Here is a 56574-nt window from a genome sequence, read left to right on the forward strand (position 1 = left end):
CCGCGAATATTGCTCGATATTCTCAGTCGTCGCGCCTTGCGGATCGGGGCGCCTCGTCGGTCTCGGTGCACGCCGGGACTTCCACCACGGGCTGCTAACGCTGCGCGGCGAGCTCGCGGTACGTCGTCAACCTGATTCCGCGGCGCTCGATGACGGCGCGGACCTTCGGACTCGTCCACATCTCGACGTTGCCGCTGCGATCGGCCGCGACGTACTCGTAGCCCGGATGACCGATCGCGCGCATCTCCGGGTCGTCTGTCGACGCGTGGTCGATGTGGAGCCACAGGCCGGGTTCGAGCGTTTCGAGGCGGGCGGCCAGCTTGTCTGCCTTCACGGCGCCGGTGTCCGTGCCGTCGTAGACGCGGCCGATCGACTTCACGCCGACGTCGAACGGCTGCAGGAGACCGTACTCCTTCGACAGGCGCGCCACGAGGTCGCGCACCTCCGGCGCCAGCGACGTGAATCCCATGTGCGCCCACGTGTAACTCACGCGCGGGATGTGCCGCTTGGCCGTCGTGATCTGCGCGCGCAGTTCGCGTTCGATCTCATCGAGCTTCCACTGCGATTCCTTCAGGCTCGTGCCCGCTGCGTAGCCCTGTCGCGGCGAGACCAACGGAAAGAAGTACCCGTTCTCGTCCACGATGCTGGGCGCTGGCGTGAGCGGGCGCCACTTCACGTTGGTCCATTCGCTGGTGAGCGCGAGATGCACGCCGACGTCGAGATCGGGATGCTCGCGCAGCATGGTGACGGCCTCGGGGAACCACGGACCCGGCACGATGACGTTGGTCGTGCGCACGACGCCATCGCGATAGGCGGCGATGGTGCCGACGTTCACGCCGTGCGCGGCGCCCATGTCGTCGCCCTTGACGATCAGGCGAATCTCGTTCGAGCCGGCAGGCTGCAGCAGCAAGGCCACGAGGAGCAGCGGAATCAATCGCATGGCGCATCGTAATGCCGAATGCCGAATGACGAATGCGGGCAATGACCAATGACGGCAAATGCCGAATGCTTGCCGCGCCGTAGCCCGGAAGCGCGGGGCGCGACGTCCGGGCGAAGGCGGGTCGGAGTAGAGTGGCGCGCATGGATACGCTGCGGGTGGGCCTGCGCATCGGGGCGATGGTCGGGGTGTTGAGCGCCGGACCGGTGATGGCGCAGGTCGTCGTCACGCCGTCGGCCGACGGCGTCGCTGTCGACATCGACGGCAAGCCGTTCACTGTCTTCCATACCGGCGGCAAGGATCTGAACCGCGTCTACCTCCATCCGCTGCGCGCGGCGACGGGTACGGTGGTCAACAGGTCGGTGCCGCCCGGACAACTGCCAGGGGAGACAAAGGACCATCCGCATCACGCAGGGCTGTTCTACGGACACGGTGACGTGAACGGCTTCAACTTCTGGGCGATCCGCAACGAGCCGCCGGGCAACGCCGACGTCCCGGCGTCGACGCTCGGCCGCATCGTGCTGTCTGGCCCCGTCGAGACGACGAGTGGTCCGGCCACCGGCACGATTGCCGCGCGCCTGCAGTGGCTGCAGCCCGACGGGACGCCGCTCCTCGTCGAGACGCGCACCATGACCTTCCATGCTCACCCCACGCTGCGCATCATCGATGTGGACATCACGCTGCGCGCGCTGGCGCGCGCCGAGTTCCGCGACACGAAGGAAGGCACGTTCGCGATGCGCATGGCGACCGAGCTCGACGAGCCGCCCGCGACGGCCAAGCCCGGCGCGCCGCGACGTACGGGCCGTCTGCTCAACTCGCGCGGCGGCGTCGGCGAGAAGCAGGTGTGGGGGAAGCAGGCTGAGTGGGTCGACTACGCGGGCCAGATCGGTACTGAGGCCGTGGGCGTGGTGATGATGGACCACCCCGGCAACCCGCGCCATCCCACGTACTGGCATTCACGCGGCTACGGCCTGCATTCCATCAATCCGTTCGGTCTGCACGATTTCCTGAACGACAAGACCCGGAACGGCGGCATGACCATCGATGCCGGGCAGGAAGTGCGATTCAGGTACCGCGTCGTGATCCATCCGGGGCTGTCGGCGGCCGCGCTTGCCGACCTGTATCGAGACTATGCACAGGGCCGTGCTCCGAGCCGGTGATCGAGCCTCCTCTTTGCAGGATTGAACCCTGGCACGGTCTGTGCTCGTCTATGTCGCCATGATTCGCGCACTCAACGCCGCTGATGTGGCCGTCAGGCCCGATGGCGACCAGTGGGTCGTGCTGGACCATGCCAACCGCTGGGCCTCCGATCGCCGGTATTCCCTGCGTTCTTCCGCCATTCGTGCCGGGCTCCTGCTCGCGCGCGACACCGGCGGTGCCTTGTGGATTGCCCGCCGCCCGCGTCCCTCGCGGGTTCGCGCCCGGTCGCGCCGCACACACTGACGCCGCTTCTCCGACCGCCCTGTCGGCGGGGCCGACACATACACAGACATGCCGCGATGCCGGGAAAGCCGCGACAGCCGTCGCTGGCGGTAGGCCCGGCTCTCCGGCCCCTGCACCATGGAGGAGGTCGGCGGCTACCCCGAGGTGGGGGGGGGGGCGTGTCTGAGCCGTGGGTTGAAACCCCTGGCCTCCAGATGAGGACCTGCCGGCCGTTCGGTTGCCGGTTGCCGGTTGCCGGAGACAATCACTACATGACCCGCTTTCCGACTCGCGTCTGGGCCACGATCCGGCGGTACGGGTTGCTGTCCGAGGGGGATCGGGTGCTCGTGGCCGTGTCAGGCGGAGTGGATTCGGTCGTCCTGCTGCACGTGCTGGCGGCGCTCGCGCCGCGGGCGGGTGTTCGGCTGGCGGGGGTGGTCCACGTCCATCACGGCCTGCGGGGCGCTGCGGCCGACGCCGACGCCGCCCTGTGCGAGCGGCTGGCAACCGACCTCGGTCTGCCGTTCGATCTGGTGCCCGTCGACGTCGCTGGCGAGTCGACTCGCCGCAAGTGGTCGCTCGAGCGCACGGGGCACGCCCTCCGGCACGCGGCGCTCCGGCTCGTCGCCCGCCGACGCCTGGCCACCCGGATCGCACTCGGTCATACGCTCGACGACCAGGCGGAAACGGTCGTGCTCCGGCTCCTGCGAGGGGCCGGGACGCGCGGACTGGCTGGCATGTGGCCGAGCCACGGCCCCGTCATCAGGCCGCTGATCGGGTGTCGGCGCGTCGAGGTGGAACAATACGCCGCCACGCGGGGTCTCATCTGGAATGAGGATGCGTCCAACGCGGATCCCGCCATCCCGCGCAACCGCGTGCGCCACGACGTCCTGCCTGCCTTGATTGCCGTCGCCGGATCTTCATTGCCAGCGCGGCTGGCCCGCCAGGCCGACGCGTGGCGAGACGATGAGCAGTGGCTGGCGGCGTGCGTGGCCGTGGAGCTTCCGTCGGTGCTGACACCGCATGCCGACGGTGGCTGGCTGCTGGATCTGCGCCGGCTCGACGCGTCGCCGCCCATGCTCCGCCGCCGCGTCAGGATGGCGAGCCTGGAGCAGATGCTGCCGCGCGGCGCGGTCACCCTGTCGCGCGTCGACGCCTTGGAGCGGCTGGAGACGCTGCGTGATGGCGGGCGGGGCCGGCTGGGGCAGCTCACGGTGACCCGCGTCGGGGCACGGCTGAGGTTCGAGACCGATGGTGACGGCCAGGTTCAGCCTTCGACTCCGCTCAGGCCGAGACGGGCGGCCGCTGTCCCGGGCGAATGCGCGTTGTCCGTCCCGGGGATGGCGGTCGTTGGAGACGGAGGGATGCGCGTGGAGGCGATGGTGGTGCCGCGTGCCGAGTGGGACGCGGATCGACGGTCGGGGCGCGCCGCCGGAGCGACGTGGGCCGCGCTCGACGCCGATCGCGTGGGGCCGGCGATGGTGGTCCGGAGTCGTCGCGCCGGAGATCGGATGCGGCCGCTGGGCGCGCCCGGCAGTCAGAAGATTCAGGACCTGATGGTGAACAGGAAGGTCGCGCGCCTCGACCGCGACAGCGTTCCCGTCATCACGACCGCACGCGGACAGATTGCGTGGGTGGTGGGCCTCGCAGTCAGCGAGGCCTTGGCAATCCAGCCACAGACGACCGGCGTGCTACTCTTGCAAGTCACGCGGTCAGGAGGAAAGGCTTGAACTCGACGCTTAGGAGCCTGCTCTTCTGGATGGTGCTCGTCATCGTCGGGGTCTTGATCTGGAACTACTCGCAGACGTTTCAGGGCCGCGAAGAAGTCATCCCATTCAGTCAGTTCGTACAGCAGCTCGACTCGAACAAAATCGACAAGGTCACCATCACGGGGCAGGAGATCGTTGCCTCGTACAAGGATGGTGAGCGGGTCCGCACGTACGCGCCGAGCCAGTACGAGGGCCTCGGGAACAAGCTCGTCGCCAACAAGGTCGTCGTAGAGGCCAAGGAGGAGACCGGCAGCCCCTGGGCGACGTTCCTCTACATGTGGGCCCCGATTCTGTTGATGATCGGGTTCTGGGTGTTCTTCATGCGGCAGATGCAGAGCGGGGGCAACAAGGCCCTGTCGTTCGGCAAGAGCCGCGCGAAGCTCTCGTCGGGTTCGCAGAAGAAGGTGACGTTCAAGGACGTTGCCGGCGTGGACGAGGCGAAAGAGGAACTCCAGGAGATCATCGATTTCCTGAAGGAGCCGCAGAAGTTCCAGAAGCTCGGCGGCCGCATTCCGAAGGGCGTGCTGCTCATCGGCCAGCCGGGCACCGGCAAGACGCTGCTGGCGCGCGCGGTGGCCGGTGAGGCCAACGTGCCGTTCTTCTCGATCTCGGGCTCCGACTTCGTCGAGATGTTCGTCGGCGTGGGCGCGAGCCGCGTGCGCGATCTCTTCGAACAGGGCAAGAAGAACGCGCCCTGCATCATCTTCATCGACGAGATCGACGCCGTGGGTCGTCACCGCGGCGCGGGCCTCGGCGGCGGACACGACGAGCGCGAGCAGACGCTGAACCAGCTCCTGGTGGAGATGGACGGCTTCGAGAGCAACGAAGGCGTGATCCTGGTGGCCGCCACCAACAGGCCCGACGTGCTCGACCCGGCGCTCCTGCGTCCGGGTCGGTTCGACCGCCGCGTGGTGGTGGATCTGCCTGACGTGCGTGGTCGTGAGCAGATTCTCGCCGTCCACACCAAGAAGATCCCGCTCGGCGACGATGTGAAGCTGAACGTGATCGCCCGTGGCACGCCGCGCTTTGCCGGCGCCGACCTCGCGAACCTGGTCAACGAGTCGGCCCTCATCGCCGCTCGCCAGAATCGCAAGGTCGTGACGATGCACGACTTCGAGATGGCCAAGGACAAGGTCATCATGGGTGTCGAGCGCAAGTCGCGGATCATCAGCGACGACGAGAAGCGCCACACGGCGTTCCACGAGGCCGGGCACGCGCTCGTCGCGGCGCTGCTGCCCAACGCCGTGCCGCTCCACAAGGTCACGATCATCCCGCGCGGCATGGCCCTCGGCGTCACGTCGTTCCTGCCCGAAGGCGAGCAGGTCGACTTCTCGAAGGACGAGGCCGAATCGCAGATCGCCGTCGCGATGGCGGGCCGGATCGCCGACGAGCTGTTCTGCAACACGAAGACCGCCGGCGCGCGCAACGACATCGAGCAGGCCACGGGCCTCGCGCGCCGCATGGTGTGCGAGTGGGGCATGAGCGACCTCGGTCCGCTCAGCTTCGGCAAGAAGGAAGAGCAGATCTTCCTCGGCCGCGAGATCGCCCAGCACCGCGACTACTCGGAGGCCACGGCCATCCGCATCGACGAGGCCGTCCAGGGCTTCGTGATGGAGGGCTACGACAAGGCCCGCGCCATCATCGAGCAGCACCGCGACGCGATGCAGCGCATCGCCGACGAACTGCTCGTGCGCGAGGTGCTCGACGCCGATCAGGTGCGCCGCATCATCGCGGGCCACTCGCTCGACGCGCCGGAGCCCGTTGTTCCCCCGGGAACGCCGTCTGAAGCGGCCCCCGAGGAACGGCGTCCGCGTCCGTCGATCGTGCCGGCCATGCCCCTGCCCAACAAGCCGCTCGCGCAGGAGTAGGGCTGGCCACCCCTCGCCGCCACTTCTCGCTCGCTCTCCCTGACGGTCGTTCGCTCGCCCTTGGCGAGCGGACACTCGTCATGGGCATCCTGAACGTCACTCCCGACAGCTTTTCCGACGGCGGTCGCCTCGTCGATGCGGCCGCGGCCGTCGACGCAGCCCTGGCGATGATTGCCGCCGGTGCCGGCATGGTAGACGTCGGCGGTGAGTCGACCCGGCCTGGGGCACGGCCCGTGGACGTCGCCGAGGAAGCGGCGCGCGTCGTGACTGTCGTGCGCGCCCTGCGCGCGCAGACGGACGTCCCGATCTCGGTCGATACCACCAAGCCCGCCGTGGCCCGCGCGGCGGTCGACGCGGGCGCGTCCCTCATCAACGACATCAGCGGACTGCGCCACGACAGCGGGATCGCGGGTGTTGCCGCGGAAACGGGAGCGGCGCTGGTGTTGATGCACATGCGCGGCACGCCCGCCGACATGTACCGCTACGCGATGTACACGGACGTGATGAGCGAGGTGGCTGACGAGCTGCGCTGGAGCGTCGACACGGCCCTCGCAGCCGGCGTGTCGCGCGATGCGATCGTCATCGATCCCGGCGTCGGGTTCGCGAAGCGGGCCGTCCACAGTTGGGACGTCGTGGCCCATCTCGACCACCCGGCGCTGCTGGCGCTGGACCTGCCCCTGTTGGTCGGCGCGTCGCGCAAGTCCTTCCTCCAGGACGCCATCGGCGAGTGCCCGGCCGCCGGGCGCGACGCCGCCAGTCTGGCCGTGGCGACCGTCGCGGCCCTGGCGGGCGTGCACATCGTTCGCGTGCACGATGTCTCAGGAAGCGTGCAGGCCGTGCGCACGGCAGATATGATCGTCGCCGCCGCCGCGTCGGGCTCGTCCTGACCTCACGCGGCGTCGATCGTCATGGATACCGTCATCTCGTGGGTCAACCGCACGCCCATCACGGGCTGGGACGTCGTCGACGTCCTGATCGTGGCGTTGATCATCTACGAGTCGCTGAAGCTCATCCGCGGCACGCGCGCGATGCAGATGGCGGTCGGGTCCGTGCTGCTCGTGGGCCTGTACTTCTTCTCGATCGCGGCGCCGCTCCAGACGGTCAACTGGCTGATCCGCAACATGATCGGCTACGTCGTGTTCGCGGCGATCGTCCTGTTCCAGAACGACATCCGGCGCGCGCTCGCGCACTTCGGCCGTACGCCCTTCGTGAGAGCGTTCTCCCGCACCGAGAACGACGACGAGACGATCGAGGAAGTGGTGACGGCGGCCATGCAACTGGCCGACAGGCGGACGGGCGCCATCATCGTGATGGAGCGCCAGATCGGGCTGCGCAACTACATCGAGAGCGGCATCCCGCTCGACGCGATGGTCACCCACGACCTGCTGGTCACAATCTTCCAGACGAGCGGCCCGCTGCACGACGGTGCCGTCATCATCCAGGAGAACAAGATCGCCGCGGCGTCCTGCTTCCTGCCGCTGACCGTCAGCCCGACGGTTGCGACGGCGATGGGCACGCGGCACAGGGCCGCCATCGGCCTGACCGAAGAGAACGATGCCGTCGCCGTCGTCGTGTCTGAAGAGACGGGACGCATCTCGGTGGCCATCGAAGGGCAGTTGCTGCGCGGCTTCACGGCCGAAACCCTGCGGGCTCGCCTGACCGAACTGGTCCTCCATCGCAAGTCCGGCCGTCGCGGCCGGCCGGTCCCCTGACCATGGCCCTGCGTCCCTTCGCGAACTTTCCGCTCAAGGTGCTGTCGCTGCTCGTGGCCATCGTGCTGTGGGCGGCGGTATCGGGCCAGAGCACCGTGGAGCGCAACATCCGCGTGCCACTGGAGTATCGCAACGTACCGGCGGGCATGGAGATGGTGGGCGATCCTCCCGGGTCGGTGGACGTCAGGCTGCGCGGATCGTCGGGGAACCTCGCGCGCGTGATGCAGGGCGACGTGGTCGCGGCGCTGGATCTGACCAACGCCAGGCCCGGGACGCGCATCCTCAACATCCATGCGAGCGAGGTCCGCGTGCCGTTCGGCGTGCAGGTGGTGCAGGTCACGCCGCCGGCGGTGTCGCTCGAGTTCGAGATGTCGGGGCAGAAGGTGGTGCCTGTCTCGCCCGTGGTCGAGGGCGACCCGGCGCCGGGATTCGTGGTGGGCCGCATCACGTCATCCCCTGCCACGGTGCAGGTACTCGGGCCTGTCGGGCGTCTCGAGGCCCTCGTCGAGGCGACCACCGAGCCCGTCCACGTCGAGGGCGCGCGCGCGCCGGTGACCGACAAGGTGACCATCGGCGTCGAGGATGCGTCGGTGCGCCTGCGCGAACCGCTGGCGGCCCAGGTCCACGTGGAGATCCTGCCCGCGCCGGTGCAGCAGTCGTTCACGGGCGTGCGGGTGTCGGCGATCAACGTCGAGCGCGGCCTCTCCGTGCGGATCTCGCCATCGACCGTATCGGTGGTGGTGCGAGGCACGCGCGAGCGCATCGCCGGCATGGAGGCCGACGACCTTCGTGCGTCAGTCGACCTGGCCGACGTCGGCCGCGGCCAGCACGCCGTGCAGGTCGTGGTCTCCAACCGGGAGGGCGTCGCCGTCGAGTCGGTCGAGCCCGCCACAGTGACAGTCCGCATCAAATGATGACCGGTGCCCCCATGAAACTCTTCGGAACCGATGGCGTGCGTGGCGTGGCTGGCGAGGTGCCGCTCGACGAGACCACTGTCACGCGTCTTGGCGCGGCGCTGGTCCGTGTGCTGCCACACACGGGACCGGTGCGAATCCTGACGGGGCGCGATACGCGTGAGTCGGGGTTCTGGATCGAGCGGACGCTGGCGCGTGGCGTGCGGGCGATGGGCGGCGACCTGCTGTCTGCGGGCGTCCTGCCGACGCCGGCCGTGGCCGTCATCACGCGCGCAGAGGACTTCGACGCCGGCATCGTGATCTCGGCGTCGCACAACCCGTATCAGGACAACGGCATCAAGGTCTTCTCGGGGCACGGGCAGAAGTTCGACGAATCGCTCGAACGCGAGATCGAAGCGCTGGTCGCCGATCCGCACTTCGTGGTGTCTGCCGAGGCGTCTGCCGAGATCGAGCCGCACGACGTGATCGAGACGTACATGCGCCACTGCCGCGCAGCGCTCCCGTCGCCGGGCGCCGTGTCGGGATTGCGCATCGGACTCGACTGCGCCAACGGCGCGACGACCACCGTGGCGCCGCGGCTGTTCCGCATGCTGGGTCTCGACGTGCAGGTGATCGGCAACGATCCCGACGGCCGCAACATCAACCTCGCGTGCGGTTCCACGCACCTCGAGGCCCTGCAGGCACTCGTGCGCGAGCACGGCCTCGCGATGGGCATCGCCTTCGACGGCGACGGCGATCGCTGCCTGATGGTGGACGACCAGGGCGCCGTGGTCGACGGCGACGCGCTCATGCTGATCCTCGCGCTGCACATGCAGCGCACGGAGGGCCTGCCGAAGGACACCGTTGTCGCGACGGTGATGAGCAACCTCGGACTGGAGCGCGCGCTCGCGGCGCACGGCATTCGCCTGCTCCGCACGTCGGTGGGCGACAAGTACGTGATGGAGGAGATCCGCGAGCACGGCTACGCGCTCGGGGGCGAGCAGTCGGGGCATGTGATCGTCGCCGAACACCTGTTCACCGGCGACGGCATCGTGACGGCGCTGCGCGTGCTGCGCGTGATGGCCGAGACGGGGCGATCGCTGCGCGATCTCGCGTCGGTGCTCGTCACCTATCCGCAGGTGCTCGTCAACGTCCGAGTCGGCCGTCGCGTGCCGGTGGCAGAGGTCCCTGCCCTTGCCGCGGCGATCGACAGCGTGGAGCGCCGACTCGGCACCGAAGGCCGCCTTCTCATTCGCTACTCGGGCACCGAGCCGTTGCTCCGCATCATGCTCGAAGGCCGAGACCAGCAGGAAATCGAACGCTGGGCCCGTGAGATCGCCGACGCCGCCCAGGCCGCCTTGAAGCTCTGACCTTCCTTCGTCCTCTCTCCTGCGTCCTCATGGCCCGTCTCTCCGTCAACGTCAACAAGATCGCCACGCTGCGCAACAGTCGCGGCGGGAGCATTCCGTCAGTGGTCGATGCCGCGCGTGTGTGCGTGGAGGCCGGCGCGCCCGGCATCACGGTGCACCCGCGTGCCGACGCGCGCCACATCACCTTCCAGGACGTCCACGACCTTCAGGATCTCCTCGAGCCCTGGAAGAACGTGGAGTTCAACATCGAGGGCGATCCGCGTCCCGACCTGCTCAACCTCGTCGAGCGCATCAGGCCGCACCAGTGCACGCTGGTGCCCGTACGGCCCGGCGAGATCACGAGCGAGGCCGGCTGGCCGCCTGACGCGGACGAAAAGGATCTGCGCGACGTGATTGCGCGCCTGCGCGGCCACGGCATCCGCGTGTCGCTCTTCATCGACGCGACGGACGCGGCGGTCAGATTCGCCAATCGCGTCGGTGCCGATCGCGTCGAGCTCTACACCGAGCCGTACGCGCGCGCGTTCGCGTCCTCGACGACGCCGCTGTCGGAGACGCTCGCCCCCTACGTCGCGGCAGCCAGCACGGCCGCGGATCTCGGCATGGGCGTCAACGCCGGACACGACCTCGACCTCGAGAACCTGCCCGACTTCGTGCAGGCGATGCCGCGGCTCGACGAGGTCTCCATCGGCCACGCCCTCATCGGCTACGCGCTCTACGTCGGGCTCCGCCAGGCCGTTCTCGAGTACCGCGAGGCCGCGGGAGATATCATCTAGGGTGGATGAAGTCTGAATCCTTGATTGCCGGAATCGCTGGCGCCCTGTTCGGGCTCCTGTGCGGATGGATGCTCGGGGCGCAACAGGTGAACCCCGCTCCGGGACCTGCCGTGGTGCAGGCGGCCCCGGCAACCGCCGGCGGGGCGGCGACAGGAGCGCCAGCGCAGGGCAGCCAGACGCAGCCGCTCGACGTGGCCCGGGCGCAGGCGCTCGAGAAGGAGGCCGCCGAGAAGCCGCGCGACGCGAGCGTGCGCACGCAGCTCGGCAACCTGTACTTCGACGCGGACCGCTATACGGACGCCGCGCGCTGGTACGAAGCGTCGCTCGCCATTGCGCCGGACAATCCCGACGTGAGCACGGACCTGGCCGTCAGCTACTACTACTCGAACCAGGTGGACCGCGCGCTGACGCAGTTCGCGCGCTCGCTGGAAATCAACCCGCGTCACTCGAAGACGTGGCTGAACCTCGGCATCGTGAAGGCCTTCGGCAAACAGGACCTCGTGGGGGCCGGCGAGGCGTGGACGCAGGTCGTGGCGCTCGCCCCGGCTGATTCGCCAGAAGCCCGCGCGGCCCGTCAGGCCCTCGACGGCCTGCGCTCGGCCCATCCGGAGGTTGCGCCCGGCGCGGCAGCCCCGGCATCGGCAACACCCGCATCCCCAGCGCCCTCGCAAGGATCCTGACAGTGCTCGGGTGGTTCCTGCGCCTCCTGCTCGTGTTCTTCGTCGTGCGGGCGGTGTTGCTGTTGCTCGGCGGCCTGATGCGCGGCATCGTGCGCGCGGCACAGGTGCCCGACGACGAGGGCAGGCAGGCGCCAGCAGGCCCCGGTCGCGTCGCGCGTTCCAACGGGACGCTCGTGCAGGATCCCGTCTGCGGCACCTACGTCCTGCAGGATCGCGCCCTCAGCATGCGGACGCCGACAGGCGACGCGTTCTTCTGTTCAGAGCGCTGCCGATCCGCCTATGATGCGCAGGCGGCGCGGGCCCGCTGAGGCCCGGATCCCGCCCGCTTCCAGGAACGCCAGTCGTGACGCCCCGCGAAGAACAGCTCCGTGCCGACATCTGTGAAGTGGGCCGGCGTGTGTACGCGCGTGGATACGTGGCATCCAACGACGGCAACATCAGCGTCCGCCTCGACGATCGTCACCTCCTCGCCACGCCCAAGAGCGTGTCGAAGGGGTTCATGACGCCGGACATGATGGTGGTCACCGACATGCAGGGCAACAAGGTGGCCGGCCATCGCGATGCGTCGACGGAGTTGAAGATGCACCTGGCCGTCTACGAGATGCGGCCCGACATCAACGCCGTCGTCCATGCGCACCCGCCGCTCTCCACAGGCTTTGCCGTGGCAGGCATCCCGCTCAACAAGTCGTCGCTCGCCGAGATCATCTTCTCGCTCGGGAGCGTGCCCATCGCCGAGTACGCCACGCCGTCAACGCAGGAACTGCCGGACGCGGTGAAGAAGTTCATCACGGCGCACGACGGCCTGCTGCTGGCCAACCACGGCGCGCTCACGGCGGGGCAGGACCTGATGAACGCGTACTTCAAGATGGAGACGATGGAGCATTTCGCGCAGATCACGCTGGTGGCACGCCAGCTTGGTGGCGAGAACCTCATCTCCCGCGAGGAAGTGGACCGCCTGCAGGGCCTGCGCGACTTCTACGGCATCAAGTCGCCCGCGCCGATCTGCACCGATCCCGCGGCGGTCGACCAGGCGGGCGTCACGTGCCAGTTCGTCGAGGCACCAGCCTCGGACGGGCCGCGGATCGTGCCGGCGCTCGCCTCTCCGGCAGGGGGCGGCACGGCCGGGGAAATTCGGCTAACATACCGCGAGCTTGCGGCCCTCATTGCCGATGCGGTACGCCAGGTGACGCGGGAGGACTGACCGCGCGTCACACGTGAGTCGTCGCCGCCGGACGGGCCCGGCCGACACACAGGGGACGAGAGTCCCGACCCGCGCGGCACTGCCGCGCAAGCCGGCGCGAGGCGCCAGGTGATCCATCTATGGGTGAAGCACTCGGAATGATCGAAACCAAGGGCCTCGTTGCGATGATCGAGGCCGCCGACGCGATGGTGAAGGCCGCCAAGGTCAGCCTCGTCGGCTGGGAGAAGATTGGCGCGGGCTACGTCACCGCCATCGTGCGGGGCGACGTTGCGGCAGTGAAGGCCGCCACCGACGCCGGTGCTGCCGCGGCCCGCCGCGTGGGGGAGCTCGTGTCGGTCCACGTGATCCCGCGTCCGCACAGCAATCTCGAGGACGTCCTGCCGATCGGCAAGGCCTCCGGGAAATGATCCTCGGCAGGGTCGTCGGCACCGTCGTGGCGACCCGCAAGGATGAACGGCTGCTGAGCACCAAGCTGCTCGTCGTCAGGCCGGTCTCGCCCGACGGCCAGTTCGAAGGCGGCGCGCTCGTGGCCGTCGACACGGTCGACGCCGGTGCCGGCGAGACCGTGCTCGTCGTCTCGGGCAGTTCGGCGCGCATGGCCGACGGCCTTGGCCAGGCGCCCGTCGACGCCGCCATCGTGGGTATCGTCGACAGCGTCACGATGGCCTGATCCCCGAATCCGCGCATGCACCTGGCCCGCGTCGTCGGCACCGTTGTCTCTACGCAGAAGGACGCCCGTCTCGCCGGTGTCACGCTGCTGATGATCCAGCCGCTGGCCAGAGACGGACAGGACTCCGGGCGTGCGCTCGTCGCCACTGACGCCGCAGGCGCGGGCGTAGGCGAACGTGTCTTCTTCGTGCGCGGCCGCGAGGCCGCCTTTCCCTTCCATCCCGTCGAGGTCCCGACAGACGCCAGCATCGTCGGCATCGTCGACGATGTGGACGTGGTGCCCTGAGGTGCAGATCGGTACGGTGGTGGGCACCGTCGTCTCCACGCAGAAGCACCCCAAGCTGCACGGGGCGAAGCTGCTGCTCGTGCAGCCCGAGTTGCCTGACGGCAGCGCGCGCGGCAACGCCGTCCTCGCCATCGACAGCGTTGGCGCGGGAACGGGCGAGCGCGTGCTGTTGGTGATCGAAGGCAAGGCCGCCGGCGACGCACTCGGACGCAGGGGCGCGCCCGTCGACGCCGCGATCGTCGGCATCATCGACGCGATCGGGACAGAGGAGTCGACGTAATGCACGAAGACGAGATTCGCGTGCTCGTGCGCGAGGCGCTCGCGCGTCATCTCGCGCCGACACCGTCCGGCGCGTCGTGCGATCCGCGCGCACTCACCGTGAAGTCCCATCCCTCGCACGGCAAGTTCGTGTTCCTTGCGCCTGTCGATCCCGACGCGCCATGCGTGGTGGAGCCGCAGGTGCGGTGTCACCACTGCGGTTTCTGCCAGTCATACGGGCACTGAGGGCCCGCTTCGCCATGTCCACCGCTTTGCGTCCTCGCGTCTTCGTCTCGCGCCGGCTCTTCCCGGACACGCTCGACACCATCGCGAGACACGCCGATGTGGACGTGTTCGAAGGCAGTGGCAGTCCGTCGCCTGAGGAACTGGTGGCGCGCACGCAGGGCTGCGTGGGGCTCGTGGCGCAGGGCACCGACAGAATCGATGCGGCATTCCTCGATCGGGTGCCGAGCCTGCGCGCGGTGTGCAACGTGGCCGTGGGCTACAACAACATCGACGTCGCCGCCGCGCACGAACGTCAGGTGGTGGTGACCAATACGCCGGACGTGCTGGACGAGGCGTGCGCCGCGCTCACATGGGGTCTCATCCTCGGCGTGACGCGCCGTCTCGGAGAAGGGGAGCGCCTGCTGCGCGCGGGAGCGTGGAAGGGATTCCAGCTCGAGCTCCTGCTCGGGATGGATCTGGTCGGCAAGACGCTGGGCATCGTGGGCATGGGGCGCATCGGCAGGTCGGTGGCGGCCAAGGCGGCGGCGTTCGGCATGCGCACCGTGTACGTGCGTTCGCCGCGGCGCCCGGACGAGGTGATCGCGGGGCCGGACGGCGTGCCGTACGAAGGCCTGTCGCTCGACCAACTGCTGTCGAAGTCCGATGTCGTCACGCTGCACGTGCCGCTCTCGCCGGAGACGCGTCACCTGATCAACAGGCAGAGCATCAGACTGATGAAGCCGACGGCGTACCTGGTCAACATGGCGCGCGGTCCCGTCGTCGAGGAGGCCGCCGTGGTGGCGGCACTCGAGAACGGCTGGATTGCCGGAGCTGCGCTCGACGTGTACGAACTGGAACCGGCGGTCCATCCGGGGCTGCTGCGCTTCGAGAACGCGTTCCTCATCCCGCACCTCGGCAGCGCCACGCGCGAGACGCGCACGGCGATGTGCAACCTCGCCGCGCGCAACCTGATCGAGGTGATCGAGGGCCGTCCGCCGGTCACCCCTGTGCCTGGCAGCTACATCCCGTGAGTGTCAGATGTCCCGCGCGCGTCCTGCCTCCGTCGCTCGTCCCGCGCTCCCGATATCGCCCACGCTGAAGCGTCTCGGTGCGGCGATCCGGGAGATGGAGCTGCCGGCGATCGAGAAGATCGCCGAGGAGCACGAGGCCGATCCGTTCCGCGTGCTCGTCTCGACGATGCTGTCGGCGCAGACGCGAGATCCGGTGACGCACGCGGCGTCGCTGCGGCTGTTCGCCGTGGCACCGGATCCCGCGTCGCTGGCTCGCCTCACCACGGGCAGGATCGAGAAGTTGATCTATCCGGTCAGCTTCTACAGGAACAAGGCCGTTCACGTGAAGGAGACGGCCGCGATACTCGTGTGCGATCACGGCGGTCGCGTGCCCACGACGATGGAGGCGTTGCTGACGCTGCCCGGCGTGGGACGCAAGACCGCGAACCTCACGCTCATCGTCGCGTGCCGAAGCCAGGACAACATCTGCGTCGACACGCACGTCCATCGCATCGCGAACCGCTTCGGCTGGGTCCGCACCCGCACGCCCGAGCAGACCGAGCACGCCCTCTACGAGGTCGTCGCCCGGCGCTGGTGGGCGTCGATCAACCTGTACCTCGTGACGTGGGGCCAGCACGTCTGCAAGCCGGTGTATCCACAGTGCCGCCGCTGCATCCTGGACAGCACATGCCCGAAGATCGGCGTCGCGTCCTGAACGAGCGGGCACCGGGCACCGGGCATCGGGCACCTGATCAGATGGAGCGAACGGGCTTCAGGCTGTTCGTCATGGAATCCTGAACGACCATGGATCTGCAAGTCACGTTCGGCCAGATTGACATCTACCTCTTCGACCAGTTGCTGCGCGGGCGCATTCGTCCGGGCATGCGTGTGCTCGACGCGGGATGCGGCAGCGGGCGTAATCTCGTCTACCTGCTGCGCGAAGGCTTCGATGTCTCCGCGGTGGACGAGGATCCGCGAGCGATCACGTCGGTGCGGGACATGGCGGCGACGCTCGCGCCCGCGCTGCCGCCGGATCAGATCCGCACCGATGCCGTCGAGCACATGTCGTTTCCCGACGCGTGGTTCGACGTGGTCATCAGCAACGCCGTCCTGCACTTCGCGCGAGACGATGCGCACTTCGAAGCGATGGTGCGCGAGATGTGGCGGGTGCTGAAGCCAGGCGGCCTGCTCTTTGCCAGGCTCGTCTCGAACATCGGGATGGCCGACGCGCTCGAGCACGTGGCCGGCCGGCATTTCGTGCTCCCCGACGGCACCACGCGCTACGTCGTCGACGAGGCGCAGCTTATGGCGCTCACGGACTCCCTCCGTGGCGAGCTGCTCGATCCCCTGAAAACCACCATCGTCCAGCGCCAGCGCTGCATGACCACCTGGGTCGTCGGGAAGTAGCCCGCAAGCCGCAAGCCCCGAGCCGCCATCCCTACCAGCCCGTGGTGGAAGTCCCGCCGGCATTCGACCGACGATGCATCCCCGTCCGCGGCGTTGCTCCTCCCGCGAATATTGCTCGATATTCTCAGTCGTCGCGCCTTGCGGATCGGGGCGCCTCGTCGGTCTCGGTGCACGCCGGGACTTCCACCACGGGCTGCTACGTCGTCGCGCGCAGTTTGCTGTGGTGGTAGCCGTAGGCGAAGTACACCACGAGGCCGATGGCGAGCCAGATGAAGAAGCGTTCCCATGTCTGCCACGGGAGCTGCAGCATCAGATAGCTGCAGCAGACGATGGCGAGGATCGGGACCGCGGGCACGAACGGCGTACGGAAGGGGCGCGGGGCATCGGGATTCGTGTGACGCAACACGAGGATGCCGACGGCCACGAGCACGAAGGCGAAGAGCGTCCCGATGTTGGTCAGCTCGACGATCTCGTCGATGTTGGCCAGGCCCGCCAGCAGGCCGACGAACACGCCCGTGAGGATGGTCGTGACGTGAGGCGTCTTGTACTTCGGGTGGACCTTCGCGGCCCACTGAGGGAGCAGGCCGTCGCGCGCCATCGAGAAGAAGATGCGCGGCTGTCCCATCTGGAACACCACCAGTACCGACGTGGTCGCGAAGACTGCGCCCAGCGAGATGATGCCCGCGGCCCAGTGCATGCCGAGCGTGGAGAACGCCGTCGCGAGCGGTTCGGCGGTGCCGAGCTGCGTCCATGGCGTGAGGCCGGTGAGCACGATCGCCACGGCCATGTAGATCACCGTGCAGATGACGAGACTGCCGATCATGCCGATCGGCATGTTGCGCTGCGGATCCTTCGTTTCCTCGGCGGCCGTCGAGACGGCGTCGAAGCCGATGTACGCGAAGAAGATGATCGCCGCCGCGCTGCTGATGCCCGCGAAGCCGTTCGGCGCGAACGGCGTCCAGTTCTCCGGCTTGACGTAGAAGACGCCAACGCCCAGGAAGAACGCGATGATCACGAGCTTGAGGAGCACCATCGCCGTGTTGAAGCCCACGCTCTCGCGGATGCCGCGCACGAGCACCACCGTGATGCCCATCACCGCGAGGAAGGCCGGGAGATTGAAGAGCAGCGGCACGCCGCCAATGTGCGGCGCGTTGAGCACGGCGTCGGCGTGGCGGATCACGCTCGGCGCGAGGTCGGCCGTGGCGCCGCCCGCCGCCTGCACCTGCGCGAGCGCGTGATATGCCGTGCGGTAGTCCACGCCGAGCCACACGGGCCACGTGACGCCGAACCCGCGCAGCAGTTCCTGGAAGTAGCCGGACCACGAGATGGCGACCGCGACGTTGCCGATCGCGTACTCGATGATCAGGTCCCACCCGATGATCCACGCGACGAGCTCACCGAGCGTCGCGTACGAGTAGGTGTACGCGGATCCGGCGACCGGCACCATCGAGGCGAACTCGGCATAGCAGAGCGCCGCGAATCCGCACGCGACGGCCGTGAGGATGAACGAAATCACCAGCGCGGGCCCGGCCCCGAGGTGATGCGCACCGCCCGCCGCCGCGCTGCCGACCGTGGAGAAGATGCCGGCGCCGATGATGGCGCCGATCCCGAGCGAAATCAGCTGGACCGGGCCGAGCGACCGCGCCAGCCGCGGACCTCCGTGAGGATCCGCGTCGCTCGTGAGCTGGTGCAGCGGCTTGACCGTGAAGAGCTGAGACACGCGTGACTCCTCGAAAATGGGGGAACTCGGCTGGATAGCGTACACCGGGAAGACGTGCGGCCAGCGGGGCAGCCGGCGCCGGGCAGCCACGGGCCGAAGCCCGTGGCCTCCATGGAGAATTGAATGCTGCCCGGTGCCCGGTGTCAGGTGCCCGGTGCCCGGTTATGCTACGCACATGATTCGCCACGCGCTGATCTCGTTGCTGCTGCTGGCGGCAGTGTGGATGCCTGCCGCGTCCGCCCGGCTGCACGCCCAGGCCAGGCCCGCGGGCACGGGGCCTGTGATCGTCATCGAGACGGAGAAGGGGACCATCGTCATCCAGACGTATCAGGACAAGGCCCCGAAGACCGTCGAGCACATCGTCGATCTGGTGAAGAAGAACTTCTACAACGCGCAGCGGATCCACCGCGTCGTGAAGGGACAGCTCGTGCAGTGGGGCGACAAGATGTCGCGCGACATGACCTACCGTGAGTGGTGGGGCCGGAGTCCAGGCGGCAGCAGCGGGACGCCGATCGGCGTCGCCGAGTTCACCAAGGGCCTGCGCCACAGGGCCGGCAGCGTGTCGATGGCCCATTCTGGCAACCCCGCATCCGCCGACAGCCAGATCTTCATCTGTCTGGCCCCGATGCCGAACCTCGATGGCAAGCACGTCATCTTCGGCGAAGTCACCGACGGCCTCGACGTCGCGCGTTCGCTCGTCGTCACGGACCGCCTGAAGCGCGTCACGATCAGATAGCGCGGGCCATCGGCCCTCGTGCGAGCGTCTGCCCGCTGCCCGCTGCCCAGTGCCCGTGCCCGCTGCCCGGCGCCCGCAGCCCGGCCTCCCATTGCTACAATTTCCGGAGGTCACCCGGATTCGGCTTCTCCCGCGGTCACCCCACCGCGACTCATGACGACCAGCCTCACGATCAACGAAATCTATGCGTCGATCCAGGGGGAGTCGTCGTTGGCCGGGCAGCCGTGTACGTTCGTGCGCCTCACGGCGTGCGATCTGCGTTGCACCTGGTGCGACACGGTGTACGCCTTCACCGAGGGCCGCAAGCAGTCGCTCGACGACATCCTCGACGAGGTCCGCCGGTTCGGCGTACCGCTCGTGGAGGTGACGGGCGGGGAGCCGCTGCTGCAGAAGAACGTGATTCCGCTGATGCAGCGCCTGCTCGACGAAGGCTACACGGTGCTGCTCGAAACGGGCGGCCACGTGTCCATCGCCGATGTCCCCGCCGGCGTCCATCGCATCGTGGACGTGAAGTGTCCCGGCAGCGGGGAGTCTGCGCGCGTACACTGGCCGAATCTCGATCGCCTCACGCCGCGCGACGAGGTCAAGTTCGTGATCGCCAGCCGCGAGGACTTCGACTACGCGCGCGATGTCGTGACGTCGCACGACCTGACGAGGCGCTGCGCGGCCGTGCACTTCTCGCCAGCCTGGGGCATCGTTGAGCCCGCGACGCTCGCGGCATGGATCCTCGACGGGCGTCTGCCGGTGCGCCTGCAGTTGCAGCAGCACAAGTACATCTGGGACCCCGCCACGCGCCGCGTATGACGACACCCGCGCCCCCGGCCATCCTCCTCCTGAGCGGAGGCCTCGACTCGTTCACCGCCGGCGCGATCGCGCGCGACGAGGGGTTCCGTCTCTTCGCGCTCACCGTGCGGTACGGACAGACGCACGCGCAGGAGATCGACGCCGCGCGCCGCGCCGCGAAGGCACTCGGCGTGGAACAGCATGTCGAACTCGACCTGGATCTGCGCGGCATCGCGCGATCGGCGCTGACGGGTGCGAGCGCCGTGCCGCTCGACCGCGACGTGGCGACGGCCGACGACATCCCGAGCACGTACGTGCCGGCGCGCAACACGATCTTCCTCTCGCTCGCGCTTGCGTGGGCCGAATCCACCGGCGCTTCCGACATCGTCATCGGCGTCAACGCGCTGGACTACTCGGGATATCCCGACTGCCGTCCCGAGTACATCGAGGCGTTCGAACGTCTCGGTCGCCTGGCCACGGCTGCGGGCGTTGGCGGGCGTGCACTCCGCATCCACGCGCCGCTGCAGGACCTCTCGAAGGCAGACATCATCAGGCGCGGCATCGCGCTCGGGCTCGACTACGGCCTGACGCACTCCTGTTACGCGCCGACGCCGGACGGCCGTCCGTGCGGCCGCTGCGACAGTTGCCAGCTCCGCGCACGCGGCTTCGCGGAAGTCGGTGTTCCCGACCCCGCGCTCGCCACAGGGCGACATCAGTAAGCCATGGCTTCCGAGACATCGCCGCGCCTCTACTACGACGATCCCGCCCTGCTCGCATTCGACGCCACCGTCACGGCATGTGCTCCCGTTGGCGAGAAGTGGCGGGTTCAACTGGATCGTTCTGCCTTCTACCCCTCGTCTGGCGGACAGCCTCACGACATCGGACATCTGCACGTCGACGGGCGTGCGATCGCCGTGACGAACGTGGAAGTCGACGAGGACGATTTCGTCTGGCATCAGGTCGCGCAGTCGTTGACGCCGGGGACAGTAGTGCGTGGCGACGTCGACGGCATGCGTCGGCGCGACTTCCGTCAACAGCACTCGGGACAGCACATCCTGTCGGCGGCGTTCGACAGCCTCGTCGATGCGCGAACCGAGAGCGTCCACCTCGGACTCGAGGCGTGTACGCTCGATCTGCATCGCGACGTCACGCCTGACGAGTGCCTGCGCGCGGAATCGCTGGCCAACGACGTCGTGTGGGACGACCGTCAGGTGTCCATCCGATACGCCGACGCGGCCGATCTCGTGGACGAGCCGCGGCTGCGCAAGGCCACTGGACGCGAAGGACGCGTGCGCCTCATCGACATCGAGGGGCACGACCTCTCGGCCTGCGGCGGCACGCACGTCCATCGCACGGGCGAGGTCGGCATCATCGTCGTTCGCGGTACCGAGCGGTTCAGGGGAGGGACCCGCGTGACGTTCCTGTGCGGACGTCGCGCGCTCGAGAGCCATCGGCTCCTGCGCGAGACACTCGATGCGTCGGCGCGCGCGCTGTCGGTGGCGCCGCATGACGTACCGGCGGCTCTTGTTCGCATGCGGCAGTCGCTTGACGACGTGCAACGGCGTGCCAAGGGGCTAGGAGAGCAACTCGTCGCGCTGCAGGCGACGTCTCTGGAGTCCGGGATCGACACGGAGGGACGTCTGGTCGCGCTGCTGCCTGATGCCGACGCGGCAAGCGCGCGGGTGGCGGCGCTGCAGCTCATCGCCGCGTCAGGGCGTGTGGTCGCACTGTTGGCGGGATCGTTGCCGCACGCCCTCGTCATCGCGCGCAGCGCCGATCGTACGGACGTGGACGCCGGCGCCATCGTGCGTGCGATCTGTGCCGCACACGGTGGCAAGGGTGGCGGTCGCCCGGACCTCGCGCAGGCTGGCGGCGTGGCAGTCACTGTCGACGCGTTGCGCGCGTTCCTGTGACTGTCGCGCGCTAGGAGGCGCACACGAGAGAGAGCGCGTCTTCGGCGATGCGGTCGATGTCGGCTGTCGGGGCGATGTAGTTGTTGGCGAGGACGGCGAAGGCGTACTCGGTACCTGTCGCTGACGTGATGTACCCAGACAGCGAACGGACGTGCGCGAGCGTGCCGGTCTTGGCCAGCAGGCGATCGACGCACGGGCTGCCGGCAAAGCGCGTCGAGAGCGTCCCGTCGCGGCCGGCGACGGGCAGCGTCGCGCGGAACGGTTCGCGATGCGGAGGCACGGCCATCGCTTCGAGCAGCGTCGTCACCGTGCGTGCGGTGAGGAAGTCGCGTCGAGACAGGCCGGACCCATCGAGCCCCTGCGCGCTCCCGGCTGACACACCCAGCGTGGCGAGCGTGTCGTGCAGCGTCTGGCTCGCACCTGCGGAAGCGCCTGCCGCTGGCCCCGCGAGCACGCGCAGCAGCACTTCGCCGTACAGGTTCTGACTCACCTTCATGAAACGCTGCGCGACGCTGGCGAGCGGCGCCGACTCGTGGACGAGCAGTGGCGCATCGCCGGACTGTTGCGTCGCTTCCACGCGCGTACCGCCGCGAATCTCCACGCCCTCTTCGGCCAGCACGGTCCGGAGCGCCCCGAGGAAGTATCGCGGCGGGTCGGCAACAGACACCGTTCGTTCGACAGGTGTGGCACCGACGGGCAGGCTGCCCGTGATGTCGACAATCGGACTGCCGAGTGCGCGCGTGACGCGCAGCGTCGCGGGTTCCCCGGCAGCGTTGGTGCGCGCCGTGGAGTTCAGGCGAAATCCGTAAGCGCCTGGCGACGCAGCGACGACGACCGGCGCATCGGCGTGCAACCCCGGCGTCACTCTGATGCGCACGACGTTCTCGTTGAAGATCAGCCCTGAGTACGCGGCAGCATAGCCGAAGGGCAGATCGTCCCAGCTCCAGGAATCGCCGAGCCATTCCTCGCCGAAGCGGGACGGATCGCCCACGAGATCCCCTTCGATCCGGCGAACGCCTTTCGCGCGGAGCTGCCGTGCCCAGTCGCGGAACGTCGCGAGCGGATCGTCACCGCGGCCGATCGTCGGATCCGCACCGCCGACCACCACGAGATCGCCGCGCAGGACGTGTCCGTCCACGGGCCCCGCGGCCAACAGCGACGTCCTGAACCGATAGTCCCAGCCCAGTCGCGCGGCCGCCGCGGCGAGCGTCGCGATCTTCATGTTGGACGCAGGGATCATCAGCCGCTCGGCGTTGCGGCTGACGAGCACGACAGGACCACCGGTGTCGAGACGCTCGAGGCGCACGGCCCACAGCGCCGCAGCATCGGCTGCAGCGAAGCGTGCCTCGAATGCCGTCGCCAGTGCGGCGTCGGCCGCCGAGAGCGTGCTGGCAGGCAGGCCGTCGGCCGGACGGGTCGTGGCCGGCCCGGTCGTCGCGGCTCCTGGACCGGGCGCTGGCACATGACGCGGCGCGCAGGCCGCTGCGGCACACAGGGCGAGTGCAACAGCGGCGTGTACTCCGCGACGTCGTGTCACGGCTGCGTCGCCGGTGTGGCGGGCGCCTCGGGCTTCGGTTCGAGCAGATCGAGGATGTCGGTGACGGCAGCGGCCGTCAGTCGCGCGGCGCCAGGCTCGCCGGCTCGCAGCGCGAACCGCTCATCGCCGGCCTGGACGATCGTGACGCGCTCATCCTTGCCATCGCCGTAAGTCGCCACGACGTCGATGAGCGGCGTGCTCGACCTCGGCACGTCTGCCCATGCCTCGGCGCGCAGCGTCCCGAATCGCGACACGATGTCGTCGATCGTGGCCGCCGTCACGCCGGCGTCGGCAGGCATCGTCTGCGCCCACGTGTCCGTTGCGTTCGTGTCGCTGCCCGACTTCGTCTTCTCGAACGTCCGTGTCGAGTCGCCGCGCGTCACGACGAGGCGCGACACGGTGAACGGCTTGAACGCGAACACGTCCTTCGCGCGGTACGCCGCGGCGGCACGCTGCAGATCGTCGGCCAGCGTCTTGTCGACGGTGAACACGAGCGACCGGGCGCCGTCCTTCATGTGGACCGCCGTGTCGCCGCTCGGCGAGCCGAGGAAGATCTGCGCGAGCGTCTTGCCCGCGCCGGTCGCCGTCAGCGTGGTGCGGGCGGGCTGCAGGCCGTAGACGTCGAGCGTGGCGGGCTGCTCGGCGACGATGGCCTGCATCTGCGAGGAGGAGAGCCGCGTCAGCAGCGACCCGACTTCGGCGCTGTCGGCGCGGGCGTGCACGGGCTGCGTGAGCAGCCAGTCGGCGCCGTCCTTCTTCAACTCGATCGTGCCTGGCGCGCCGATGATGGCGATCCGATCGACAGCCTCGCGATCGACGTCAACGACGGACTTGTCGCGCAACTGGAACGTCGTGCGATCGAGGCTCTGTTCGAGCCACGACGGCACCGTGAAGACGCGCGGCGATTCATCGAGCCTGGCGTACGTGTCGCCGCCCGTCGCGGTCTTCGCACCGAGGAGCAGCGTGCGCGGCGCGCCGTTCGCGGTGAACGTCAGCGTCACGCGCGGCGCGTCGAGTCCGAACAGGTCGAGGCTGGCTGGCTTCTCGTCGATCACGCGCGTGAGGTCGAGCGAGGCGAGGTTGCTCGTGACGCCGGACACCTCGCTGGCATCGGCCGCCACCTGCACAGGCGACTCGATCTTCCAGCCGGCGCCCTCCTTGCGGAGTGTCGTGACGTCGCCGTTGGACGCGTGGACCTCGAGTGCCGAGATCGTGTCGGCCTCGAGCGCGGTGAAGACCTTCTCGGTCTTCGGCTCGTCGTCGGCCGGGTCGCGCTTCATCTCGACGAACCAGATGTAGCCGCCGAGCGCCGCGGCCAGCGCGAGGAGGACGAGCGTGGAGCGGCCCCGTTTCATCCTCGCCTCCGGCTCCAGACCCACACGCCGAGCGCGGCAACGGCGAGCGGCAATCCGAGCACCGACAGGTACAGCACCCGCCGCTGCTGGTCCTCCGTCATCGTCACGCGCCTGTCGCCGGCCTGCTTCGGACGGATGGCGATCAGGTTCTCCTGTTGCGCCACCCAGTTGAGGGCGTTGAGGAACAGATCGCGATTGCCCTGCGTGCCGAGCACCGCGTTGGTGACGAAGTCGGAGTCGCCGAACACGACGATGCGTGTCTGCGGCTTGCGCGGTGCTTCGGGTGCCGGCTGGTCCGGCGTGGCGGGAGGGGGTTCCGGCGCGCCGGGTGCGTCGATGCCCACGGCAGCGGCCAGCGTGATCGGCCCTTCCTTGTCGCCGGCGCCCGCGTCGCGCGAGACGGGTGTGCCTCCGAACACGCCGGCGAAGTCGGTCTCGGCCCACGACTGCGCGCTCGTCATCGCGATGGGCTGCGCGACGCGGCCGTTCACGCCGCCATCGACGGGCGTCACCGACCGCGCGAGCGGGAACGCCGTGATGAGCCCGAAGTCATCGGTGATCGGGTGGTCGGCGTACTGCGCCACGACGGGTACCGACGGACCGGCGCCGAGCATCTGGCCGACGCTGCTGACGTCGACGACCACGTTGTCTCCGGCGTCGATGCCCCACGCGTGCGCGAGAGCGACGAGACCGGTGAGTGGCGCGGCGTCGGCACCATCGCGCGGATCGAGCAACAGCAGGAGCTTGCCGCCCTTGTCGAGATACCGCGACACCATGTCGAGTTCGGGCTGGAGGAAGTCGGTCTTCGGCCCCGCGATGACCAGGACCGCGGCGTCTGCCGGTACGCCCTGCTGCTGTTGCGCGAGCACGATCGGCTCGACCGAGAAGTTGTCGCGCTGGAGCGCGCTTGCGATGGCGTTGTAGCCCGTGCGCTGATCGGCGCTCGTCGTGTCGCGCTCACCGTGGCCCTGCGTGAAGTAGACCTTCTTCTCGCCACCTTCGACGGCCTTCACGATGGCGTTGGTGATGTCCTGCTCGGTGTCCGACGTGATGCGCTCGATGCGGCCGGCGTGATCGACGGCGATCGTGCCGTACTGCTGCACCTGCCACTGCCGGGCGAGCGCGGGCTGCTTGTCCGGGTCGATGTACTCGACCTTCACCTGCGAGCTCGCGTACTGATAGCCCTCCAGGCGATCGCGGAAGCGCGGGAACTCGGTGTCCTTGGCGAACACCTTGATGTCCACCGGGGCCTTCAGGCCGTCGAGGAACTTGCGTGTCTGATCGGAGAGCGTGAACTGGCCGCCCTCCGTGAGATCCCAGCGCTTGTGCTGACGCGTGGCGACGTAGTTGACGCCCACGAGGATGGCCAGCAGCAGGATGACGCTGGCCGACGTGAGGGCCCCCGCGCGTGCACCGCGGCGCGAGAACATCGCTGCGAACTCGCGCCATTGCATGGCGAGATAGGCCAGCACCACGATGAGGCCCGCGAGCGCGAGGCGCTGCCACACCTGCTGCCGTTCGGGGCGGATGAAGCGGATGAGAACGGCGGTGACCACGAGGGCCGTGCCGATCCAGCCGAGGACGTTGGCGAAACGAGTCATGGCTGTGCGTCTCCGGACCGGGTTAGCCGCGCCACCGATCGGCGTCCACCGATCGGGCGGTGAGGAAGAGCCCGAACGCGATCACGCTCAGGTAGTAGACGACGTGCTGCGTGTCGATCACACCCTTCGAGAAGTCCTCGAAGTGCTGGAACACCGCGAGGGCCGACACGAGCGCGCGCCCGATGGGACCGGCCCCCTCGCCCACCCACGCCACGAGCAGCAGCATCAGCAGGACGGCGTACGTGAGCAGTCCCGCGACGATCTGGTTGCGCGTCAGGTTCGACAGGAAGAGCCCGACGGCGATGAAGCCGCCGCCGAGCAGCAGCAGCCCGAGATAGCCGGTGACGATCGGTGCAATCTCGGGTTCGCCGTACGCGAAGAGCCAGAGCAGGTTGAGCGCGCTCAGTCCCAGCATCACGGCGTAGAGCGCGAACGCGCCGAAGAACTTGCCGAGCACGATCTCCCAGTCGGTGATGGGCGACGTGAGCAGCAGCTCGATCGTGCCGCTGCGCTTCTCCTCCGCGAACGTCCTCATCGTCAACGTCGGGATGAAGATGAGGATGATGATGCCGGCCTGCAGGAGGAGCGGCCGAATCAGCATCTCGTTGACGTTCAGCGTCTGCGGTCCGCCCATGCCGAACTGCTGCATGCGCAGGCTCTGTTCGCTGAAGAAGCTGAGGAAGCTGTAGAACATCCAGCCGAAGAGCAGCGCGAACAGGCCCACGAGGATGTAGGCGATGGGCGACGAGAAGTAGCTCTGGAGCTCGCGCCTCGCGATGGCGATCGTGTTACGCACGGGCGACCTCCTCCTCCTGCGCGTCCGAGGTCGTGAGCTGCAGGAAGATCTCCTCGAGGCTCATGCGCATCGGCCGCAGTTCGACGAGCCCGAACCCGGCGCCGACCACCGCCTGCGCCACGCTGCGCCGCACGTCGAGCCCGTTCTCGCTCTGTACTTCGAACCCCGTCACGGCGCCGACCTTCGCGGCCACCGTCACGTTGGTCACGCCCGCCACGGCGGCGAGCACCGGTTGCGCGTCGGCATCCTGCGCGTCGACCTCGACGTACACCGACGCCGCCCCCTGCAGCCGCGCCGTGAGATTGTCCGGCGTGTCCTCGGCGACGACGCGGCCCTTGTTGATGATGACCACGCGCTGGCAGGTCTGCGCCACCTCGGGGAGGATGTGCGTACTGAGCACGATCGTGTGGTCGCCGGCCAGGCTCCGGATCAGCTCGCGCGTCTCGATGATCTGCTTCGGATCGAGGCCGGCCGTGGGTTCGTCGAGGACCAGGACGTCGGGGTTGTGGATGAGCGCCTGCGCGAGACCGACGCGCTGTTTGTACCCCTTCGAGAGCTTGGCGCAGTGGCGGTGCGCCATGTCGGCCACGTGCGTGCGCTGCATCACCGTCGCCACGCGATCGGCCTGCTCGGCGGGAGGCACGCCCTTGATCCGCGCCACGAAGCGCAGGTACTCGCGAACGGTCATCTCCGGATAGAGCGGCGGGGTTTCAGGCAGGTAGCCGATCCGCTGCTTGGCCTCGACGGGCTGGTCCTGCAGGTCGAACCCCGCGACGCGGGCGTGCCCCTCGGTGGGGGGCATGTACCCGGTCAGGATGCGCATCGTGGTGGTCTTGCCGGCGCCGTTCGGCCCCAGGAACCCCAGGATCTCGCCCTTCCCGACGTTGAAGCTCACGCCATCGACCGCCGTGAAGGGGCCGTAGCGCTTGGTGAGCTGCTGCACCTCGATCACCATGTGTCTCCAGGCTTGGTATGGACAGTTCAGCCGGCGCGTGCGAGCGGCGGCGATGCCGACGCCGCGCGACGCCTGCCGACCCTCCATGGTAGAGAGGGCGTGGGACCGGGTCAATTATGTTGGTGTAATATATGAACAGTTGTTCATATGTCAGTATCGACACATTCCCAGACTCGCCACCCACGGGCCGTCCCGGTGCCTTCACCTCGCCGGCGCCCGGTGCGCGACGCCGCGGCGCCGCTGTCTGCCGAGACGGCGCAGGCCCTCGCAGAAACCTTCCGCGTGCTGGGCGACCCCACCCGGATCAGGCTCATCGCCGCGATGGCCCTCACCGAGCGCTGCGTCGGTGATCTCGCGACGCTCGTGTCGATGAGCGAGTCGGCCGTGTCGCACCAACTCCGCATGCTCCGGGCGGCGCGGCTCGTGCGGACGCGGCGCGCGGGGCGGCAGGTGTTCTACACGCTGGATGACGGACACATCCTGGCGCTCTTCCAGCAGGGCCTGAGCCACGTGCACGAAGGTGCCGCCGCAGCGGCGGCACCGCCCCGGCGGGCGAGCCACGGAGACGAGCGATGAACGCACCCGCGTGCTCGCGCTGTTTCGATCACCGCACGGCGACCTTCCACATCGCCGAGATGGACTGCGCGCATGAAGTGGCCATCCTCGAGAAGCGTCTCGGCGGGCTCGGTGGCCTGATCGCGCTCGACGCGGATGTGTTGTCGCGGCAACTCCGCGTGCACTTCGACGGCGCGACGTTGAGCGAGGCCGGCATCGCCGAGGCTGTCGCACAGACGGGCATGCGCGCGTGGCCCGTCACGACGGGCGGCGACGCCGCGCGCGTCGAGACAGGCGTGCCCTGGACGCTCGTGCTCGCTGCCGTGTCGTGCCTTGTCGCGATGGCGCTGTGGAGTGGCGGTGCGCGCGACATGTTCGTGCGTCTTGCGCTTGGCGTGGCGATCGTCCTCACGGCGCCTGGCACGCTGCGCCGGGCATGGGCGGCCGCGCGCGGGCGACGGCTCGACATTCACGTCCTCATGACGCTGGCGGTCGCGGGCGCCCTTGCCATCGACGAATGGTTCGAGGCCGCGACGGTGCTGGTGCTCTTCGGCGTGGCGCAGGCGCTCGAAGCGCGCAGCCTCGCACGCGCGCGCCGCGCGATCGCCGACGTGCTCACCATCACGCCGCCGACAGCGGACCTGCGCGCGACATCCGGCGAGACGCGCACCGTGCCCGTCGAGCAGGTCGCCGCAGGACAGCACGTGGTGGTCACACCGGGCGGCAGGCTGCCTCTCGATGGCCGCGTGCTCGAAGGCGAGAGCGCCGTGAACCAGGCACCCGTCACAGGCGAGTCGATTCCAGTCCCGAAATCACCCGGCGACGTCGTGTACGCGGGGACCGTGAACGGCGAAGGCGTCCTGGTCGTCGAGGTCACGCGCGTGTCGTCCGATTCGACGGTCGCGCGCATCGTGCACCAGGTCGAGCGCGCGCACGCGGCGCGGGCGCAGGTGCAGTCCCTCGTCGATCGCTTCGCGACGGTGTACACGCCTGTCGTCCTCGCGCTCGCGTCGGCGATGGCGGTGCTGCCGCCGCTGCTCACGGGTGCGGCATGGCTGCCGTGGATCGAGCGTGCGCTCGTGCTGCTCGTTGTCGCGTGTCCGTGTGCGCTCGTGATCGCCACGCCCGTGGCCATGGTATCGGCGTTGTCGGCTGCCGCGCGTCGCGGGCTCCTCATCAAGGGGGGCGCCGTTCTCGAACGTCTCGCCTCCGTTCGCATCGTTGCGCTCGACAAGACGGGTACCGTCTCCGACGGACAGTTGCGCGTCACCGCGCTCACGGCGATTGGCGACGTCGAGGAGGCGCGCGCATTGTCACTCGCGGCAGCCGTCGAGACGGGCGTGCACCACCCGCTGGCACAGGCCATCGTGTCGCTGGCCGAGGCGCGCGGTCTGCCGATCCCGCCGGCGAGTGCGGTGCAGCACGTGCCGGGTCGCGGCGCCAGCGCGCAGGTGGACGGCCATCTCGTGCGGATCGGTCGCCCCGATTGGCTTGACACGTACGCAGAGGTAGAGCCGGCCCTCCGGGCCCGGCCATCTGATGCGACAGCCGTGGTCGCGATCGACGACACGCCGGTGCTGCTCATCCATGCTGCCGATCGTCCGCGCGATGGCGCGCGACAGGCGGTGTCCGATCTCGCGTCGCTCGGCGCATCGGCCGTATTGCTGTCTGGCGATCACGACGCCGCCGTGGCGCAACTCGCGGCCGACGTGAACGTGCAGGAATGGCGCGCGCGCCTGTTGCCGGAAGACAAGGCCGCCGCCGTGGAGGCGTTGTCGACGCGCGGCCCCGTGCTGATGGTGGGCGACGGGATCAACGATGGTCCTGCGCTCGCGGTGGCCAGCGTGGGGCTTGCGGTCGCCGACGGCGGAACGGCAGTCGCGCTCGAGGCGGCCGATGGCGCGCTCATGCATCACGACCTCGCGCTGGTGCCGTACGCGATGGCGCTCGGACGTGCCACGCTGCGTGTCATTCGCACCAATGTCGCGCTCGCGCTCGTGCTCAAGCTCGCGGTGATCGCGCTCGCGGCAGCCGGGATGGCGTCCCTGTGGCTCGCCGTCCTGGCCGACGTCGGTGCGTCATTGCTGGTCGTCGCGCTCAGTCTCCGGTTACTCTCGTTCTCGTGGATCGGAGACGGTCGTCCGTGATTGCGACCCCTCTTGCGTTGTCGCTATAATCCGCCCGTTGCAGTCGGGGCGCCGGGCTCATGCCGGCCCACAGGACGCCCGGTGACTGCGGAGACCGTCATGTCCATGAGTGCCCCGAGCCGCCTGACCTTCGCCACGCGTGACATCGAGTTCGATGTCGTCATCGGATCGCCTGCCGACTCGTCGTTCAGTACCGCCTTCCCGCTGCTCGCCGTCGACGACGACGACGACGATGATGATGACGACGACGAGGACGATGACGACCTCGACGACGAGGACGATTGGGACGACGAAGACGAGGGTGAGGAAGACGACGACGACGAGGACGAGGACGACCTCGGCTGGGACGATGACGACGAGGACGACCTCGACGACGACGACGAAGACTAGACGACCGGTTCGTCTGAGCTGACTCTATCGTCGCGCGGCACGTCGACAGGCGGATCGCCCTTCTGCATGCGCGGCCCTGCACTTCACGATCGGTTCGTGCTGGCAGTCGCCGCGCTTTTCTTGTGCGCGCACATCGCCAGCCCGGCCAGGCACCTCGAGGACATCGACTCGGTCAACTTCGCGCTGGGTCTGCGGCATTACGACGTCGCCGCGCACCAACCGCATCCGCCGGGCTACCCGGTGTTCATCGTCCTCGCACGCGGATCGGCAGCACTCGTCGATGTCGTCGTCCAGGCCGACCCCGCCGATCCCGAGGCGCTCGCGTCGCGTGATGCGCGCGCGATGTCGCTGCTCGCAGCCGTTGCGGGCGCGCTTGCCCTGTTCTTCCTCTACGGCATCCTTCGCACGATCGCCTCGCCCGGCACGCCGGCCGTACTGGCACCAGCGGCCACCGCTCTCGCGGCATGCACGCCGTTGTTCTGGCTGACGGCGTCGCGGCCGCTCAGCGACATGCCGGGCCTTGCAGGTGCACTGGGGTGCCAGTACCTGCTGCTCCGCGCCGCGCGCCACGACATCTCTCTTCGTCGAGCCATCCTGGCTGCGCTGGCGTGCGGCGTGGCCGTCGGCGTGCGGTCGCAGGTCACATGGCTGGTGGTGCCATTGCTCGTGTGGACCATCGCGCGCGTGTGGCGTCGCGGCACGGTTCACATGGCGTTCGCCGTGGCGGGCGCCGCGCTCGCGGGTGTCCTCACGTGGGCGGTGCCCATGGTGTGGCTGACCGGTGGACTGGACGCATATCGCACGGCGTTGGCGTCGCAGGCAGGCGAGGATCTGGACGGTGTGCCGATGCTGCTGCTGACTCCGGGTGTGCGGCCCCTGGCGCAGGCGCTTGCCGACACGTTCGTGTGGCCGTGGGGGACGTGGCTGCTCGCCGCGGCAGCGATCGCGTTGGCGGCAGCAGGTGTTGTCGGGTTGCGCAGACAGCGCGGGATGGCGACGTGGCTCGTTCTCGGGTTCGCGCCGTACCTCGCGTTCCACCTGCTCGTCCAGGAAACGGAGACCACGCGGTACGCGCTCCCCACGGTCCCCGCCATCGTCGCGCTCGTTGTCCTGGTGTCGACGCGTTGGGCGCGTCACGTGCTGCAGCCGGTTGTCGTGCTGATCGGGATTACGTCCTTGGCCGTGTCGGTGCGGGCGCATCACCAGTATGCGGCGGCCGGCATGACCAGCAGCGAGGTGCTCGCGCGCATGACGGACGCTGCGGAAGGCCTGCCCGAACGTCCGCATGTGGCGATGCACCGTCGCGTGTGGGCGGAGACCAGGCGCATCAGGCACATGCTGACGCCGGTATCGGCGTTCGACGTGCTGCCGTCGCCGCGAGCGCGCGAATGGCAGGAAGCGTTGCCGGCGTGGGAACGCGACGCGCCGGTCTGGTGGCTCGTCGATCCGCGGCGTGGCGATCGCGGTGTGGTGGATCCGCTGTCGATGCGGTTGCGTGAGCCGGTGCGGTGGCCGATGCCTGTGGCGGCGCTGCTCGGCGGCATGCGTCCGCACGCGTTCGACTGGTATGACGTATCGCGACCGGCGTGGGTGCTGCGTGATGGCTGGAGTCTGACTCCAGAGCTCGCGGGGGTCACGGCCGCGGCGTCGCAGGGGTTGCCCGCCGCGCGTGCGTCGGCGATCGTGCGCGGTCACGACGGCGCGTCGACGCTCGTTGTCGGAGGTCGCTTCGTCGCGCCAGCGGAGTCCGTGCAGACGCTCGACGTGCGCATCGGTGAGTCGTGGGATGCCGCGACGTGGCGCGTGGAGGACGCGATTGGTCCCGGAGCGTTCGCCGTCGCGTGGACCATCCCGGCTGGCGTGCTGCCGGCGCACGGCTACGTGCCCCTGATGGTTGGCGCGACGGGCGAAGCGGACAGGACGTCGCCGGTGTTCCTGGAGCAGTTCGACGTGCAGCCGTCGGGAGTGCCGGTGCTGGCGCTCGGCGCCGGATGGTACGAACCCGAGCGCAACGTGGCCACGGGACGGACGTGGCGGTGGGTGAGCGACACCAGTTCCCTGCGCGTGCGTGGCGCTGTTGGTGACGTGCGCCTCGACATCGCGGGCACGTATCCGCGGCACTACGGCACCGCACCGGTCCTCGAGATCCTCGCTGGTGGCCGGCCGATTGCGACGCATACGCTGAGCCGACCGTTCAGCATCGAGTCGGTGATACGCGCGTCGGACCTGCCGCCGGACGGCCGGATCGAGTGGCGCGTCTCATCGTCGTTCGTCGCCGGGGAACGCACGGGATCTGCCGATGCCAGACGGCTCGCTCTGGAGATCGCATCGCTGCAGGTTCGTGCCGTTCGTTGACAGGATCACGGTCCGTCGATAGGCTTTGGCCCGATGCCACCTGTGACGGAGCTGTGCGCAGCCCCGTTTTCCGAATTTCTTCACACTTGGAGTACCGCATCGATGTCTCGACTGCGAGTCGTACTGCCTGCCGTTGGCCTGTGCCTGGCGCTGGGCGTTGCGGGCTGTGCCAAGAAGGCGCCCGCGCCTGCTCCGGCACCACCGCCTCCGCCTCCGGCCACCACCCCGGCACCGCCGCCTCCTCCGCCGCCGCCGGCCCCGGCGCCAGCACCGGAGGCACCGCGTCCGCTCACCGATGAGGAGCTGTTCGCGCGCAAGAGTCTCGACGACCTCAACTCCGAGAAGCCGCTGGGCGATGTGTTCTTCGCCTACGACCAGTCGACGATCTCGGACGAGGGTCGTGCGACCATCCAGCGCAACATGGAATGGCTGCGCAAGTGGCAGTCGACGCGCGTGCTCGTCGAGGGCCACTGCGACAACCGCGGCACGCCCGAGTACAACCTCGCGCTCGGTGAGCAGCGCGCGGCAGCGGTACGCGATTATCTGGTCAGCCTCGGGCTGCCCACCGATCGCGTGACGATCGTCAGCAAGGGTGAAGAGCAGCCGTTCTGCAACGAAGACACCGAGGAGTGCTTCCAGCAGAATCGCCGCGGACACTTCCTGATCACCGCGAAGTGAGCACATGCCGTCGCGCGACGGCAGACGGATGAATGCGAAAGGCCCGACGACTCTCGTCGGGCCTTTCGTTCTTCAGCGTGCGGCGATCTCGGCGTCGATTGCGGCGGCAGCGGCGGCGGGGTTGGCAGCGCCGGTGACGGGCCGGCCGATCACCAGGTACGACGCGCCGGCATCAATGGCGTCGGCGGGCGTCATCGTGCGGGCCTGATCGTCCCTGCTCGCGCTGGCCGGACGGATGCCAGGGGTGACGACCGCGAGATCGGCGCCGCACGTTTCGCGACTGAGCGTGATCTCCTGCGGCGACGCCACGACGCCGTCGATGCCCGCCTCGCACGCGAGCGCCGCAAGGCGCCGCACCTGCTCGCGGACGCCGTCGGCGATACCCACGCCACGCAACCGGGCATCGTCGAGGCTCGTGAGCACCGTGACGCCGACGATGAGTGGACGCGCGCGACCCGCGCGCGCCGCTTCCTCGTGCGCGGCGTCGCGCGCGGCAACCAGCATGTCGTGTCCACCGCTCGCGTGGACCGTCATCATCCACGCCCCGAGGCGCGTGCCCGCGCGCACGGCGCCGGCGACGGTGTTCGGGATGTCGTGGAACTTCAGGTCGAGGAACAGCCGCAGCCCGCGATCGACGATGGGCGCAACGGCCGCTGGTCCTTCGCTCACGAAGAGCTGCTTGCCGACCTTGAAGCCGCCCACGTCCGGCAATTGCGCGACGAGCGCGTCTGCCGCGGCGATGGTGTCGACGTCGAGAGCGATCAGGATGGACGACATGCAGGCTCCGCGGGCCTGGACTTGCCCGTCTTGACGGCGCCTACCAGGTCGGCGAGGCGCGTCACGCCGTGGCGCGCGCAGTAGGTCCCGAGATCGGCGAGGACGCGCGTCCAGATGAAGGGGTCGGCGAAGTTGGCCGTGCCGATCTGTACGGCGTTGGCGCCGGCCAGCATGAACTCGATCACATCGTCGGCCGACGCGATGCCACCCATGCCGACGATCGGGATGCGCACGGCCTGCCGGCACTCGTACACCATCCGCACGGCGATCGGGCGGATGGCGGGGCCGCTCAGGCCGCCCATCACATTGGTCAGCTTCGGCTTTCGCGTCTCGACGTCGATGGCCATTGCAAGGAACGTGTTGACGAGCGACACCGCGTCGGCGCCGGCTTCCTCCGCCGCGCGCGCGAACGACGCGACGTCCGTCACGTTCGGCGTGAGCTTCGGCATGATCGGCAGCGTCGTCGCCTTGCGCACCGCAGAGACCACGGCGTGCGTGCCGGGCAGGCTGCACCCGAACTGGATGCCGCCCTCCTTGATGTTGGGGCACGAGATGTTCAGTTCGATTGCCGCCACGCCCTCGTGATCCGAGAGCACGCGGCACACCTCGACGTACTCGTCGAGCGTCACGCCGCACACGTTGACCACCGTGACGGCACCGAGCGCGCGCAGCTCCGGCAGGCGCTCCTTCACGAAGCGGTGGACGCCGATCCCCTGGAGTCCGATCGCGTTCAGCATGCCGCCCGGTGTCTCGACGATGCGGGGCGGGGCGTGGCCTTCGCGTTCCGAGAGGAACAGGCCCTTGACGACCACGCCGCCGAGCGACGAGATGTCGAACGCGCCGGCGTACTCGACGCCGTAGCCGAAGCAGCCGCTCGCGGCCATCAGCGGGTTGCGGAGCGTGAGCGGGCCGAGCGGCGTCGTGAAATCAACCATGGTGGGCGAGCCCTTCCCACTGCAGGGTGCTGGCGGCGAACACGGGACCGCTGGTGCAGGAGCGAACGAAATGGGCGCCGCCCTCCGGTGTCTTCACGGGCACGACGCAGCTGTAGCAGCCGCCCATGCCGCAGCCCATCACCTGTTCGAGCGAGACCCAGGCGTCGCGGCCCGCGGCGGCGGCGCGCTCGGCAACGGCACGCATCATCGGCGTCGGACCGCAGCAGTAGATGGCGATGGGCTCGTCCGGCGACGCTGCCTGCAGGGCCTCGTCGAGGGGAAGCGTGATGCGTCCGTGCGTGCCGACGCTACCGTCCTCGGTGGCGAGCACGAGTTCGACGCCGCGTTGGGCGAACCAGTCCGCGTAATACAGGTCTTCGCCGCGGCGTGCGCCGTAGAACAACCGCCGCGCGATCCCGCGTGCGGCGAGCGTCTCGGTGAGCGTGGCGAACGGCGCGAGTCCGACGCCTCCGGCCACCATCCACACCGACGTCGGCGGCTCGACGAGCGGCCAGGGCTGGCCGAGCGGGCCGAGACACGAGAGACGATCGCCCACGCGGACGTCGAACAGTTGTCCGGTGCCCGTGCCGACGCGCTTGTTGAGGATGCTGATGCCGCGCGGCGTGCCGTCGTCGTCCCGCACGATCTCGAAGATCGAGAACGGACGCCTGAGCAGCGGCTCGAGGCCGGGCTTGGTCTTCACCATGACGAACTGGCCGGGCCGTGCGGCTGCGGCGACCGATGCCGCCGCGAGCGTGACGACGTTGTACTCTGCCGAGAGCGTACGATTCCCGATCACGTCGGCCCGCTCGTCCACGATCATCCTCGGCAGCATAGCGCATCAGCCCATGCCGTACCTGCGACTCCTGACCAACGCCCTGGTGGCCGGCGTGCTTGGCGCGGCGATGCTGGCGCACCTGGTGCTGTTGCTCAATCCGCAACTGTCGCCGCGCCCGGGCGTGCTGTTCTCGCTCGGCTGGCGCCTGCTGGTCACGGCGGCTCCGCTCATCGCCGGCGCGTTCTTCGTGGCGAGTCTCGCACGGTACCTCTCGACGCGCCGCGGGCCGGGGTGGCTCAGCCTCCGCATCCTTGCCTGGACCACCACGCTGGTCGTGGCGCTCGGCGCGCTGCTGGCGTGGCTCAATCTCTCGGCGTTCGAGTCGTCGCTCTCGCCCGCCGCCGCGCGCCGCGCGTTCGTCGTGACCGTCACGCTCGCCTGCGCCAGTGGCGTGCTGTTGGTGATCGCGCTGGTCCACTACGGATTCGGCAGGCGTGGCAGTCGTGTCGGCGGCACGGTCCTCGGCATCGCCGTTGTCGCAGCGGTGGTGCTGCCGCTCGTGGCCCGCGGACCGGCGGAGTGGAGCCTGGCCGGAAGCGGCATGGTGCGCACCGTGGGTCCCTCGCTGCGGGAGACGCCGCTCGGCCGCGTGCGGATCGTCGCGATCGACGGCGCGTCGCTGGACTACGTGTCGCCGGCCGCGGCGCAGGGGCGCCTGCCCAACATCGGACGGATGATCGACGGGGGGGCGTCCCTGGCCCTCTCGTCGATCGAGCCGAGACAGCCGCAGCCCGTCTGGTCGTCGGTGGCCACGGGACGCTATCCGCCGGCGACCGGCGTGCGTGGTGACCATCGCTTTCGCGGCGGCTGGGCCGCGTTCGACCTGCTGCCGCGCTACGTGTTCGCCGACGTCCTGGTCCTCGCGGGCGTCCTCGATGTGGAGCCCATCGTTGCCGCCGACCTGCGCGGCGCACCGCTGTGGCGCGTGCTCGAAGCGTCAGGGATCCCGGCCGTCACGGCGGCATGGCCCCTCAGTGACGGGAGCGGCGCGCGCATCGGGCGTGTCATCGCGACGCCAGCGCGTGCGCCTGGTGCGACGCCGATCGACACCGACACCGGCGTCCGCGCGCAATTCGAAGACGCGCTCGGGATTGTCGACGCGCGTGTGGCATCCGTGCGGTATGCCGCGCTGGCGGCGCTTGCGCCCGAGGCGCGGCGCCGACAGTCGTCGGCCGGTCGTCGCGCACTCGACGAGACGTACGACTTCATCGACAGGGAGGTCGGCCGCATGCTGAGTCGTCTCGCGCCCGACGATCTGCTGCTCGTGGTCTCCGGATATCGCGTCGAGTCGCCGAGCCCCTTCGAACGTCTCCGCGACCGCATCGTCGACGATGCGGGACTGGCGGCGGAGGCGAGCCGCTCGGACGGTTTCATGCTCGCGTACGGCCGGCACGTCGCGCCCGGCCGCAAGTCCGTCGGCGCCATCGTCGACGTACTCCCGACGGTGTTGTACTACCTCGGCCTGCCCGTCGGCCGCGACATGGACGGCTACGCGCGCACCGACCTCTTCGTCCCCGCGCTCACCACCGAGCGCCCCGTCACGTTCATCAGGAGCTATCAGTAGGACCGCCCGGCAACCGGCAACCCGGCAACCGGCAACCGGCAACCGGTCCCGCCTTTGCGCCAACGGCGCTACGTCGCGGCAAGCGTTTCCGGCATCGCGGCACTTCGGGTGCTACACTGTTCCGTGGCTCTTTAAGGCGGACCTGTGAGTCCGCAAAGAGGTCGCATGCCAGACGCCTCGTTTTCGCGCGTTCGCGCGAGTGTTTCCTGCAGTCCATCGTCCGTGCGCGACCCTTTCGCGGCGACCCGACGTGTGTCCCGGAGGTCCGCATGCCCCAGGTGATGGATGGCGCGCGGATCGAGCGCACGCTCGCGCGCATCGCGCACGAGATCCTCGAGCGCAACCGCGATCTCTCCGACGTCGCGCTCGTCGGCATCCGCACGCGCGGCGTCGTGATCGCGGAACGCGTCGCCGCGGTGCTCGAACAGGTCGGCGGCGTGACGATGCCGGTGGGATCGCTCGACATCACGCTCTATCGCGACGACTACATGCGGCACCCTGTCGGTCCGCAGCCTGTCGTGCGCAGCACCGACATCCGCTTCTCGGTGGAAGGTCGCCGCATCCTGCTCGTGGACGACGTGCTGTATACGGGACGCACGATCCGCGCGGCGCTCGACGCGATCATCGATTACGGACGTCCGCGCAGCATTCAGCTCATCGTGCTCGTCGACCGCGGTCATCGCGAGTTGCCCATCAAGGCCGACTACGTCGGCAAGAACCTGCCGACGTCGCCCACGCAGAGCGTGCAGGTACGCCTCACCGAGATCGATGGTGTCGACGAAGTCGAACTCGAGGAGGGCGCATGAGCGGCGCTGATGCGGTCACTGCGTTGCGCGGACGTCATCTGCTCGGCATCAGCGACCTCGAACCCGGCGAGATCTCCCTCATCCTCGACACCGCCGACGCGATGCGCGAGGTGGGTGAGCGCGCGATCAAGAAGGTGCCTGCGCTGCGCGGGCGCACCATCGTCAACCTGTTCTTCGAGCCGAGCACGCGCACGCGCACGTCGTTCGAGATCGCGGAGAAGCGCTTGAGCGCGGACACGCTCAATCTCGCGGTGTCGACGTCGAGCGTGGTCAAGGGCGAGACGCTGCTCGACACCGTGAGCAACATCGAGGCGATGCAGCCGGACATGCTGGTGGTGCGCCATGCCTCGTCTGGCGCGTGCCATCAGCTCGCGCGCCATTGCCGTGCGCGCATCGTCAACGCGGGCGACGGGCTGCACGAGCATCCCACGCAGGCGCTGCTCGATGCCTACACGATCCGGCAGCACAAGGGGCGGCTCGACGGCCTCACCGTGGCCATCGTGGGCGACCTGCTGCACAGTCGCGTGCTGCGGTCGAACCTGATCCTGCTGCGCAAGATGGGCGCCACGGTGCGCGTGGCGGCGCCGCGCCCGCTCGTGCCCATGGGGATCGAGGCGCTCGGTGCGATCTCCTGCCGCACGATCGAGGAAGCGATCGACGGCGCCGACGTCGTGATGATGCTGCGCATCCAGTTGGAGCGCATGCAGAACAACTTCTTCCCGTCGCTGCGGGAGTACTTCACGCTGTTCGGCCTCACCGCCGATCGGCTGGCGCTCGCGCGGCCTGACGCGATCGTGATGCACCCGGGCCCGATGAACCGTGGCGTGGAGATCGCCTCCGACGTGGCAGACGGCAACCAGGCCGTCATCCTCGAGCAGGTGGCCAATGGCGTGGCGGTGCGCATGGCGGTGCTCTACCTGCTCGGCGGAGGCAGCGAGGAATGACCCCGGCGATGACGTGCGTCCTGAAGAACGGCCGCGTGGTGGATCCGGTCAACGGCCGCGACGGACGGTTCGACGTCGAGATACGCGACGGCGTCATCGTGCGCGTGGCTCCGGACCTTCCGATTCCTGACGGTGCCCTCGTGCTCGACGTGCCCGCCGGCTGCATCGTCACGCCGGGGCTGATCGACATGCACGTGCACCTGCGCGAGCCGGGGCAGGAGCACAAGGAGACGATCGCGTCTGGCGCGGCGGCGGCTGTCGCCGGTGGCTTCACCGCCGTGGCGTGCATGCCCAACACGTCGCCCGTCAACGACAGCGCGGCCGTCACGCGCTACATCCGCGACAAGGCCGACGCGGCGGGTCTCGCGCGTGTCTATCCGATCGGCGCGGCATCTGTCGGGCAGAAGGGCGAGCAGTTGGCCGAGATCGGCGAGCTGAAGGCCGCCGGTTGCGTGGCCGTGTCCGACGATGGGCATCCCATCCGGACGGCGCTGCTGATGCGTCGCGTGCTGGAGTACGCGGGCATGCTCGACGTCCTGGTGATTGATCACTGCGAGGATCCGACGCTCAAGGGCGATGGTGTCGTCCACGAAGGTGCCGTCGCGTCCGAGCTCGGATTGCGCGGCATTCCCGGTGAGGCCGAGGAGCTCTGGGTCGAGCGCGACATCACGCTGGCCGGCCTCGCGAAGGTGCCGTTCCACGTGGCGCACCTGAGCACCGCCGGCTCGCTGCGTGCGGTGCGGGCAGGCAAGGCGCGCGGGATTGCCGTCACGTGCGAGGTGGCACCGCATCACTTCGTGCTCACCGACGAGGCGCTGCGCGACTACGACACGAACACGAAGATGAACCCGCCGCTGCGCCCGCCGTCCGACGTCGCCGCGCTGGTGGAGGGGCTGGCCGACGGCACCGTCGACGTCATCGCCACCGATCACGCGCCGCATCACGCCGACGAGAAGGCGCTCTCGTACGACCACGCGCCGTTCGGGATCACGGGTCTCGAGACCGCTGTGTCGCTGACCTTCGATCGTCTCGTCCACGCGGGGCATATCGGTCTGGCCCGCATGGTCGAACTGCTGTCGGTGAACCCGGCGCGCATCCTGAAGGTGACGGGTGGATCGCTCACCGAAGGTGCCCCTGCGGACATCAGCGTCCTTGCGCCGGACCTGCCAGTGACGATTCGTGCGTCCGCGCAGAAATCGGCGTCCAGGAACATGCCGTTCGAGGGCTGGACGCTCCGCGGTGGCGTGGCTGCCACGGTGGTGGGCGGCCGTCTCGTCTATCGCAACACGCGCGTCGAGGGGCTCGACGCCTGGCCGGCGGCACCAGTCCGGTGACCGTCGCTTCCCCGGAGTCACGATTGATGACGCAACGTATCGAAGAAGTCCGCAAGCGCGCACAGCGCATCCTGCAAGGCGCGAATGTGCTCCTCGACGGACACTTCGATTTCGGCAACGGGTATCACGGCCGCACGTACGTGAACCCGCACATGCTGTTCTGCCAGCCGTCGACGATCTGGCAGCTCGCGCAGGATCTGCTCGACGTGCTGCCCTACGACATCACGTCTCGCGTACAGGCCGTGGTGGGGCCGTCCACGGGCGGCGCGCTGCTCGCGCACACGATCGCCGGACTGCTCGATGGCCGTCGCAGCCTCGACCATCCCCCGTGCGTCTTCGCGCCGGTGCACTTCGACATGGAGGAGGGGCTCCGGCTGCGCTCGACATATCGCGGCGTGCTCGCCGGCAAGAGGGTCCTGATCGCGGACGATGTGCGCAATACGGGGAAGACGTTCAGCCTCTGCGCAGAGCTGGTGACCAAGGCCGGAGGCGAGGTGATCGCCACCGCGCAGATCTACGACCGCATGGCGGCCGTGGTCTCGCTCGACGTGCCCAACTTCGCGCTGCTCGAGTACGACGCGCACGACATCCACACCGCCGCCACGTGCCCGCTGTGCGCCCGCGGCGTGCCGATGACGCGCTTCTAGTCCCGCTCGCCGATGGCCGCGCCCGCGCGCCGCGTCTCATCGCGATCGCTGTCCACGGCAGCGCTCGCGCGCCTGCGCGTCGAGCTCGATCGCCTGCACGACGGCTACAACGTGCCCGACTCGGCTGCCGATCCCGTGCAGTTCGTGCGGCGGTACGACGATCCGCGCGACAGGGAGATCGTCGCCGCGCTCGCATCTGGGCTCGCGTTCGGCAGGCTGGCGAGCGTGCTCGCGAGCATCGAGCGCGTGCTCGCCCTGATCGGTTCGCATCCTGCGGCGTACCTGTCGTCGATGGACGTGCGCGACGCGCGCGCGTCGCTCGCGCCCGTCGTCCACAGGTGGACGCGCGGCGACGACATCGTGGCGCTGCTCGTCGTGCTGCGCGATCTCGTCGACAGGTTCGGATCGCTCGAAGGCGCGTTTCTCGCGGGCGACGATTCGTCGAGTGAGGACGTCGCGTCAGGTCTCGAAGCGTTCTGTGCGGCGGCGTGCGCCGTCGACGTGCGTGAGGCGTATGGTGGTGCGCGCAAGGACAGGCTCGGCGTGCACTACTTCTTCCCGCGACCGTCGCTCGGCAGCGCGTGCAAGCGCCTGAACCTGTTCGTGCGCTGGATGGTGCGACAGGACGCCGTGGATCCCGGTGGATGGTCCGGGGTGTCGCGCGCCCGCCTCGTGATCCCGCTCGACACGCACACCATCCGTGTAGGCCGCTGCCTGCGCCTCACGCACTACACGAGCCCCGGCTGGCGCATGGCCGCCGACATCACCGCGACGCTCCGCCGCATCGATCCCGTCGACCCGGTGCGCTACGACTTCTCGCTGTGCCACATGAGCATGATGGGCGCCTGCGGCTGGGGCCGCCCCGTCGCCAACAGCCAGTGTCCGCTGCGCGGTTTCTGTCGCCCCGCCCGCTGACGGGCCGGGCAAGCCAGGCCCGCCAGGGGCCGAGCCGCGCGTCGATCAGTGCCGGTTCGCGATCAGCTCTTCGTACACGCCGATCGTCTCCCGCACCATGTGGTCGACGCTGAAACGCCTGTGTACGCGCTCGTAACCCGCTGTCGCATACCGGCGGGCGCGCTCCTCGTCCTTCAGGAGTGTGATCAGCGCGTCGGCAAGGGCGTCTGCGTGCCTCGGCGGTACGAGGAGACCTGTCTCGTCGTCGACGACGACTTCGGGGATGCCGCCCGTGTCCGTCGCGACGATCGGCCTGGCGCACCCCATCGCGTCGAGCAGCGACGTGCCGAGTCCTTCCATCGTCGAGCTCATGACGAAGATGTCCGCGGTCTTCATCAGCGACAGCACATCGGTCCTGAATCCCGGCAGCAGCACGTGCCTGTCGAGCCCGAGGTTGTGGATCTGCTTCACGAGACTTTCGTGCAGTTCGCCCTGGCCGAGGATGACGAGTCGCGCGTCGGGCACGGCACGCACCACGCTCGCGAACGCGTCGACGAGGTACCGTTGACCCTTGTGCGGCACGAGCGCCGCCACGTTGAGCACCACAGGCGCACCGTGCGGCAGCCAGAACGTCTCGTGCAACGACACCGGCGGCGCATCGGCCACGTGCTGCAGGTCCACGCCTTCGTGCACCGTGACGATGCGCGACGCTGGAATGCCGTCACGTTCGAGGATGGCACCGATCGCGGAGGACGCGCAGATGAAGCGATCGACCTGCCGATACTTCGCGCGCGACAGCCTGTTGGACGCCAGCCTGAAATCCACGCGACGCGACGCGACGAGCAGCGGCGGCGGCCACGGCATCCGAAATCCGAGCGCGAGCGCGGCGAGTGCCACGCCATGCGGATCGTGCGCGTGAAGAATCTGCGGATTGCACGCACGGATGACGCGTGCGAGCTTCCACGCGGCGTGGAAGTCGACTTCGAACCGCGGCGCGAGCGGCAGCAGGTCCGCGTCCTGCGGGGCGCGCCGTCGCAGCTCACCGTCCGGATGCGCCACGAGCATCGTCGGATGGCCGAGCGCGCGAAGGCCCTTCACGGTGAGGAGTGCCTGGTTCTGGCCTCCGCGCCACGTGCGGGCGGTGTCGATGTGGATGGTGCGAATCGCCATCACGTGTGTGTTCAGGCGCGACGCCAGCGCTCCCACAGCTTGACGTACTTGAGCAGCACGTACACGCCACCGAGCAGCGAGACGATGAGGCCTGGCACGCCGTCCCTGAACCCGGTGCGCGCGACGTAGTTGCGAAGAAATGCCGCAGGCGGGTGCACCAGCAGTTGCCACGCGCTCGCGCGTCGTCCAGCGGCGTACATCTCGTCTGCGGCGAGTGACGTGTAGTGGTTCATGCGTGCCAGGTGCGCGGCGACGTCGTCGTACGGTCGATGTTCCAGTTCGCCCGACAGGTCGCCGATGGTCCCGTCCACGAGCAGCGCTTCATGCACGCGACGATCGTCCCAGCGCGCACGCCGCCTGTCGTAGAGCCGCACGGCGCGATCGGGATACCAGTCGGTGGTGCGAATCCATCGCCCGAGATACCAGGTCACGCGCGGCATGCGACAGGCGACCGTACCCGCGTCCGGCTGCCACGCGAGGATCTGATCGCGCAAGGCTGGCGTCACCGCTTCGTCGGCGTCGAGCGACAACACCCAGTCGTGCGAGGCCAGCGACGCGGCATGGTTCTTCTGCGCGCCGTAGCCCAGCCACGCGCGTGTCTCGACGTGCGTCGCGAGAGGCCGCGCTCGGGCCACCGTGTCGTCACTACTGCAGGCGTCCACGACGATGCGCTCGGCGGCCCATGCCACCGACTGCAGCGCGCGCTCGATGTGTGCGCCCGCGTTCTTCGTGATGAGAATCACCGAGATCGGCGCCGGCACAGGGGAAGAATAGCTGAAGGCCGGCGCCGCGCGTGGCGGGACCGGCGTTCGGGGACTGCTGCGATCGGTGGAGGCTGCTAACGGTTGCCCGTGCCGGTGTTGGCCCCGCCGCCGTTCTGCGTACCGACATTGTTGACGCTCAGGCTGCCGCCCGAACCGGAGATCGACGCTTCCTGCGCGGCTTCGAAGTCGACGCGCGACTTCTCGAAGTCGAGAATGGCGCGCTGCTCGTTGTTGCGGGCCACCGCGAGATCGCGCTGGGCCTGCAGGACGTTGAACGTGGTGGACAGGCCGACGCCGAACTTCTTCTGCTCGGCTTCGAGGCGACGCTCCGCCAGCGATCGCGCGGCCTGCGTCGTGGCGACGCGCTGCAGGTTCGTGTTGACCTGCCGCGCGAGATCGCGCACCTGCTGAACCACCTGGCGTTCGAGGTCGCGCAACTGCAGCAGGTTCTGCTCGTTGGTCAACCGCTGGCGCTCCAGGTTCACACGGTTCACGTTGCGGCCGACCGGGTACCTGACGTTGACGCTCACCGACCATGTCGGATACGTGAAGCCGAGCACGTCTCCGAGCACGTCCGTGTACGGGATCACGGTGCGCGATCCGGTCTCGGCGCCTGGGTTGAACGGGTCGTCTCCAGCCTGCCTCTGGATGAGCGAGCCGCCCAGCCCCGCGAGACCGTAGTCGACGACAGCCGAGACATCCGGAAGGGTCTGGTTACGCCAGTACCTGATGCGGACGTCGTTGTTCTCGAGTTGCTTGCGCGCCTGCTGCAGGTCGAGACGGCCGGCCATCGCCTTCTCGACGGCGGCGTTCACGTCGACGGGCGTCGTCGCCAGCGACGGCGGATCGGCGGGCTCGAACGTCGTCGTCCAGAAGTCGGGCGTCTGCGGGCCGAGAACGAGCGAGCGCAACTGGTCCTGCGCCTGGGCCACCGACTGCTCGCCGATGATGACGTTCTCTTCGTTGGAGGCGACCTCGGCCTCGGCCTGCACGATGTCGATGGGGGCCATGGTACCGACCTCCACGCGCTTGCGGTTGTCCGCGAGTGTCTGCCGCGAGAGATCGAGCGTCTGCTGCTGCACCGCGAGTGCAGACTGCGCGACGACCAGGTCCCAGTACGCGTTCTTCACGCTGCGCACGGTGGCCACGACGGTGTTACGGAACTGCATCTCGCTGATCGCGAGGTTGTTCTTGTTCACGAGGATCTGCTGCCGCGTGTTGTCGATGGCGCGATTGCGCAGCAGTGGCTGCGTGAAGTTGAACGTCAGGTTGCCGCGCGTGGTCGGGTTCAACGTGGTGAACCTGTCGTTCGTCTTGGTGCGCGAGGTGTCGTAGCCGAGTGTGTAGGACCCGCCGGTCGGGAGGAACTGCTCCACGCCGAAACTGCCCACGGCCTGCTTCTGCTGGTAGCTCGCGCTGTCCTCGGCCGCCGACTGGAGGATGCTGGCGACGGGCGACTCGACGCTCTGGAACCGGATCCGCCCGGTGAGCGTCGGGAGCCATCCGCCGTACGCCTGGGCGAGATCGAGCTCCGAGAACGCCGGATTCATGCGCTGGACCTGGAGTGACACGTTCTGCTCCAGTGCCATCGCGACGGCTTCGTCGATCGTGATCCGGCGAACCGGTCCGGCGAGTGCCGAAAGCGGCGTGGTCGGCGTCTGCGCGGAAGCGCCTGCCGCGGCAGATGCCATGGCCAGCGCCACGATACCGCGCCGGAAACGAAAGGGAACCGATGGGATCACGGACGTCAACTCCATCTCCTGGGAGAGCAGCTCGATAGGGCCGTCCGGGACGAGTGAAGGATGTCCGGGTATGCGGCCGAACCAATAGACGAAATCATACAGGCCGCGGTTCGGCCCAGATGGCGCGTCCCACGACCGGATGATGCGTCCACCCGCCGGACACGCGAGGACCGTGCCGGCGTGCCACGCGAATTGGCAAATGCCCTTGCCGAGGGCACAATGCCTTGGTCGATGACCCCGTTGCATGCCCGATTCGTGCTCACCGCCGTCCTGCTCGGCATCGCCGCGCCGGCATCGCTCGTCGCCCAGCCGGCCACGGCCACGCGCGCGGCATCGTCGGCCGCCGCGGCGACGTTCCCGCTCACCGTGGACAGCATCATGCGGGGACCGGCGCTCGTCGGGTATCCACCAACAGGTCTCCGCTGGTCCGGCGACAGCGCGCGCCTCTATTTCGAGTGGCAGGCGCGTGACGAGGACGAGTCGGCGACGTGGGTGGTCAACGCCGACGGCACCGGCCTGCGCAGGCTGACGGAGGAGGAGCGGCGCCTCGCGCCGCCCGTCAACGGCCGCCGGGATCGCGCCGGCCGCCGCGTGCTGAGCGCGGTGCGTGGAGACATCGCGCTCTTGGACACCGTTGCGGGGACGCGCCTCGATCTCACGCGCATGGCCGGCGCCGAGTCGTCGCCGCGCTGGGCGCGCAACGAGACGCACGTCACGTTCGTGCGCGATGGCGGCCTCTATCTGATCGCGCTCGATACGGGTGGCATTCAGCAGATCGCCGAATCGGGCCAGAAGACGCCCGATCCGAAGAAGACCGACAGCCAGCAGGCGCTGGAGCGCGAGGAACTCGACCTGCTCGAGCACGTGCGCGAGACGAAGCGTCGCCGCGAGCGCGACCAGGCGCGCCGCGATCGCGATGCTCTGCCGAAGCTCGAACTGCGCGCGCGCCAGACGGCGACCGATCTGCAACTCGACGCGTCGGGTCGATACGTGTGGGCCATCGTGACGGAGCGGCCGGAGGGCGCCAAGACCGCCGACGTGCCCGACTACGTCACCGAGTCGGGCTATGTGGGCGATCTGCCAGGACGCACGAAGGTGGGCGACGTGCAGTCCAGGGCCACGCTCGCCATCCTCGACCTCGAGACGCGCAAGACGTCGTGGGTCACGTTGCCCGAAACCGGAGGCACCGAGAAGGCTCCGCGCGAGGTGCGCTGGAGCATGCCCGTCCTGTCCGACGATGGAGCCGTGGCCGTGGCGTCGGTGCGTGCCACCGACAACAAGGATCGCTGGCTCGTGCGCATCGATCCTGCGACCGGCACGACAACGGTGCTCGATACGCTGCACGACGATGCGTGGATTCGGGAGGGATTCGCGCAGGGCGGATCGAGCTTCGGGTGGCTGCCCGGGGGACACCGACTGTGGTTCACGTCGGAGCGGACGGGGTGGTCGCACCTCTACGTGCTCGACGCCGACGCGCCGGGCGAGCCCCACGCCATCACGTCTGGTGAGTGGGAAGTCAGCGATGTCGCGCTGTCGCTGGATCGCCGCACGTTCTACCTCACGACGACGGAGGTCCATCCCGGCGAACGCCAACTCTATGCGGTCGGTATCGACGGCGGTACGCGCACGCGCCTGACAACGAGAACCGGGTCCAATCTGGGTGAGGTCTCACCCGACGGCCGGACGATCGGGCTCGTGCACTCGACGGGCAACATGCCGCCTGAGGTCCACGTCTCCGCGTACGGCGCGAGTGAGCTGGTTCGCGTCACCACCAGCCCGTCGGCGGAGTGGAGCGCGCATCGGTGGCTCGATCCGCAGGTCGTGACGTTCCCGTCGCGCGACGGCAAGACGCTCTACGCGCGGATCTACACGCCGGAGATGGTCGGGGCGAAGCGCCATCCGTCGCGTCCGGCCGTGCTGTTCGTACACGGGGCTGGCTATCTCCAGAACGCGCACAAGTACTGGTCGAGTTACTACCGGGAGTACATGTTCCACCATCTGCTCGCATCACGCGGGTATGTGGTGCTCGACGTCGACTACAGGGCGAGTGCCGGCTACGGCCGCGACTGGCGAACCGCCATCTATCGGCACATGGGCGGCAAGGACCTGGAGGACATCGTCGATGGTGCGAAGTACCTTGTGTCGGCGCACAGGGTGAACGCGAAGCACATCGGCCTGTACGGCGGCAGCTATGGCGGATTCATCACGCTGATGGCGATGTTCACCACGCCCGACGTGTTCGCCGCCGGCGCAGCGCTGCGCCCCGTGACCGACTGGGCGCACTACAACCATGGCTACACGTCGAACATCCTCAACGTGCCGCAGTCCGATCAGGAAGCGTACCGCCGCAGCTCGCCGATCTACTTCGCAGACGGCCTGAAGGGCGCGCTCCTCATCTGTCACGGCCTTGTCGACGTCAACGTCCACGCCCAGGATTCGATCCGCCTCGCACAGAAGCTGATCGAGCTCCGCAAGGAGAACTGGGAACTCGCGCTCTATCCCGTCGAAGACCACGGCTTCGAAGAAGCCACGAGCTGGGCCGACGAATACAAGCGGATCCTGAAACTCTTCGAAACGAACCTGAAATAGCCGCCCTATGTCCCCTGCCTCCGTCCTCGAACTGTTCCGCCAGCGTGGTGCTCTCCTCGAAGGCCACTTCGTCCTGTCGTCGGGTCTGCACAGCACCGGGTACCTGCAGTGCGCCCTGATCCTCCAGCATCCGGGTGATGCCGAGGCGCTCGGCCGTGCGCTCGGCGAGAAGGTGAAGGCGGCGGGGCATGCCGTGGATCTGGTGCTGTCGCCCGCGATGGGGGGCCTCATCATCGGCCATGAGATGGGGCGCGCGCTCGGTGTACCGGCGATCTTCGCCGAACGCGTGGACGGCACGCTCACGCTGCGCCGCGGCTTCGCGATCGAGCCTGGTACGCGCGTCCTCATCGTCGAGGATGTGGTGACGACAGGGAAGAGCACGATGGAGACGGTACGGGTGGCCGAGGAGCGAGGAGCGACAGTGGTGGGCGCCGCGTCGATCATCAATCGCGGCGGCGGTGATGCGTTGGCTGTGCCGTACGTGTCTCTGGCGGACGCGCGCTTCCCGACGTACGCGCCAGATGCCTTGCCGGACGACCTGCGCGACGTGCCCGTCGTCAAGCCTGGGTCGCGTCCCGCGCCGCAGTAACGTGCCCCGCGTCCTGCTGCGCGTGGCGTACGACGGCACCGCGTATGCGGGCTGGCAGCGCCAGACCAACGGCGTGTCGATCCAGGCACTGCTCGAAGACGCGCTCGCGCCTGTCGTTGGCGGCCGCGTCACTGTCGCCGGTGCGGGTCGCACCGACGCCGGCGTCCACGCCGATGCGCAGGCGGCTCACGTGGACGTGCCCGACGGCATCGACCCGAGCATGGTCATGCGTGCGGGCAACGCACGATTGCCGGCTGACGTGCGCATCAGGCGTGCGGATCTCGTCGCCGACGACTTCCACGCGCGCTTCTCGGCCGTGTCCAAGACGTACAGGTACGCGTGGCTCGTGAGCCACGTCGGCCACCCGCTCCTGGCGCGCACGCACCATGTGGTCGCGCCTCCCCTCGATTTGTCGGCGATGGCACACGCCGCAGCCCGCGTCGTCGGCACGTTCGACTTCCGTGCCTTTCAGTCCGCAGGTGCGACAGTGGCGAGCACCGTGCGGACCGTGACAGGCGTCGACTTCGGCGTGCGTCCCGCAGCCGATCTCGGCCTGCAGTTGACGGACACCGAGCGCATCGTCGAGCTCGAGATCCGTGGCGAGGGGTTTCTTCGTCACATGGTCCGCGCGATCGCCGGGACGTTGCTCGACGTGGGCTACGGCCGCCGCACGCCGGACGACATGGACCGTCTCCTCGCCGGCGCCCCGCGATCCGAGGCCGGTCCCACCGCCCCGGCACACGGCTTGACGCTCGTCGACGTGGTGTACTGAAGCCGTTTCCGTATGGAGCGAAGGGGCTTCAGGCCCCTTCGACGGTCTAGCCGACGATTTCTCCCGCGTGCAGGCGTCGAAGGAAGTGTTCGACAGGCAGTACGCGGGTGCCATCGACGTCCAGCTCCTGATGCCCACGGTAGACGATGTAGCTCCGCGCTGGACCACCCGCAAGAAAGGCGTCGATGCCCTTCTTGTATTCCCGGCGATAGCGACGTCCGTGTTTGACTTCGATGGCGACGACTCGCGTGCCATGCCACCAGACGAAGTCGACTTCGCTGCCGCTGGGCGTTGCCCAGTACGCCAGCGACCCCTTCACGCCGGCATAGTGCAGGTAGCTCTGGATCTCGTGCAGCACGAGATGTTCGAGGAGGACGCCATCCCAGTCGGCAGGCAGCGGCTGATCGAATCCGCCTGCTGCCGCGTGAAGCACGCCTGCATCGAACCAGTAGAACTTCGGGAGCGCGACCTCCTTGACCTTCGCACGCGGGCGGTACGCAGGGAGCCAGTGTCCGATCAGCGTGTCTACGAGGATGTCGAAGTAGCCGCGAGCTGCCTCCCTCGACACGGCGGCGTCACGTGCGATGCCGGAGACGTTGGTTGTCTGACCTGCCGCAAGGGTCGCCACTTCGAGGAAGCGACTGAAGCTTCCGAGGTTTCGTACCAGGCCTTCGGCTCTGATTTCTTCGCTCAGGTAGGTCGTCACGTACGCGCGCAGAAATGCCTCACGTGCCTGGTCGTCGTTGGCCGTGACGCTCATCGGCATGGAACCGTAGCGGAGAAGCTGGTCTGTAGAGACCGAGAAGTCCATCTCCTTGCTGGTGAGTGGAAAGAGCTTTCGCAGGACCGCCCGACCCGCCAGGAGGTTCGCGGCCCCTCGCTTCAGCTTGCGGGCTGACGATCCCGTCAGCGCGAAGCGCTTGTAGCCCTTCTCCTCCATCAGGAAATGGACTTCGTCGAGGAGCCGCGGGACACGCTGCACCTCGTCGACGACGATCCACTGGCGGGCAGGTCGCGCCAGCACTTCCGCGCGGAACAGCGCAGGGGAGCGTTCGTATCGCAACATCGCGTCCGCCGGCAGCAAGTTCACGACGTAGGCATCGTCGAACACCTCGCGGATCCAGGTGCTCTTGCCCGTGCCTCTCGGACCGAACAGGAAGAAGGGCGATGCCGGCCGCGCGAGTGAGCGTGTAAACATCACAACCAAATTTACCGTAAAATTGGTTGTGTATCCAGCAGCATGCTGACGCTCTTCGCGGTGTTCGTGCTCGTCCTGCTCGTGGTGGGACTGGCGTCGTACGTACCCGCACGCCGCGCGGCCGGTGTCGACCCGGCGCTTCTGCTGCGCCGCGACGCGCACCCGACCTCTACCACATCAGTAGTCACGCGCAGCGCGCAGGGCCGGCGGGGACAACGCAACAGCGTTTGCAGTTCATCCATAGAAACGCGCCGTTCGCCGGCGTTGGTCGGTGCGTTTGGTGATCAAGAGCAGCACGAACGATCACGTGTTCCCGTACCGGCGATCTCATCCATGAGCGCGCCGGTGTGCGGGTGCGGACGTGAGTCATGCCGCAGGGGAGGCAGGCATGAGCGAGGTCTTCGACGGAACGGTAGAAGTTCAGGATGGCGCCGGCACGACGACTGTCGTGCTCGATGGCGGACAAGGCGATGCCGTTGTCGGCGGTGGCGGTCAGGATGGCACGCTGCGCCTGCTCGATGCCGCCGGCAATCTGCGCGTGGACGTCGACGCCGCGACCGGAGCCGTCACGATCACCCGCGCGTCTGGCGAGCCAGCTGTCGAGATACGTCAGGACGGCAGTATCGGCATCTTCACGACGCTCGGCGGTGACGCCCGCGAGGTCATCCGCCTTGCCGCGGGTCCGGCGGATCTGCGTCTCGGCGCGGCGGGGAGTGCCGGCGACGTCCGTCTGCACGATCAGGACGATCGCGAAGTGGTGCGTCTCGCGGGCTTGTCGGCGGCGCTCTTCCTTGGAGCCGAGGGGAACGGCGGCGACATCGTCGTGCGCGACGGGACCGGTACGGAGGTCTTCCGCGTGGCGAGCGCGAATGCCGCCGTGCACGTGGGTGGCGCGGGCAATGAGGGCGACGTGATCGTGCGCGACGCGCAGGCGCGCGACGTGATTCACGCCAACGGGTCGAACGCCGCACTCTACGTCGGTGCGGCGGGCAACGAAGGCGACATCATCGTGCGTGACGGCACCGGCACGGACGTCTATCACGTGGATGGCCATCGCGCGGCCGTGTACGTCGGCGGAACTGGCAACGAGGGCGACGTGATCGTGCGTGACGCGCAGGCGCGCGAAGTGATTCACGCCAACGCGGCCAACGCCGCGCTCTATGTCGGTGCAGCGGGTAACGAAGGCGACATCATTGTGCGTGATGGCGCCGGCACGGACATCTTTCACGTGGATGGTCATCGCGCGGCCGTGTACGTCGGCGGGACCGGCAACGAGGGCGACGTGATCGTGCGTGACGCGCAGGCGCGAGAGGTGATTCACGCCAACGCGTCGAACGCCGCGCTGTACGTCGGCGCGAACGGCAACGAAGGTGATGTGGTGGTACGCGATGGGGCCGGCCGCGAGGTGATTCATCTCGACGGCGGCGGTTCCAATCTCACCGTGCGCCGTCAGATCGGCAACACGCTGCGGGACGTGCTCCGCTTCAACGGGAGCAATGCGGCGTTGTACGTCGGCGCCAACGGCAACGAAGGCGATGTGGTGGTGCGCGATGGGGCCGGCCGCGAGGTGATTCATCTCGACGGAGGCAATTCCAACCTCACCGTCCGTCGTCAGGTCGGCAGGACGCTGCGCGATGTGCTGCACTTCGCCGGCGCCAACGCCGCGCTGTATGTCGGCAGCACCGGCAACGAAGGCGACGTGATCGTGCGCGACAGCAGCGGGCGCGACGTTTTCCACATGGATGGCCAGAACGCCGCACTCTACGTCGGTGCGACTGGCAACGAGGGCGACATCATCGTGCGCGACAGCGCTGGCCGGGATGTCTTCCACATGGACGGCCAGAACGCCGCGCTCTACGTCGGCGCGAACGGCAACGAAGGCGACCTCTTCATCCGCGATGGTGCCGGCCGCGACGTGTTCCACTTCAGCGCCGACTTCGCCGTGCTCGACGTGGGTGCCGCCGGTAATGAAGGCGATATCCGTGTTCGAGACGATGCGGGGAACGTCCGGATCCATCTCGACGGCGGCGCGGGCGACATCAGACTGCACGGTGCCGACTGCGCGGAGCACTTCGACGTCCGCGACGCGGAGTCCATCGACGCGGGTACCGTGCTCGTCATCGACACCGACGGTGGCCTGCGCGAGAGTTCGGCGGCCTACGACGCGCGCGTCGCCGGTGTCGTGTCCGGCGCCGGCGGGTATCGGCCTGGCATCCTGCTCGACAGCGTAGAGACGGGGGAAGGACGGCAACCCATCGCGCTGGCGGGCAAGGTGTTCTGCAAGGTCGACGCGGAGTACGGCGCGGTGCAGGTGGGCGATCTGCTGACGACGTCCGCCACGCCAGGCCACGCGATGCGTGTGGCAGACCCGGCACGCGCGTTCGGCGCGGTACTCGGCAAGGCGCTCGCGCCGCTGCCTGACGGCCGTGGGCTCGTGCCCATCCTCGTGGCGTTGCAGTAGGAGAGAGGGCAGATGGCGTCACTTCGCAGCCTGGCCTCGTGCATCGGCATCGGCGGCTCGTTCTCGGTGCTGCGCGACTACTTCGGGTTCGCCCGCGGCGTGCTGCCGCCCGATCCGACGGGCGCCGACGTCACCGTGTCGCTGCTGCGCCAGGAGCGTCGACTGCAGGGCGACTTCCTGCACATCAACGTCATCGCCGTCGGCAGCGATCAGTTCACCGACGGCGACTACATCGAGATCGACTACAGCATCTTCAAGATCCGGGACATCTATCACACCGTTGGTCTTGGCGTCGGGCGTGTGCGGCACTATGTCATCCCGACGGCGGATGCCGATGGGCTCGACTCGCCGACGAGCCGCGACGATCTCGAGGAACTGACAGCGAACTGGACCGTCAACAACAGCGGCATCGATCTCTTCGTGCCGCACAACATGAACATACCGTCCGGCAACGGCATCCTGCTCGGCAGGTCTGCCGTGGACGGTCCGTGCAACAAGGACGCAAAGGGCATGACGGGCGCCGTCACCGGGTTGTGGGGATCCGAGCAGACGGCCCGCACCTTCGCGCACGAGATCGGCCACTATCTGAGCCTTGAGCACCGCAACAACCAGCCGGACAACCTCATGTGCCAGAGCGGCAGCGCCAACAGCACCCGCGACTCGGTGCTGCTGACGAGCGGTCAGGGCAACGACATGGACGATCACTGCTCGGTCCGTGGACCCTGTTGAGGAGACGATGATGATCCGGCACCACGTCACGGGTGATGACGCCACATGGCCCGAGCGCTACTCGCTCGAACAACTGCGCGCCGCCGCACTGCGCGGTGACGGCGAACCGGCGCGCCCGTTGGCGCTGGCACTCCTCTCGCGGGTCGACTATCCACAGAAGGTGCGCGACATGACTCGCGTGCTCATGAACGACGGCGAGAGTCCACGCCTTCGCGGCATGGCGGCCACGACGCTGAGCCGGATTGGCACGCGCGCCGCAGTCAACGCGCTCGAACGCGCGCTGACGATAGACGAGGACGTGGCGCTGCGGAGCGTGCTGCAGGGCCTGTCGCTGGCGGGGACCGAGGCGTCGCGCCAGGCAGTCCAGCAGCTGTCGCGACGGCGCGGTGTGGTGGGTGCCGCCGTGCGGAACACGGGTGTGCTGCTGCGGCATCGATTGGGCGCATCCGGCGCGGCTGTCGTACGGGCGGACAGCACGTTGCGCATCAACCCGACAACGGCCGTGCCGATCACGGTGCGCGCGGCGACGCGCACGCGGGCGATGCAGGCCGTCGAGCAGGTGACGAGCGACGTGCCGTCGCTGCGCCTGTCGGCCGCCAATGCCGTCGCCGTGAGGTGCCTCGATCGCGATCTGCTGTTCGTGTTCACGACAGACGTCGCGGAGCGCGGCATGGCGCGACTCGTCGCCGCGAAGGCAGAGGCTGGCGTCGTGCTGTTGCGGCGGGTGCTCGAGGGGAGCGGGTGGGAGGTCAAGCACCACGTGCTCACGTCGCCCGAGCGCGACGGCACCATTCGCATCACCATCACGTCTGCGCGCGGACGTCCTCTCTACGCGGGCACGGCCACCATCACCGGCGAGCGCGCGACGTTCGTCCTGCGGACCGTCGCCACGCGCGGCGTCGCGGCCATCGACCTGCGCGGCACGTTCGAGCGCGGGCGCCTGTCGTTCACCGAAGCGCGAACGGATCCGCGAATCAGACAACGCGCGCTCACGCCATCGCTGCTGGGCAGCAGGAAGTAGCGCCTGAGCCCGCCGAAGGACGGAGAGCCGCGCCATGGGTTGAAACCCCTGGCCTCCATAATCCTGTTGCCTGTTGCCGGTTGCCGGTTGCCGGTTGCCGGTTGCCGGTTGCCGGTGCCCGGTGCCCGGTGCCCGGTGCCCGGTGTATCAATACGTCGACCGTCCGCCCGAGATGTCGAACACGGCGCCCGTCGAGAAGGAGTTCTCGGCGGAGACCAGCCACGTGGCCAGCGACGCGATCTCTTCGACGTGGACGAACCTGCCGCGCGGGATGCGGCTGCGCATGTACGCCACGTGTTCCGGCGTCATCTGTTCGAGGATGCGTGTCTCGGCCGCGGCAGGCGTGATGCAGTTGACGGCGATGTCGTGCGCCGCCAGTTCCTTTCCGAGCGACTTGGTCAGCGCCATCACGCCCGCCTTCGACGCGCTGTACGCCGACGCGTTCGGGTTGCCCTCCTTGCCCGCCACCGACGCGATCGCCACGATGCGGCCGTAACCGCGGGCGATCATCCCGGGCACGAGCGCGCGACAGCAGAGGAACGTGCCCGTCAGGTTGATGGCGAGGATCCGGTCCCAGTCAGGCAGCGGATACTCCCACGTGACGTGGTTCGGCCCGGCAATTCCCGCGTTGGCCACGAGGATGTCGACGTGGCCGGCGGTCGCCAGCGTCTCGCGTGTCGCGCCGTCGACGCGTGCGGCATCGGCGATGTCGACGATGACGGGCGTCACGCGTCCGAACGCGCCGAGCGCCGCGCAGGCCTCGGCCGCGGCGGCCGGATCGTGATCCCAGAGCCAGACG

The 56574-nt window shown here is 68.6% G+C and carries 56 protein-coding genes (1 of these 56 only partly in view); 41 read left to right on the forward strand and 15 right to left on the reverse strand.

Going from position 1 to position 56574, the window contains the following annotated elements; translation table 11 throughout:
* Positions 1 to 94 precede the first annotated feature (94 nt).
* The gene (locus tag IT182_11120) at positions 95 to 940 is read right to left on the reverse strand and encodes a ChbG/HpnK family deacetylase (GenBank protein ID MCC6163885.1); all 846 of its coding nucleotides are present in this window, start codon (positions 938 to 940) and stop codon (positions 95 to 97) included.
* 140 nt (positions 941 to 1080) lie between these two features.
* Here IT182_11120 and IT182_11125 point away from each other — a divergent pair, with 140 nt between their 5' ends.
* The 20 genes from IT182_11125 to IT182_11220 all read left to right on the forward strand — a co-directional run bounded on the left by IT182_11125 (position 1081) and on the right by IT182_11220 (position 16480).
* Positions 1081 to 2097 carry a PmoA family protein gene (locus IT182_11125; protein MCC6163886.1) on the forward strand — a complete coding sequence of 339 codons (1017 nt, stop codon included), beginning with the start codon at positions 1081 to 1083 and terminating at the stop codon, positions 2095 to 2097.
* A 58-nt stretch (positions 2098 to 2155) separates the two neighbouring features.
* The gene (locus IT182_11130) at positions 2156 to 2380 is read left to right on the forward strand and encodes a hypothetical protein (GenBank protein ID MCC6163887.1); all 225 of its coding nucleotides are present in this window, start codon (positions 2156 to 2158) and stop codon (positions 2378 to 2380) included.
* 251 nt (positions 2381 to 2631) lie between these two features.
* Positions 2632 to 4089, forward strand: a complete 1458-nt coding sequence (gene tilS, locus IT182_11135; GenBank protein ID MCC6163888.1) for a tRNA lysidine(34) synthetase TilS — start codon at positions 2632 to 2634, stop codon at positions 4087 to 4089.
* Complete coding sequence (gene ftsH / locus IT182_11140; protein ID MCC6163889.1) at positions 4086 to 5996, forward strand: ATP-dependent zinc metalloprotease FtsH; 1911 nt, start codon at positions 4086 to 4088, stop codon at positions 5994 to 5996. Before tilS ends, ftsH begins: the two co-directional genes overlap by 4 nt.
* An 80-nt stretch (positions 5997 to 6076) precedes the next feature.
* Complete coding sequence (gene folP, locus IT182_11145; protein ID MCC6163890.1) at positions 6077 to 6883, forward strand: dihydropteroate synthase; 807 nt, start codon at positions 6077 to 6079, stop codon at positions 6881 to 6883.
* 21 nt (positions 6884 to 6904) lie between these two features.
* A complete protein-coding gene (locus IT182_11150) occupies positions 6905 to 7708 on the forward strand; it encodes a TIGR00159 family protein (protein ID MCC6163891.1) in 804 nt (267 codons plus the stop codon).
* A 2-nt stretch (positions 7709 to 7710) separates the two neighbouring features.
* The gene (locus IT182_11155) at positions 7711 to 8622 is read left to right on the forward strand and encodes a hypothetical protein (protein ID MCC6163892.1); all 912 of its coding nucleotides are present in this window, start codon (positions 7711 to 7713) and stop codon (positions 8620 to 8622) included.
* Positions 8623 to 8636: 14 nt separating this feature from the next.
* Positions 8637 to 9971 (forward strand): phosphoglucosamine mutase, encoded by a 1335-nt coding sequence (gene glmM, locus IT182_11160; GenBank protein MCC6163893.1) that lies wholly within the window; start codon positions 8637 to 8639, stop codon positions 9969 to 9971.
* Positions 9972 to 10000: 29 nt separating this feature from the next.
* Positions 10001 to 10744, forward strand: a complete 744-nt coding sequence (locus IT182_11165; protein MCC6163894.1) for a pyridoxine 5'-phosphate synthase — start codon at positions 10001 to 10003, stop codon at positions 10742 to 10744.
* A gap of 5 nt (positions 10745 to 10749) precedes the next feature.
* On the forward strand, positions 10750 to 11424 hold the full coding sequence (locus tag IT182_11170) for a tetratricopeptide repeat protein (GenBank protein MCC6163895.1): 675 nt from the start codon (positions 10750 to 10752) through the stop codon (positions 11422 to 11424).
* Positions 11425 to 11426: 2 nt separating this feature from the next.
* Positions 11427 to 11732 (forward strand): TRASH domain protein, encoded by a 306-nt coding sequence (locus IT182_11175; GenBank protein MCC6163896.1) that lies wholly within the window; start codon positions 11427 to 11429, stop codon positions 11730 to 11732.
* A 35-nt stretch (positions 11733 to 11767) separates the two neighbouring features.
* The gene (locus IT182_11180; GenBank protein MCC6163897.1) at positions 11768 to 12625 is read left to right on the forward strand and encodes a class II aldolase/adducin family protein; all 858 of its coding nucleotides are present in this window, start codon (positions 11768 to 11770) and stop codon (positions 12623 to 12625) included.
* A 119-nt stretch (positions 12626 to 12744) separates the two neighbouring features.
* The gene (gene eutM / locus IT182_11185; protein MCC6163898.1) at positions 12745 to 13032 is read left to right on the forward strand and encodes an ethanolamine utilization microcompartment protein EutM; all 288 of its coding nucleotides are present in this window, start codon (positions 12745 to 12747) and stop codon (positions 13030 to 13032) included.
* Positions 13029 to 13295 (forward strand): EutN/CcmL family microcompartment protein, encoded by a 267-nt coding sequence (locus IT182_11190; protein MCC6163899.1) that lies wholly within the window; start codon positions 13029 to 13031, stop codon positions 13293 to 13295. The genes eutM and IT182_11190 overlap by 4 nt, the downstream gene beginning before the upstream one ends.
* A 15-nt stretch (positions 13296 to 13310) precedes the next feature.
* Positions 13311 to 13580: a EutN/CcmL family microcompartment protein gene (locus IT182_11195; protein ID MCC6163900.1), complete on the forward strand. Its 270-nt coding sequence runs from the start codon at positions 13311 to 13313 to the stop codon at positions 13578 to 13580.
* A gap of 1 nt (position 13581) precedes the next feature.
* Positions 13582 to 13860: a EutN/CcmL family microcompartment protein gene (locus tag IT182_11200; protein ID MCC6163901.1), complete on the forward strand. Its 279-nt coding sequence runs from the start codon at positions 13582 to 13584 to the stop codon at positions 13858 to 13860.
* A complete protein-coding gene (locus IT182_11205; protein MCC6163902.1) occupies positions 13860 to 14084 on the forward strand; it encodes a hypothetical protein in 225 nt (74 codons plus the stop codon). The genes IT182_11200 and IT182_11205 overlap by 1 nt, the downstream gene beginning before the upstream one ends.
* A gap of 14 nt (positions 14085 to 14098) precedes the next feature.
* Positions 14099 to 15094 carry a D-glycerate dehydrogenase gene (locus IT182_11210; protein ID MCC6163903.1) on the forward strand — a complete coding sequence of 332 codons (996 nt, stop codon included), beginning with the start codon at positions 14099 to 14101 and terminating at the stop codon, positions 15092 to 15094.
* 7 nt (positions 15095 to 15101) lie between these two features.
* Positions 15102 to 15788 carry an endonuclease III gene (locus IT182_11215; GenBank protein ID MCC6163904.1) on the forward strand — a complete coding sequence of 229 codons (687 nt, stop codon included), beginning with the start codon at positions 15102 to 15104 and terminating at the stop codon, positions 15786 to 15788.
* Between the two features lie 89 nt (positions 15789 to 15877).
* Positions 15878 to 16480 (forward strand): class I SAM-dependent methyltransferase, encoded by a 603-nt coding sequence (locus tag IT182_11220; protein MCC6163905.1) that lies wholly within the window; start codon positions 15878 to 15880, stop codon positions 16478 to 16480.
* A 196-nt stretch (positions 16481 to 16676) separates the two neighbouring features.
* Here the strand turns inward: IT182_11220 and IT182_11225 are convergent, their stop codons facing one another.
* A complete protein-coding gene (locus IT182_11225; protein MCC6163906.1) occupies positions 16677 to 18200 on the reverse strand; it encodes an amino acid permease in 1524 nt (507 codons plus the stop codon).
* Positions 18201 to 18375: 175 nt separating this feature from the next.
* Here IT182_11225 and IT182_11230 point away from each other — a divergent pair, with 175 nt between their 5' ends.
* The 4 genes from IT182_11230 (at position 18376) to IT182_11245 (ending at position 21632) form a co-directional block, all read left to right on the forward strand.
* Positions 18376 to 18936, forward strand: coding sequence for a peptidylprolyl isomerase (locus IT182_11230; GenBank protein MCC6163907.1), 561 nt, complete (start codon positions 18376 to 18378; stop codon positions 18934 to 18936).
* A gap of 153 nt (positions 18937 to 19089) precedes the next feature.
* Positions 19090 to 19740 carry a radical SAM protein gene (locus IT182_11235; GenBank protein MCC6163908.1) on the forward strand — a complete coding sequence of 217 codons (651 nt, stop codon included), beginning with the start codon at positions 19090 to 19092 and terminating at the stop codon, positions 19738 to 19740.
* Complete coding sequence (gene queC, locus IT182_11240; GenBank protein ID MCC6163909.1) at positions 19737 to 20438, forward strand: 7-cyano-7-deazaguanine synthase QueC; 702 nt, start codon at positions 19737 to 19739, stop codon at positions 20436 to 20438. The genes IT182_11235 and queC overlap by 4 nt, the downstream gene beginning before the upstream one ends.
* Before the next feature lie 3 nt (positions 20439 to 20441).
* Positions 20442 to 21632 carry an alanyl-tRNA editing protein gene (locus IT182_11245; GenBank protein MCC6163910.1) on the forward strand — a complete coding sequence of 397 codons (1191 nt, stop codon included), beginning with the start codon at positions 20442 to 20444 and terminating at the stop codon, positions 21630 to 21632.
* Positions 21633 to 21642: 10 nt separating this feature from the next.
* Here the strand turns inward: IT182_11245 and dacB are convergent, their stop codons facing one another.
* Genes dacB through IT182_11270 form a run of 5 tightly spaced genes read right to left on the reverse strand, consistent with a single transcriptional unit; the run spans position 21643 to position 27873 of the window.
* Positions 21643 to 23169, reverse strand: a complete 1527-nt coding sequence (gene dacB / locus IT182_11250) for a D-alanyl-D-alanine carboxypeptidase/D-alanyl-D-alanine-endopeptidase (GenBank protein MCC6163911.1) — start codon at positions 23167 to 23169, stop codon at positions 21643 to 21645.
* A complete protein-coding gene (locus tag IT182_11255) occupies positions 23166 to 24524 on the reverse strand; it encodes a DUF4340 domain-containing protein (protein MCC6163912.1) in 1359 nt (452 codons plus the stop codon). Before IT182_11255 ends, dacB begins: the two co-directional genes overlap by 4 nt.
* The gene (locus IT182_11260) at positions 24521 to 26125 is read right to left on the reverse strand and encodes a GldG family protein (GenBank protein MCC6163913.1); all 1605 of its coding nucleotides are present in this window, start codon (positions 26123 to 26125) and stop codon (positions 24521 to 24523) included. The genes IT182_11255 and IT182_11260 overlap by 4 nt, the downstream gene beginning before the upstream one ends.
* A 22-nt stretch (positions 26126 to 26147) precedes the next feature.
* Positions 26148 to 26921, reverse strand: a complete 774-nt coding sequence (locus IT182_11265; protein ID MCC6163914.1) for an ABC transporter permease subunit — start codon at positions 26919 to 26921, stop codon at positions 26148 to 26150.
* Positions 26914 to 27873 carry an ABC transporter ATP-binding protein gene (locus tag IT182_11270; GenBank protein MCC6163915.1) on the reverse strand — a complete coding sequence of 320 codons (960 nt, stop codon included), beginning with the start codon at positions 27871 to 27873 and terminating at the stop codon, positions 26914 to 26916. The genes IT182_11265 and IT182_11270 overlap by 8 nt, the downstream gene beginning before the upstream one ends.
* A gap of 150 nt (positions 27874 to 28023) precedes the next feature.
* On the opposite strand from IT182_11270, the gene IT182_11275 reads away from it, so the two are divergent.
* The 5 genes from IT182_11275 to IT182_11295 all read left to right on the forward strand — a co-directional run bounded on the left by IT182_11275 (position 28024) and on the right by IT182_11295 (position 34001).
* Positions 28024 to 28452, forward strand: coding sequence for a winged helix-turn-helix transcriptional regulator (locus IT182_11275; GenBank protein ID MCC6163916.1), 429 nt, complete (start codon positions 28024 to 28026; stop codon positions 28450 to 28452).
* Complete coding sequence (gene cadA / locus IT182_11280; GenBank protein MCC6163917.1) at positions 28449 to 30578, forward strand: cadmium-translocating P-type ATPase; 2130 nt, start codon at positions 28449 to 28451, stop codon at positions 30576 to 30578. The genes IT182_11275 and cadA overlap by 4 nt, the downstream gene beginning before the upstream one ends.
* Positions 30579 to 30677: 99 nt before the next feature.
* Entirely contained in the window at positions 30678 to 30968 is a 291-nt protein-coding gene (locus IT182_11285) for a hypothetical protein (protein MCC6163918.1), read from the forward strand.
* A 96-nt stretch (positions 30969 to 31064) separates the two neighbouring features.
* Positions 31065 to 33323, forward strand: a complete 2259-nt coding sequence (locus IT182_11290) for a hypothetical protein (GenBank protein MCC6163919.1) — start codon at positions 31065 to 31067, stop codon at positions 33321 to 33323.
* 102 nt (positions 33324 to 33425) lie between these two features.
* Positions 33426 to 34001: an OmpA family protein gene (locus tag IT182_11295; protein ID MCC6163920.1), complete on the forward strand. Its 576-nt coding sequence runs from the start codon at positions 33426 to 33428 to the stop codon at positions 33999 to 34001.
* Between the two features lie 72 nt (positions 34002 to 34073).
* On the opposite strand, the gene pyrF is transcribed toward IT182_11295, so the two are convergent.
* From pyrF to IT182_11310, 3 genes are read right to left on the reverse strand one after another with little or no spacing between them, the layout of a single operon-like run.
* Positions 34074 to 34778 (reverse strand): orotidine-5'-phosphate decarboxylase, encoded by a 705-nt coding sequence (pyrF, locus tag IT182_11300; GenBank protein MCC6163921.1) that lies wholly within the window; start codon positions 34776 to 34778, stop codon positions 34074 to 34076.
* Entirely contained in the window at positions 34763 to 35713 is a 951-nt protein-coding gene (locus IT182_11305) for a dihydroorotate dehydrogenase (protein ID MCC6163922.1), read from the reverse strand. The genes pyrF and IT182_11305 overlap by 16 nt, the downstream gene beginning before the upstream one ends.
* Entirely contained in the window at positions 35706 to 36536 is an 831-nt protein-coding gene (locus tag IT182_11310) for a dihydroorotate dehydrogenase electron transfer subunit (GenBank protein MCC6163923.1), read from the reverse strand. The genes IT182_11305 and IT182_11310 overlap by 8 nt, the downstream gene beginning before the upstream one ends.
* A gap of 25 nt (positions 36537 to 36561) precedes the next feature.
* On the opposite strand from IT182_11310, the gene IT182_11315 reads away from it, so the two are divergent.
* The 6 genes from IT182_11315 (at position 36562) to IT182_11340 (ending at position 42761) form a co-directional block, all read left to right on the forward strand.
* On the forward strand, positions 36562 to 38115 hold the full coding sequence (locus tag IT182_11315) for an alkaline phosphatase family protein (protein ID MCC6163924.1): 1554 nt from the start codon (positions 36562 to 36564) through the stop codon (positions 38113 to 38115).
* 269 nt (positions 38116 to 38384) lie between these two features.
* On the forward strand, positions 38385 to 38921 hold the full coding sequence (gene pyrR / locus IT182_11320) for a bifunctional pyr operon transcriptional regulator/uracil phosphoribosyltransferase PyrR (GenBank protein ID MCC6163925.1): 537 nt from the start codon (positions 38385 to 38387) through the stop codon (positions 38919 to 38921).
* Positions 38918 to 39865, forward strand: coding sequence for an aspartate carbamoyltransferase catalytic subunit (locus IT182_11325; protein ID MCC6163926.1), 948 nt, complete (start codon positions 38918 to 38920; stop codon positions 39863 to 39865). The genes pyrR and IT182_11325 overlap by 4 nt, the downstream gene beginning before the upstream one ends.
* A gap of 8 nt (positions 39866 to 39873) precedes the next feature.
* A complete protein-coding gene (locus IT182_11330; protein ID MCC6163927.1) occupies positions 39874 to 41199 on the forward strand; it encodes a dihydroorotase in 1326 nt (441 codons plus the stop codon).
* A 26-nt stretch (positions 41200 to 41225) separates the two neighbouring features.
* On the forward strand, positions 41226 to 41846 hold the full coding sequence (locus tag IT182_11335; protein ID MCC6163928.1) for a hypothetical protein: 621 nt from the start codon (positions 41226 to 41228) through the stop codon (positions 41844 to 41846).
* Between the two features lie 12 nt (positions 41847 to 41858).
* Positions 41859 to 42761 (forward strand): TIGR02757 family protein, encoded by a 903-nt coding sequence (locus IT182_11340; GenBank protein MCC6163929.1) that lies wholly within the window; start codon positions 41859 to 41861, stop codon positions 42759 to 42761.
* Positions 42762 to 42806: 45 nt separating this feature from the next.
* Here the strand turns inward: IT182_11340 and IT182_11345 are convergent, their stop codons facing one another.
* From IT182_11345 to IT182_11355, 3 genes are all read right to left on the reverse strand, one after another.
* The gene (locus IT182_11345; protein MCC6163930.1) at positions 42807 to 43946 is read right to left on the reverse strand and encodes a glycosyltransferase; all 1140 of its coding nucleotides are present in this window, start codon (positions 43944 to 43946) and stop codon (positions 42807 to 42809) included.
* A complete protein-coding gene (locus tag IT182_11350) occupies positions 43922 to 44671 on the reverse strand; it encodes a glycosyltransferase family 2 protein (GenBank protein ID MCC6163931.1) in 750 nt (249 codons plus the stop codon). Before IT182_11350 ends, IT182_11345 begins: the two co-directional genes overlap by 25 nt.
* A 77-nt stretch (positions 44672 to 44748) precedes the next feature.
* A complete protein-coding gene (locus IT182_11355) occupies positions 44749 to 46416 on the reverse strand; it encodes a TolC family protein (GenBank protein MCC6163932.1) in 1668 nt (555 codons plus the stop codon).
* A 231-nt stretch (positions 46417 to 46647) separates the two neighbouring features.
* Here IT182_11355 and IT182_11360 point away from each other — a divergent pair, with 231 nt between their 5' ends.
* From IT182_11360 to truA, 3 genes are read left to right on the forward strand one after another with little or no spacing between them, the layout of a single operon-like run.
* A complete protein-coding gene (locus IT182_11360; protein ID MCC6163933.1) occupies positions 46648 to 49005 on the forward strand; it encodes a S9 family peptidase in 2358 nt (785 codons plus the stop codon).
* A gap of 7 nt (positions 49006 to 49012) precedes the next feature.
* The gene (locus tag IT182_11365; protein ID MCC6163934.1) at positions 49013 to 49594 is read left to right on the forward strand and encodes an orotate phosphoribosyltransferase; all 582 of its coding nucleotides are present in this window, start codon (positions 49013 to 49015) and stop codon (positions 49592 to 49594) included.
* 1 nt (position 49595) lies between these two features.
* A complete protein-coding gene (truA, locus tag IT182_11370; protein ID MCC6163935.1) occupies positions 49596 to 50366 on the forward strand; it encodes a tRNA pseudouridine(38-40) synthase TruA in 771 nt (256 codons plus the stop codon).
* A gap of 46 nt (positions 50367 to 50412) precedes the next feature.
* On the opposite strand, the gene IT182_11375 is transcribed toward truA, so the two are convergent.
* The gene (locus IT182_11375; protein MCC6163936.1) at positions 50413 to 51564 is read right to left on the reverse strand and encodes an ATP-binding protein; all 1152 of its coding nucleotides are present in this window, start codon (positions 51562 to 51564) and stop codon (positions 50413 to 50415) included.
* A gap of 388 nt (positions 51565 to 51952) precedes the next feature.
* Between IT182_11375 and IT182_11380 the strand changes: the two genes are divergently transcribed.
* The 3 genes from IT182_11380 to IT182_11390 are packed head-to-tail and all read left to right on the forward strand — an operon-like array spanning position 51953 to position 55775.
* On the forward strand, positions 51953 to 54025 hold the full coding sequence (locus IT182_11380) for a hypothetical protein (protein ID MCC6163937.1): 2073 nt from the start codon (positions 51953 to 51955) through the stop codon (positions 54023 to 54025).
* Between the two features lie 12 nt (positions 54026 to 54037).
* Entirely contained in the window at positions 54038 to 54754 is a 717-nt protein-coding gene (locus IT182_11385; GenBank protein MCC6163938.1) for a hypothetical protein, read from the forward strand.
* The gene (locus IT182_11390; protein ID MCC6163939.1) at positions 54741 to 55775 is read left to right on the forward strand and encodes a HEAT repeat domain-containing protein; all 1035 of its coding nucleotides are present in this window, start codon (positions 54741 to 54743) and stop codon (positions 55773 to 55775) included. Before IT182_11385 ends, IT182_11390 begins: the two co-directional genes overlap by 14 nt.
* Before the next feature lie 147 nt (positions 55776 to 55922).
* Here the strand turns inward: IT182_11390 and IT182_11395 are convergent, their stop codons facing one another.
* Positions 55923 to 56574, reverse strand: partial view of an SDR family oxidoreductase gene (locus IT182_11395; protein ID MCC6163940.1) — the 3' portion only. The gene runs 101 nt beyond the window's last position; 652 of the gene's 753 nt are visible here — the last part of the coding sequence; the start codon falls outside the window, past its right edge; its stop codon occupies positions 55923 to 55925.

The sequence above is a fragment of the Acidobacteriota bacterium genome (genome assembly GCA_020845575.1).
GTDB lineage: Bacteria > Acidobacteriota > Vicinamibacteria > Vicinamibacterales > Vicinamibacteraceae > Luteitalea.

What these genes read in the sequence shown, in the direction of transcription:
- IT182_11165 (MCC6163894.1), top strand. Translation starts at nt 10,001, where the DNA reads ATGGCCCGTCTCTCCGTCAACGTCAACAAGATCGCCACGCTGCGCAAC.
- cadA (MCC6163917.1), top strand. Translation starts at nt 28,449, where the DNA reads ATGAACGCACCCGCGTGCTCGCGCTGTTTCGATCACCGCACGGCGACC.
- IT182_11285 (MCC6163918.1), top strand. Translation starts at nt 30,678, where the DNA reads ATGTCCATGAGTGCCCCGAGCCGCCTGACCTTCGCCACGCGTGACATC.
- IT182_11365 (MCC6163934.1), top strand. Translation starts at nt 49,013, where the DNA reads ATGTCCCCTGCCTCCGTCCTCGAACTGTTCCGCCAGCGTGGTGCTCTC.
- IT182_11205 (MCC6163902.1), top strand. Translation starts at nt 13,860, where the DNA reads ATGCACGAAGACGAGATTCGCGTGCTCGTGCGCGAGGCGCTCGCGCGT.
- pyrR (MCC6163925.1), top strand. Translation starts at nt 38,385, where the DNA reads ATGCCCCAGGTGATGGATGGCGCGCGGATCGAGCGCACGCTCGCGCGC.
- IT182_11130 (MCC6163887.1), top strand. Translation starts at nt 2,156, where the DNA reads ATGATTCGCGCACTCAACGCCGCTGATGTGGCCGTCAGGCCCGATGGC.
- IT182_11305 (MCC6163922.1), bottom strand. Translation starts at nt 35,713, where the DNA reads ATGGTTGATTTCACGACGCCGCTCGGCCCGCTCACGCTCCGCAACCCG.
- IT182_11230 (MCC6163907.1), top strand. Translation starts at nt 18,376, where the DNA reads ATGATTCGCCACGCGCTGATCTCGTTGCTGCTGCTGGCGGCAGTGTGG.
- tilS (MCC6163888.1), top strand. Translation starts at nt 2,632, where the DNA reads ATGACCCGCTTTCCGACTCGCGTCTGGGCCACGATCCGGCGGTACGGG.
- IT182_11155 (MCC6163892.1), top strand. Translation starts at nt 7,711, where the DNA reads ATGGCCCTGCGTCCCTTCGCGAACTTTCCGCTCAAGGTGCTGTCGCTG.
- IT182_11330 (MCC6163927.1), top strand. Translation starts at nt 39,874, where the DNA reads ATGACGTGCGTCCTGAAGAACGGCCGCGTGGTGGATCCGGTCAACGGC.
- IT182_11195 (MCC6163900.1), top strand. Translation starts at nt 13,311, where the DNA reads ATGCACCTGGCCCGCGTCGTCGGCACCGTTGTCTCTACGCAGAAGGAC.
- IT182_11245 (MCC6163910.1), top strand. Translation starts at nt 20,442, where the DNA reads ATGGCTTCCGAGACATCGCCGCGCCTCTACTACGACGATCCCGCCCTG.
- IT182_11190 (MCC6163899.1), top strand. Translation starts at nt 13,029, where the DNA reads ATGATCCTCGGCAGGGTCGTCGGCACCGTCGTGGCGACCCGCAAGGAT.
- IT182_11385 (MCC6163938.1), top strand. Translation starts at nt 54,038, where the DNA reads ATGGCGTCACTTCGCAGCCTGGCCTCGTGCATCGGCATCGGCGGCTCG.
- IT182_11340 (MCC6163929.1), top strand. Translation starts at nt 41,859, where the DNA reads ATGGCCGCGCCCGCGCGCCGCGTCTCATCGCGATCGCTGTCCACGGCA.
- IT182_11335 (MCC6163928.1), top strand. Translation starts at nt 41,226, where the DNA reads ATGACGCAACGTATCGAAGAAGTCCGCAAGCGCGCACAGCGCATCCTG.
- IT182_11170 (MCC6163895.1), top strand. Translation starts at nt 10,750, where the DNA reads ATGAAGTCTGAATCCTTGATTGCCGGAATCGCTGGCGCCCTGTTCGGG.
- IT182_11215 (MCC6163904.1), top strand. Translation starts at nt 15,102, where the DNA reads ATGTCCCGCGCGCGTCCTGCCTCCGTCGCTCGTCCCGCGCTCCCGATA.
- IT182_11310 (MCC6163923.1), bottom strand. Translation starts at nt 36,536, where the DNA reads ATGATCGTGGACGAGCGGGCCGACGTGATCGGGAATCGTACGCTCTCG.
- queC (MCC6163909.1), top strand. Translation starts at nt 19,737, where the DNA reads ATGACGACACCCGCGCCCCCGGCCATCCTCCTCCTGAGCGGAGGCCTC.
- IT182_11235 (MCC6163908.1), top strand. Translation starts at nt 19,090, where the DNA reads ATGACGACCAGCCTCACGATCAACGAAATCTATGCGTCGATCCAGGGG.
- IT182_11375 (MCC6163936.1), bottom strand. Translation starts at nt 51,564, where the DNA reads ATGTTTACACGCTCACTCGCGCGGCCGGCATCGCCCTTCTTCCTGTTC.
- IT182_11295 (MCC6163920.1), top strand. Translation starts at nt 33,426, where the DNA reads ATGTCTCGACTGCGAGTCGTACTGCCTGCCGTTGGCCTGTGCCTGGCG.
- IT182_11360 (MCC6163933.1), top strand. Translation starts at nt 46,648, where the DNA reads ATGACCCCGTTGCATGCCCGATTCGTGCTCACCGCCGTCCTGCTCGGC.
- IT182_11210 (MCC6163903.1), top strand. Translation starts at nt 14,099, where the DNA reads ATGTCCACCGCTTTGCGTCCTCGCGTCTTCGTCTCGCGCCGGCTCTTC.
- pyrF (MCC6163921.1), bottom strand. Translation starts at nt 34,778, where the DNA reads ATGTCGTCCATCCTGATCGCTCTCGACGTCGACACCATCGCCGCGGCA.
- folP (MCC6163890.1), top strand. Translation starts at nt 6,077, where the DNA reads ATGGGCATCCTGAACGTCACTCCCGACAGCTTTTCCGACGGCGGTCGC.
- IT182_11380 (MCC6163937.1), top strand. Translation starts at nt 51,953, where the DNA reads ATGAGCGAGGTCTTCGACGGAACGGTAGAAGTTCAGGATGGCGCCGGC.
- IT182_11325 (MCC6163926.1), top strand. Translation starts at nt 38,918, where the DNA reads ATGAGCGGCGCTGATGCGGTCACTGCGTTGCGCGGACGTCATCTGCTC.
- IT182_11120 (MCC6163885.1), bottom strand. Translation starts at nt 940, where the DNA reads ATGCGATTGATTCCGCTGCTCCTCGTGGCCTTGCTGCTGCAGCCTGCC.
- IT182_11255 (MCC6163912.1), bottom strand. Translation starts at nt 24,524, where the DNA reads ATGAAACGGGGCCGCTCCACGCTCGTCCTCCTCGCGCTGGCCGCGGCG.
- IT182_11220 (MCC6163905.1), top strand. Translation starts at nt 15,878, where the DNA reads ATGGATCTGCAAGTCACGTTCGGCCAGATTGACATCTACCTCTTCGAC.
- IT182_11315 (MCC6163924.1), top strand. Translation starts at nt 36,562, where the DNA reads ATGCCGTACCTGCGACTCCTGACCAACGCCCTGGTGGCCGGCGTGCTT.
- glmM (MCC6163893.1), top strand. Translation starts at nt 8,637, where the DNA reads ATGAAACTCTTCGGAACCGATGGCGTGCGTGGCGTGGCTGGCGAGGTG.
- IT182_11260 (MCC6163913.1), bottom strand. Translation starts at nt 26,125, where the DNA reads ATGACTCGTTTCGCCAACGTCCTCGGCTGGATCGGCACGGCCCTCGTG.
- IT182_11125 (MCC6163886.1), top strand. Translation starts at nt 1,081, where the DNA reads ATGGATACGCTGCGGGTGGGCCTGCGCATCGGGGCGATGGTCGGGGTG.
- eutM (MCC6163898.1), top strand. Translation starts at nt 12,745, where the DNA reads ATGGGTGAAGCACTCGGAATGATCGAAACCAAGGGCCTCGTTGCGATG.
- IT182_11275 (MCC6163916.1), top strand. Translation starts at nt 28,024, where the DNA reads ATGTCAGTATCGACACATTCCCAGACTCGCCACCCACGGGCCGTCCCG.
- IT182_11150 (MCC6163891.1), top strand. Translation starts at nt 6,905, where the DNA reads ATGGATACCGTCATCTCGTGGGTCAACCGCACGCCCATCACGGGCTGG.